Origin of the sequence: Paenirhodobacter ferrireducens (assembly GCF_004022265.1) — a bacterium.
In the GTDB taxonomy this organism is placed as follows: domain Bacteria; phylum Pseudomonadota; class Alphaproteobacteria; order Rhodobacterales; family Rhodobacteraceae; genus Rhodobacter; species Rhodobacter ferrireducens.
Genome location: NZ_SAVB01000005.1, coordinates 1 through 56301, shown reverse-complemented (window position 1 = coordinate 56301; position 56301 = coordinate 1). Strand labels below are relative to the sequence as shown.

Sequence of the window (56301 nt, the reverse complement as noted above, 5' to 3'; positions counted from 1 at the left end):
AGACCTTCCTCGCGGTGATGGAGACCGGCAGCGTCTCGGCCGCGGGCGCGCGGCTGCGGCTGTCGAAATCGGTGGTCAGCAAGCGCATCGCCGAGTTCGAGGCGGCGCTCGGCACCGCGCTGTTCCTGCGCAGCGCCGGGCGGATCACCGCGACCGACGCCGCGCAGGAGCTGGCCGAGCGGCTGCGCCCGGCGCTGGCCACCCTGGTTGCCGCCACCGAAAGTGCCGCCAGCGGCGCGCTGCGCGGCCGGCTTGCCATCGCTGCGCCGATGAGCTTCGGCATCCGCCATCTCGGCCCGGTGGTGGCGGGCTTCGCCCGCGCCCATCCGGGGCTTGAGATCGTGCTGAACTATGACGACCAGCACATCGACCTGGCGCGGGCGGGCTTTGACGTGGCGCTGCGCATCGGCCGGCTGCGCGACAGCACGCTGATGGCGCGCCGGTTGTGCGAGGACCCGCGCGCGATCGTCGCGAGCCCCGACTACCTTGCCCGCATGGGCACGCCCGCCACGGCCGCCGATCTGTCCGCGCACGAGGCGATCACCTATCTCAACACGCGCCCGGGCGAGGCCTGGGAACTCGGCCCCGGCGTGCCGCCGCCCCGCCCGGCCCGCGTCGCCGCGAACAACGGCGAGGCGATGCGCGACATGGCGATTGCCGGGCTGGGCCTTGCGTTGCTGCCCTCGTTCATCGTGCATGACGCGCTGGCCGACGGGCGGCTCGTCGCGGTGCTGCCGGGCCTTGCCCCGCCGCCCCTGCCGATCAGCGCCGTCTGGCCGCCGATCCGGCCGATGCCGCGCAAGCTGCGGCTCTTCGTCGACCATCTCGTCGCCACGATCGGCGAGCACCCGCCCTGGCTGCCCCGCGGCTGAGCCCGCGCGGGCCTGTTACGCAAGTTTCGCACGGCGGTCGCCGGAACGTCACCTGAACCTGCTCAATGACCGGCAGTCCCGCCGCTCCACCGCGGCGGTCCCTGCTCCCGGGGCCCGGCCCCGCCTTGTGCCATTTCAGGAGACACCGATGATCCGCTTGAACCGCCGCCATGCCCTCGGACTGCTGGGCGCCACCACCGGCAGCCTGCTGCTGCCCGGCTATCTGCGCGCGCAGGGCGCCCGCCGCTCGATCACCGTCGCGGTGCAGAAGATCACCAACAACAACACGCTCGACATCTGGAACGAACAGTCGAACGTCGGCGAGCGGGTGTTCTTCCCGAACCTCTGGGAAGGGCTGATCCTGCGCAACTGGATGGGCGATCAGGGCCCGGTGCCGGGGCTGGCGACCTCGTGGTCGCGCATCGACGACAAGACGATCGAGCTGAAGCTGCGCGAAGGCGTCAAGTTCCACAACGGCGACGAGATGACCGCCGAGGACGTGGCCTTCTCGTTCTCGCCCGAGCGCGTCTTCGGCGACACCCAGCCGGTCGGCGGCACCACGATCTTCGCCGAGAACTACACCCCCGCCACGGCGAAGGACCTGCCGGCGAACGTGCCGGGCATCGGCCGCCGCCTGTGGCCGGCGCTGCAGGGCGTCGAGATCGTCGACAAGTACACCGTGCGCTTCCACAACGCGACGCCCGACGTGACGCTCGAGGGCCGGCTCTATGCCTTCGGCAGCCAGATCGCCAACCGCCGCGCCTGGGACGAGGCGGCAAGCTATGCCGAGTGGGCGGCGAGGCCCGTCACCACCGGCCCCTACATGGTCGCCGAGTTCAAGCCCGACGTGTCGCTGACCCTCGTCGCCTTCGACGACTACTGGGGCGGCCAGCCGCCGCTCGAGAAGATCACCTTCGTCGAGGTGCCGGAAGTGTCGAGCCGGGTGAACGGGCTGCTGTCGGGCGAATACGACTTCGCCTGCGACCTGCCGCCCGACCAGATCGCCGCGGTCACCGGCACCCCGGGCTTCGAGGTGCAGAGCTCGACCATCTGGAACCACCGGATCTCGGTCTTCAACACGCAAAACGAGGTGCTGGCCGATCCGCGCGTGCGCCGCGCCATGACCCATGCGATCGACCGTCAGGCGATCGTCGAGGCGCTCTGGGCCGGGCAGACGGTGGTGCCCGCGGGGCTGCAGTTCGACAGCTTCCGCAGCTCGGACATGTTCGTCGAGGGCTGGGCCGCGCCCGAATACAACCCCGAACTGGCCCGCGACCTGCTGAAGCAGGCCAATTACAAGGGCGATGCGGTGCCCTATCGGCTCTTGAACAACTACTACACCAACCAGACGCCGACCGCTCAGATCATGGTCGAGATGTGGCGTCAGGTCGGTATGAACGTCGAGATCGAGATGAAGGAGAACTGGGCGCAGATCCACGACCCCGCCGGGATCAAGGGCGTGCGCGACTGGTCGGCCTCGAACCTGATCAACGACCCGATCACCCCGCTTGTGGTGCAGTTCGGCCCGAACGGCGAGGCCCAGCAGAAGAAGGACTGGACCAACGCCGAGCTGAACCAGCTCTCGGTGGTGATGGAGACCTCGACCGATCACGCCACCCGCAAGAAGGCGATCGCGCGGATGCTGGAAATCGCTGAGCGCGAGGACCCGGCCTATCAGGTGCTGCACCAGAACGCGGTCTTCACCGGCATGCGCTCGGACCTGCACTGGAAGGCGGCACCGGCCTTCGCGATGGACTTCCGCGCCTCGAACTGGGCCGCGGGCTGACCCCCTGCCCCGGCCATCCCCCGGCGGGCCGCGTGCCCGCCGGGGCTTTGCATTCCGGTCCCGGCCGGATGCGCGCCTTTCGGAAGGATCTCATGGACAGACTGGTGGAAATCCGCGACCTGCGCGTCGCCTTCGACGGCGTCCCGGTGCTGCATGGCATCGACCTCGACGTGGCGCCCGGCGAGGCGCTTGGCCTGGTGGGCGAGTCGGGCTGCGGCAAGTCGGTGACCTGGCTTGCGGCGCTTGGCCTGCTGCCGGCGAAGGCACGGGTCACGGGCTCGGTGCGGCTTGGCGCGGGCGAGCTGGTGGGCGCACCGCGCGAGGCGCTGGAAACCGTGCGCGGCAAGCGCATCGCGATGATCTTCCAGGACCCATCGAGCGCGCTGAACCCGGTGATCCGGGTGGGCCGGCAGATCTGCGAGGCGCTGCGGCTGCACCGCGACCTGCGCGGCGCGGCGGCGAAGGCCGAGGCGATCCGGCTGATGGAGATGGTCGGCATCCCCGACGCGCCGCGCCGCTTCGACCTCTACACCCACGAATTTTCCGGCGGCCAGTGTCAGCGGCTGATGATCGCGATGGCGCTGGCCGGCCGGCCCGACCTGCTGATCGCCGACGAGCCGACCACCGCGCTCGATGCCACGATTCAGGCGCAGATCCTCGAGCTTCTGGCCCGGCTGCGGCGCGAGACCGGCATGGCCACCGTCTTCATCAGCCACGATCTGGGCGCCGTCGCGCAGATCTGCGAGCGGGTCTGCGTGATGTATGCCGGCCGGATCGTCGAGGCGGGGCCGGTCGAGCGCCTGTTCGCGCATCCGCGCCACCCCTATACCCGCGGCCTTTTCGACGCGATCCCGCAGATGACCGGGCCGCGGCGGCGGCTGGTGCCGATCCCGGGCACGGTGCCCGATCCGCGCGCCCTGCCGCCGGGCTGCGCCTTCGCCCCGCGCTGCACCCGCGCGCATGACGCCTGCAGCCGCGCCCGCCCCGATCTGCTCGCGCAGCCCGACGGCCGCACCCTCGCCTGCGCCTATCCGGTGCCCGAGGCGCGGGCTGACAGTTTCAGCATGGAAAGGGCGATGACATGAGCCGTCCCCTGCTTCTCGAGGCGCGCGATCTGGTGCGCATCTACCGTTCCCGCCGCGGCCTGACCGGCGCCGTGACCGAGGTCCGCGCCGTCGACGAGGTCAGCCTGAAGCTGCGCGCGGGCGAGACACTGGGCATCGTCGGCGAGTCGGGATCGGGCAAGTCGACGCTCGGGCGGATGCTTCTGGGCCTTGACCCGGCGCAGGGCGGCACGGTGCTGTTCGAGGGCATGCCCCTGCCGCGCTTCGGCACGCCGATCTGGCGCCGGCTGCGGTCGCGCATGCAGATGGTCTGGCAAGATCCGCTCTCGGCGCTCGACCGGCGGCTGACGGTCGCCGCGCAGATCCGCGAGCCGCTCGACATCCACCGCATCGGCACGCCCGAGGAGCGCCCGGCCCGCACCGCCTCGCTGATGACCGCGGTCGGGCTGCGTGCCGATCAGGGCGGGCGCTATCCGCACGAGCTCTCGGGCGGGCAGCGCCAGCGCGTGGTGATTGCGCGGGCCCTGGCCACCAACCCCGCGCTGCTGGTCTGCGACGAGCCGGTCTCGGCGCTCGATGTCTCGATCCAGGCGCAGGTGGTGAACCTGCTGCGCGACCTGCAGGGGCAAAAGGGCCTTGGCATGGTCTTCATCAGCCACGACCTGAAGGTGGTGCGCAACCTCGCCGACCGGGTCGCGGTGATGTATCTCGGGCGGATCGTCGAGGAGGGCCCGGCCGAGCAGATCTTCGCCGAACCGCGCCACCCCTATACCCAGGCGCTCGTCTCCTCGATCCCGGTGCCAGGGCGGCCGCTCGATGCCCGCATCCTGCTGCAGGGCGAACCGCCGAACCCCGCGGCGCGGCCCCCGGGCTGTGCCTTCCACCCGCGCTGCCCGCTGGCGCAGGGCCTGTGCCGCACCCGGGTGCCGGCGCTGCGCGTGCCCGAGCCCGGCCGCGCCGTCGCCTGCCATGTCACCGCCGGGGCCCAAAGCCCCGTCGCCGCCTGAAAGGACCGCCGATGCTGCGCTTCGTCGCCCTGCGGCTTGCCCGCGCGCTTGCCACGGTGATCGCCGTGATGACCTTCGCCTTCGTCGTGCTGCGCCTGTCCGGAGACCCGGCGCAGGTGATGCTGGGCCCCGACGTACCGCAAGAGGCGGTCGAGGCCTTCCGCCGCTCCTGGGGGCTCGATGCGCCGCTGTGGCAGCAATACCTCGCCTATCTCGGCGCGATCTTCCGCGGCGATTTCGGCGTCTCGATGCGCGACCATTCGCCGGCGCTGGCGCTGGTGCTCGAACGCGTGCCGGCGACGCTGCAACTGACGATCCCGGCGCTGATCCTGAAGCTCGGCCTCGGCATCCCGGCCGGCGTCTATGCCGCACTGCACCGCGACAGCCTGATCGACCGCGGGGTGATCCTGCTGGCCGTTGCGGGCTTCACCATCCCCTCCTTCGTGCTGGGGCTGGTGCTGGTGCTGATCTTTGCCGTGACGCTCGGCGTTCTGCCCTCGGGCGGCTCGGGGACCTGGGTGCATGGCATCCTGCCGACCCTCACCATCTCGATCGGCGGCATCGGCGTTCTGGCGCGCTTCTCGCGCTCGGCGATGATCGAGGTGATGGGCCAGCCCTATATCCGCACCGCTGCGGCAAAAGGCGTGAAATGGCGCAATGTCGTGCGCGGCCATGCCCTGCCGAATGCCGCGGTGCCGATCGTGACGCTGGTGGGCTTCATGGTCGGCTCGCTGATCGCCGGCGCCGTCGTGGTCGAGACGATCTTCAGCTGGCCCGGCATCGGGCGGTTGCTCATCGTCTCGGTCAGCAACCGCGACCTCGCCGTGGTGCAGTGCATCCTGCTGCTGATCGCCGCGGTGATGGTCGTCTCGAACCTTGTGGTCGATCTGCTCTATGGCGCGCTCGACCCGCGGCTGCGCGCGCAGCCCACCACCTGAGGAGGACGCCATGGCCCTTGCCGACATCCTGCCCCGCACCCGCCGCCTGCTGCCCGCGGGCCTGCCCGTCTCGGTCGCGCTCAGCCTTTTCTGGCTGGCCGCAATGCTGATCTGTGCGGCGCTTGCCGATCTGCTGCGCCCCTACCCGATCACCCGCATGGATCTGGCCGCGCGCCTCGCCCCGCCGCTGACGCCGCACCACTGGCTCGGCACCGACGAGCTGGGCCGCGACGTGCTCTCGCGGCTGATCCAGTCGGTGCGGGTCTCGCTGGTGATCGCCTTCGGCGCGACGATCCTCTCGGCCGTCTTCGGCACCACGCTCGGCTTTCTCGCCGCCAAGGCGCGCGGCTGGGTCGAGCATGCCGTCGTCATGCTTGCCGATTTCCAGGCGGCGCTGCCCTTCCTCATCATGGCGCTGGCGGTGCTGGCCTTCTTCGGCTCGTCGATGCCGCTCTTGGTCGGGCTGATGGGCTTTTACGGCTGGGAGCGGTATGCCCGCATCGCCCGTGGCCTCGCGATCTCGGCCGGCGCGCAGGGCTATGCCGCGGCCGTGGTGCAGCTTGGCGCGTCCCCCGCCCGGGTCTATCTGCGCCACATCCTGCCCAATGTCGCCTCGACGCTGATCGTGTCGATGACCCTGACCTTTCCCGAGATCGTCTTGATGGAATCGGGGCTTTCCTTCCTCGGCCTCGGGGTGCAGCCGCCCGAGACGAGCCTTGGCAACATGGTCGGTTTCGGCCGCGATTACCTGACGACGGCGCCCTGGATCATGCTTGCCCCCGCCGTTGTCATCACCCTGACAACTCTTTCGATTTCGCTGGCCGGAGACTGGCTGCGCGACCGGCTCGATCCCACCATTCGCTGAAGGAGCTTCCCATGACCGCCATCAACGGCCACCGCGGTGCCCGCAATCTCTGGCCCGAGAACTCGCTTCCGGGTTTTCGCAACGCCCTGCAGCTCGGCTGCGACGCGATCGAGTTCGACGTGCATCTGACCGATGCGGGCGAGCTTGTGGTGATCCACGATCCGCTGCTCGACCGCACCACCGACGGCACCGGCCCGGTGCGCGCGCTGACGCCCGAGACCCGGCGCCGCACGCTTCTGAAGGACAGCGACACCGGCGTGCCGACGTTCGGCGAGGTGCTCGAGGTGCTGGCGCCGGTGCACGGCCTTGGCCTGCATGTCGAGATCAAGCTCGACGAGGCCGGCCAGCCCTACCCCGGCATCGCCGCCCGCGTCGCCGATGCGCTGATCGCGCACGGGCTTGACCGCCGCGCGCATCTGACCTCCTTCGATGTGGGCGTCCTGCGCGACTGCGCCGAGGTCGCCCCCTCGATCGCCCGCCTCGTCTCGGCCGATGCCGACTGGGTGGCGCGTCAGGGCGGGCTCGAGACCTTCCTCGGCACCGTCGGGCACCTCGTCGACATCGTGGCGCTGCGCCACGACTATCTCGACGCGGAATGGGACGCGATCACCGCGCTCTGGCCGAAGGAACGGCTCTGCGCCTGGACGGTGAACGACGCCGACCGCATCCGCCATTTCCTCGAGCTCGGCATCGGCCATCTGACCAGCGACCGGCCTGACCTCGCACTGCGCCTGCGCAGCACCGAGCCCGCCTGATCAGCCCGCAAGCCGGGTCTCGACCGTGGCACCGTGCGACAGCGTGCGGTGCACCGGGCAGCGATCGGCGATCTCGACCAGACGCGCGCGCTGCTCGGCATCGAGCGGGCCGGCCAGCGTGATCTCGCGCGAGAAGACGTCGATCCGCCCGCCCGCGGCCTCGGCCGCCGCCGCATCCTCGGCATGGAGCTTGCGGTGGCTGACCTCGACCCGGACATGCTCGAGCGGCCAGTTCTTGCGCCGCGCATACATCCGGATCGTCATCGAGGTGCAGGCGCCAAGTGCCGCCGACAGCAGGCCATAGGGCGAGAGGCCACGGTCTGTGCCGCCCTGCGCCAGCGGCTCGTCGGCGATCAGGTGATGGCGCGGGCCGGCGGTGACATCCTGGGCGAACCCCGCCGGGTCAGCCTCGGACACCCGCACCACGCCCTCGGGCACGCCTTCCGACGCGGGCTCGGACAAATCGAGGTAATGCGCGGCCCAGGCGGCAATCACGCCGGCGGCATAATCGGCCTCCGCGGGATCGCTGATCATGTGATCGGCGTCATCAAGGGTGACGAAGCTTTTCGGGTGTTTCGCGGCCAGGAAGATCCGCGTCGCATTCTCGATCCCCACCACCATGTCGCGCGGCGCGTGTAGCACCAGCAGCGCGCGGTGCAGCGCCGCAACCGCCGGGCCGACCGAGAGGCCCGCAAGGCTCTGCACGAAATCGCGCCCGATCCGCAGCCGGGCCGAACCGATGCTGACCTCGGCCGCGCCCTCGGCCGCGATCTCGGCGATCGACTCGCCGAAATGCCGCGCAAGCGAGGCCGGCGCGAAGGAGGCACCGATCGTCGCCACCGCCGTCACCGAGGGCATCTCGGAGGCCGCCAGAACCGCCGCGGTGCCGCCGAGCGAATGGCCGATCAGCAGCCCCGGCGCCATGCCGCGCGCGGTAAGGAAGCGCGCCGCCGCGGTCAGATCGCCGATGCTCGCGGTGAAGCTGCGCGTCGCGAACCCTCCGCCCGCGCCGTCGATCCCGGTGAAATCGAATCGCAGCACGGCAATGCCCGCCGCCGCCAGCCGCGCCGCGATCCGCTGGGCCGCGGCGATGTCGCCACCACAGGCGAAGCAATGCGCGAACAGCGCCGTGGCCAGAACCGGCCCCGCCGGCAGCTCCAGCCGGGCCGCGAGCGGGGTGCCGTCGTGGCCCGGAAAGGTAAGCGATTCCGAGGGCATGGGAGTCTCCTTGCGTGAATTCCGGAGATCAAGGTGGGGCAAGGTGCCGGTGCCGGCAAGGGCACAGGATGCGGCGCTTCGCCCCACGACCGATCTTGCCCCGATACGCAGTTGTGCGGGATCAAGGTGGTGACGACCCGATCGTGCCATGATCGCACCGGGTGGGAGGAGGAGGAGACCGCATGGCGCAGCCCGCCGTCTTTCGCGTCGAGGGGGTGACAAAGACCTATGTCACCGGCAGCGTCACCGTTGCCGCGCTGCGCGGCATTGACCTGATCTTGAACGAGGGCGAGCTTGTGGTCCTGCTCGGCGCCTCGGGCTCGGGCAAGTCGACGCTGCTCAACATCCTTGGTGCGCTCGACAGCCCGACGACCGGGCGGGTGTTCTTCCGCGATACCGAGCTGACCGGGCTCGACGATGCCGGGCTCACCGCCTTCCGCCGCGCCCATGTCGGCTTCGTCTTCCAGTTCTACAATCTGGTGCCCAGCCTCACCGCACGCGAGAACGTCGCGCTGGTGACCGAGATCGCACGCAACCCGATGCCGCCCGAAGAGGCGCTCGACCGGGTGGGCCTTGCCGCGCGGCTCGACCATTTTCCGGCCGAGCTTTCTGGCGGCGAGCAGCAGCGCGTGGCGATCGCCCGGGCGCTGGCGAAGCGGCCCGAGGTGCTGCTGTGCGACGAGCCCACCGGCGCGCTCGACAGTGCGACCGGGGTGACGGTGCTGCAGGCGATCTGGGAGGCGAACCGCGATCTCGGCACGGTGACCGCCCTCATCACCCACAATGCCGCGATCCGGCAGATGGCGCATCGGGTGATCCGGCTCGCCGACGGGCGCGTCACCGCGATCGAAGAGAACGCCTCCCCGCAGCCGCCGCAGGGGATCGAATGGTGATGCGCGCCCTCGACCGCAAGCTGTTGCGCGATCTGCGCCGGATCTGGGCGCAGGCCCTCGCCATTGCCCTCGTGCTTGGCTGCGGGGTGATGGTGCTGGTGCTGGCGACCGGCACCGAACGCTCGTTGCGGCTGGCCCGGCAATCCTTCTACGACCGCATGCAATTCGCCGATGTCTTCGCCAGTGCGACGCGGGTGCCGAAGGGGCAGCTAGCCGAGATCGCCGCGATCCCGGGCGTCGCGCAGGCCGAGGCGCGGATCTCGATGCAGGTGGTGCTCGACCTGCCGGGGCAGACGAAGCCGGCACAGGCGCGGCTCGTCTCGCTGCCCGAGGCGGGGGCGCCGGTGCTGAACCGCCCGGTGCTGCGCACCGGCCGCCTGCCCGACCCGCGCGCGACCGACGAGGTGGCGCTGTCGGAAAGCTTTGCCGAGGCGAACGGCCTTTTCCCCGGCAGCAGTTTCGGCGCGATCCTGAACGGGCAATGGCGCGAGCTGCGGGTGACCGGGCTGATGCTCTCGCCCGAATTCGTCTATCTGATCGGGCCGGGCTCGCTGATGCCCGACGACAGCCGCTATGGCGTGATCTGGATGGGCGAGGTGCCGGCCGCGGCGGCTGCGGGGCTGACCGGCGCCTTCAACGATCTCAGCCTCACCCTGACCCGCGGCGCCTCGCGCGATCGGGTGATCGACGCGCTCGACCGGCAGCTTGCGCCCTGGGGCGGCACCGGCGCCTATGGCCGCGACCTGCAAAGCTCGGACCAGTTCCTCTCGGGCGAGCTTGACCAGCTCGGCGCGATGGCGGTGATCCTGCCGCCGATCTTCCTGATCGTCTCGGCCTTTCTGGTGAACATGGTGATGGGGCGGCTCATTGGGCTCGAACGGCCGGTGATCGGGCTTCTGAAGGCCATGGGCTTCACCGGGCGCGAGATCGCGCTGCATTACCTGAAACTCGCGGCCGGCATCGGGTTGGTCGGGGTGCTGATCGGCTGGGGCGCGGGCTGGTGGCTCGGCGCCGAGCTGACGGCGCTTTACACCCGCTTCTACCGCTTCCCCTGGCTCGTCTACACCCCGGGCACGGCGAGCTTCGCGCTGTCGGCGCTGATGGGGCTTGGCGCGGTGGTGGCGGGCGCGCTGCGCGCGGTGCGCGGCTCGGCCCGGCTCGCCCCGGCGGTGGCGATGCAGCCCCCGGCCCCGCCGCGCTTCCGCCGCGGCCACATCGACGCGCTGGCGGTGCGGCTTGGCCTGCGGCAGACGACGATGATGATCCTGCGCGCGATCACCCGCTGGCCGGGGCGGGCGCTTGTCACCTCGCTCGGCGTCGCGGCCTCGATCGCGGTGCTGGTGGCCTGCTTCTTCACCTATGACGCGATCTCCTCGGTGATCGACGCCGCCTTCAGCCGCACCAACCGCCAGAGCGTCACCCTGACGCTCGCCGAGAACGCGCCGCGCTCGGTGATCGAGGATGCGGCCCATCTGCCCGGAGTGCTGCGCGCCGAGGGGGCGCTTGCCGTGCCGGTGCGGCTGAGCCACGGGCCGCGCTCGGAACGCACACTCCTTGAGGCGCGCAGCCCCGAGGCGACGCTGGTGCAGACCCTCGACGCCGGGGGCCATGCCGTGCCGCTGCCCGCCGACGGGCTGGCGCTGCCCGAAAGCCTTGCAACGAAGCTTGATCTGCACGCGGGCGAGAGCGTCACCGTCACCCTGCTTGCGCCGCCGCGCGACAGCTTCGAGATTCCGGTGACCCGGGTGATCCGTCAGGATCTGGGCGAAACCGCCAGCATCCCCGCCGCGGCCCTTGCCGCGCGGATGCGCATGGCCGAACAGGTGAACCGCATCGACCTGCTGCTCGACCCCGACCGGCTGGCCGAGTTCGACCGCGCGGTGAAGGCGACCCCGGCGATCGCCGGCACGCTGTTCTGGCCCGACGTGCAGCGCCAGTTCGACGCCACGCTGAACGAGAACCTGACCCGCTCGGTCAGCATCTATGCCGTGCTTGGCGTGCTGATCACCGTGGGCGTCGTCTACAATGCCGCGCGCATCCGGCTGTCGGAACGCTCCTATGAACTTGCCAGCCTGCGCGTGCTCGGCTTCAGCCGGGCCGAGGTCGGCGCCGTGCTGGTGGGGGAACTCATGTTGCTCACGCTTCTCGCCATCCCCCCCGGGCTGCTGGGCGGCTACGGTTTCGCCGCGCTGATCGCCGAGGGCTTCTCGACCGATGTCGTGCGCATCCCGCTGGTGATCGCGCGGCGCACCTATGCCGTGGCGGCGCTGATCGCCACCGTCTCGGCCCTTGTCGCAGCCCTTGCCGTGCGCCGCCGGCTTGACCGCGTCGGCCTCGCCACTGCCCTGAAACAGAGGGAATGACATGACCGCTCCCCGCCGCCCCGCCCGCCATTTCCTCGCCCCGCGGTCCCTCACCTGGGCCACAAGCGGTCTGCTTGCCCTCGCCGCGCTGGTCTGGGCGTTCTGGCCCGAGCCGGTCACCGTCGATCTGGCCCGTGTCACCCGCGCGCCGATGGAGGTCACCGTCTCGGCCGAGGGGGTGACGCGGGTGCGCGACCGCTACGAGGTGACGGCGCCGCTTGCCGGCACGGTCTTGCGCGCGCCGGTCGCCGTGGGCGATGCGGTGCGGGCGGGCGAGACCGTCGTCGCACAGATCCAGCCGCTCGAACCCGCCTTCCTCGATGCCCGCGCGCGGGCCGGGGCCGAGGCGGCGGTGGCCGAGGCACAGGCGGCGCTTGCCCTTGCCCGCGCGCGGCTCGCGCAGGCCCGCGCCGATCTCGAGCAGGCGGAAAGCGATTATGCCCGCAACGAGGCGCTGGCTGCGCTTGGCCGGGTGTCGCAGCACCTGCTCGAGGAGGCGACGACCACCCGCGCCGTCGCCCGCAGCGCGCTTGAGGCGGCGCAATCCTCGGTCGACCTGCAACAGGCGACGCTGGCGCGCACCCAGGCCGCGCTTCTCGGCCCGGGCGAGGATGGCGCGGGCAGCGCCTGCTGCATCGAGATCCGCGCCCCGACGAGCGGCGCCGTGCTCGAGCTTGCGAACGAAAGCGCGCGGCCAGTGCAGGCGGGCGATGTGCTGATGACGCTGGGCGATCTGGGCGATCTCGAGATCGAGCTGGACCTCCTCTCCTCGGACGCGGTGCGGGTGGTGTCGGGGGCAAGCGCCCATGTCGAGCGTTGGGGCGGGCCCGAGACACTGGCCGCGCGGGTGCGCCAGATCGAGCCCGCCGCCTTCACCAAGGTCTCGGCCCTCGGCATCGAGGAGCAGCGGGTGCATCTCAAGCTCGACCTGCTCACCCCGCCCGAGGCGCGGCCGGGGCTCGGCGATCAGTATCGCGTCTATGTGCGGGTGGTGATCTGGCAGGCGCCCGCAGTGCTGCAGGTGCCGATCGGCGCGCTGTTCCGCGACGGCGCCGGCTGGGCGGTTTTCGTGGTCGAGAACGGGCGCGCAAGGCTGCGGGCCGTGACGATCGGGCATCAGACCGACCTTACCGCCGAGATCACCGGAGGGCTGGCCGAGGGGGCGCAGGTGATCGCCTTCCCCGGTGCGCGCATTGCCGAGGGCAGCCGCGTCACCGCCGCCCCGGGCGGCTGAGCGCCCAATCCTTGGGCAGACCCCGCTGGCCGAGCGGATTCCGGTCCATGCGCTTCCGGAAATAGTTTGCGTATCCGCAAAATTCTTGCACATGCTCGGGACAATGAAAGGGCCCGCCATGTGGAAGACCGAAATCCGTGACAGCGCCGAAACCGCCCCCGCCGCCACGCCGGCGGTGTCGCTCGGCGCCAGTCTGAAGGCGCTGCGGCTTGACCGGGCGCTGACCCTGACCGCGCTTGCGACCGGAAGCGGGGTCTCGGCGGCGACGCTGTCGCGTATCGAAAGCGGCCAGCTCTCGCCGACCTTCGAGGTGATTGCGAAGATCTGCCGCGGCCTCGGCACCGGCATCGAGGAGCTGCTGAGCTATGGCACGATGAAGCGGCTCGCGGGCTGGCGCTCGCTGACCCGGGCGGGCGAGGGGCGGGTGATCGAGACGCCGCATTACCGGCTCGAACTGCTGTGCGACGACGTGATCCGCAAGCCCTACCTCGTCTTCCGCGCCGAGATCCGCGCCCGCAGCCTGGACGCATTCGAGACGCTGCAGGCCCACCCCGGTCAGGAACAGGTGGTGGTGCAAAGCGGCCGCGTGCGCGTCTTCACCGAACATTACGCCCCCGTCGACCTCGCCCCCGGCGACAGCTTCGCCTTCGACAGTGCGATGGGGCATGCGCTGGTCTCGCTGGAGGCGGAGCCGGCAATCGTTCTGTGGGTCTGCGACCTGCGCGAGACCCCGTAAGGAGAGACAAATGCAAGACGACCGGGTGGTGGTGATCGGTGCGGGGGTCATCGGCACGATGACGGCGCGTGCCCTGGCGAAACGCGGGCGGCGCGTCACGTTGATCGAGCGGTTGCCGGGCGCGGCCGAGCTGTGCTCGCGCGGGAATGCCGGGATGATGGCGGTGGGCCATGCCAAGGCCTGGGCCGAGCCCGCGGCGATCCCGGCGCTTGGCCGGGCGCTGCTCGGTCGCGAACCGGCGGTGCGGGTGAGCCGGTTGCTCGACCCGGCGCTGTGGCGGTGGGGGATCGACTTCCTGCGCCACTGCACCGCCTCCGCCAATGCGGTGAACAGCGACCGCGAGCGGCGGCTGGCGCGGTTCAGCCGCGACATGCTGAAGGCGGCCGAGACCGAGATGGGCCTGCCCGTCGCCACCGCGCACGAAGGCGCGCTCTACCTGTTTCAGGATGCCGCGCAGTTTCGCAGCTATGCCGCCAAGGTCGGCACCGGCGGCGAGATCGAGGCGCTGGATCCCGCGGCGCTGATCGCGCGCGAGCCGGGGCTTGCGGCGATGCGCGACCGTCTGGCGGGCGGGCTGCTCAGCCACATCGACTCGGTCGGCGACTGTCACCTCTTCACCCGCCGCACCGCCGCCTGGCTGGCCGACACGGGCCGCATCGAGATCCGCTATGACACTGCCGTCACCGGCTTCACCCGCCGCAACGGCAAGATCGTCGCGGTCGAGACCTCGGCCGGCCCGGTGCCCTGCGGCGCGGTCGTGCTGGCAACCGGGGGCGAGACCCCTGATCTGACCCGCCCGCTCGGCTTTGCGCCGGCGATCTATCCGGTGAAGGGCTATTCCGGCACCTGGCGGATCACCGACCCCGCCGGCGTGCCGCGCCTGCCCTTCGTCGACGAGACCGAGCTGCTGGCCGTCGCCAATTACGGCGACCGGCTGCGGGTGACGGCAATTGCCGAATTCGCCGGGCGCGACCGCAGCCTGCCGGCCGCGCGGGTGAAGCTGCTCGATGACTATGTGCGGCGCAGCTTCGGCGCGGCGGTCGACCTTGACACGCCCGAATTCTGGACCGGCCTGCGCCCGACCACCCCCGCGGGCCCGCCCTTCCTGGGCAAGGTGAAGCACTTTGCCAACCTCTGGATCAATGCCGGACACGGCCAGCTCGGCTGGACCATGAGCCTTGGTGCGGGCGAGATTCTGGCCCAGCACCTCACCGGCGAAACCCCGGCGCTGCGCGACGTCTCGGCCCGCGCGCGCTGGCTCGAGGCCGCATAGGAGAACGCCCGTGAAGATCCTGAGCCTTGCGGAAACCCGCGCCGCGCTGCCCTTCGACGCGCTGATCGAGGCCCTCGACGCCGGCTTTCGCGCCGGGGGAGAGGTGCCGCTGCGCCACCAGCACCTGATGACCACCCCCGGCGGCCCTGAAGACGTGCTGCTGCTGATGCCCGCGTGGCAGGCGGAGGGCTGGGGCGGGGTGAAGATCGTCAACGTGCACCCGGGCAATGCCGCGCTCGGCCTGCCGGCGATCGCCTCGAGCTATATCCTGTTCGACCGGCGCACCGGCGCGCATGCGCTGATCCTCGATGGCGGCGAGCTGACGGCGCGACGCACCGCGGCGGCCTCGGCGCTGGCCGCGAAACGCCTTGCCCGGCCCGACAGCCGCCGCCAGCTGATCGTCGGCGCCGGCCGGGTCGGCGCGAACCTCGCGCAGGCCTATCGCGCCGCGCTGCCGATCGAGACGGTCGAGGTCTGGAACCGCACCGCGGCCTCGGCCGAGGCACTGGCGGCCGAGCTGCGCGCAGACGGCATCGCGGCACAGGCGGTCACCGATCTGGCCGCCGCCGTCGGGCGCGCCGATGTGATCTCCTGCGCCACGCTCGCCCGCGCGCCGCTGATCCGCGGCGACTGGCTGCGCCCGGGTCAGCACATCGACCTGATCGGCTCCTTCACCCCCGAGATGCGCGAGGCCGACGATGCGGTGATGCGCCGCGCGCGGATCTTCCTCGATACCGATCACGCGCGGGTGGAAAGCGGCGACATCGCGCAGCCGCTCGCCTCGGGCGCGATCGGCCTTGGCGACATCGAGGGCACGCTCGACACCCTGTGCCGCGAGAACCTGTTCCCACGCCGATCAGAGCGCGAGATCACGCTGTTCAAGGGGGTGGGCTCGGGGCTCGAGGATCTGGCCGCGGCGATCCTCGCCCATGACCGGATGGCGGGCTGATCAGCCCGCCGCAGCGGCCCGCGCCGCCTCGAAGGCGCGGGTCTCGGCCGTCAGCCATTTGCAGAACACCTGCAGCGGCTCGTAGCTGTCCTGATCGTGCGGCCAGCACAGGTAATAGGCCTCTTCCGAGCGCATCGGCGCATCGAGCGCGCGCACCAGCCGCCCCGCCGCGATCTCGTCGTCGATGAGGAAGGTTGGCAGCAGCGCCACGCCCAGCCCCGCCGCGGCCGCCTGCGCCGCCGTGGCGAACTGGTCGAAGAGCATCCCATGCACGTTCTGCGCATCGACGTCATGGCGCAGGAAATACCGCTCCCACGCGTCGGGGCGCGAGGTCAGGTGCAGAAGCGGCGCCGTGCGCAGATCGGCCGCCGTGCCGAAGCGATAGCGTTCCAGCACCTCCGGCGCGCAGGCCGGCACCACGTCCTCGCCCATCAGATAGACGCAATCGGCGCCCGGCCAGTCGGTGCGGCCGAAATGGATCGCGGCATCGACCGCCTCGTTGCGGAAGTCGAACTGCGTCAGCCGGGTCACGAGGTTGATGGTGATGCCCGGGTTCGCCGCCAGAAACCCCGGCAGCCGCGGCGCCAGCCAGCGCGTGCCGAAGGTGGGCAGGATGGCCAGCGACAGCGTGCCGCCATGCGGGTTCGCACGCAGGTTCATCGAGGCCTGCGAGATCTTCTGCAATGCCTCGCGCACCTCGCGCGCATAGGAGGCCCCGCCCAGCGTCAGCCGGATCGTCTGCTTCTCGCGGTGGAACAGGCAGGTGCCGAGCTGTTCCTCGAGCGCCCGGATCTGCCGCGACACGGCGCTTTGCGTCAGCGACAGCTCCTGCGCGGCGCCGGTGATCGACTGCAGCCGGGCCGCGGCCTCGAAGGCCTGCAGCAGCGACAGCGACGGCAGAAAACGGCGCGGGGTTTTCATCAGCAGGGCTCCGAGCAGATCGCGCCTGCTTTCGCCCGCCCCCCGCGCCGAGACAAGCATTTTCTGCCGCTCAGACAGCAAGGCGACGCAGGATCCGCGCCTCGACGCGGCCGACGATGCGGGTCAGCGGGAAGGCCACGGCGAAATAGATCACCGCGATCGCCGTCAGCATCTCGACCGGGCGCCCGGTGCGGTTCGAGATCGAGGAGCCGATGAACATCAGATCCGCCATGCCGACCGCCGAGATCAGCGCACTTTCCTTGAAGAGTGCGACCGCGTTCGATAAAAGCGTCGGGATCGCCCGCAGGAGCGCCTGCGGCAGCACCACCCAGAGCGCGAGGCTCATCCCGGTGATGCCGAGCGCGCGGCAGGTGTCATATTGCTCGCGCGGGATCGACTTCAGGCTGGCGCGGAAGGTTTCCGAGGTGATCGCCCCGGCATAAAGCGTCAGCGCCACCACCGCCGAGGCGAAGTTGCCCGGCTCGAAGCCCAGAAGCAGCGGCAGGCAGTAGAAGATCCAGAACAGCTGGATCAGCACCGGCGTGCCGCGGAACAGCTCGACATAGAAGGTGGCGAGCGCCCGCAGCGGCATGAACCGCGACCGCCGCGCCTGCGAGGTGAGGAAGCCGAGCGCGATGCCGAGGGCCAGGCAGATCAGCGTCAGCCGCAGGCTCATCCACAGCCCGATCAGCAGCGCGTCCCAGTACTTGAACGGGACCATGGGGTCGAAATGCATCATCGCAATGCCTCCTCAGGCCTGGACGCGGTCGAACCGCGCCTCGATGCGCTGCACGATCAGCGAGACCGGCGCCGAGATCGCGAAATAGATCGCGGCGACGACGGTATAGGTCTCGATCGGGCGATAGGTCTCGGTGGCGAGCATCTTGCCCGCATACATCAGGTCCGGAATCGCCACGAGCGCGACCAGCGCGCTTTGCTGGAAGATGGTGATGCCATTCGTCATCAGCACCGGCAGCGCGGCGCGCAGGGCATGCGGCAGGATCACGTGCCGGATCCGGGTCCAGCCGGTCAGGCCAAGCGCCGCGCAGGCATCATATTGCTCGCGCGGGACGGACTGGATCGCGGCGCGATAGCCCTCGGCGTTGAAGGCGGCAAGGTTCACCCCAAGCGCCAGTACCCCCATCACCATCGGGTCGATGAACAGGTTGAACAGGATCGGCACGCAGTAGAAGAACCACACCACCTGCACCAGCACCGGGGTGCAGCGAAAGACCTCGACCATCGCCGCGGCGGGCGCGCGCAGCAGCGCGCTTTTGGCGCGCAGAAGCAGCGCGACGCCAAAGCCCAGCGTCAGCCCGATCAGGTTCGCAAGCCCCGTGAGCTCGAGCGAGACCACAAGCCCCTGCCCGAGCTTGTCGAGGTTCTGCCAGACGTAGAAGAACTGCAGATCGTAGCTCATCGCGCCCTCACCTCTTCTTCGCGAAGACGCGCTCGACGAATTCGCGGGTGCGGGCGACCTGCGGGGCGTCGAGCACCTGTTCGGGCGGGCCGTCCTCGACCACCACGCCGCCGGCGGCAAAGACCACGCGGCTGGCGATGTTGCGGGCGAAATGCATGTCATGGGTGACGATCATCATCGGCATGCCGGCCTCGGCCAGCTCCATCATCACCGCCTCGACCTCGGCCACGAGTTCCGGGTCGAGCGCCGAGGTCACCTCGTCGAACAGCAGCAGATCGGGATCGAGCATCAGCGCACGGGCGATCGCGACGCGCTGCTTCTGCCCGCCCGACAGCTGCGAGGGATAGGCGTGGGCCTTCGCATCCAGCCCGAAGCGGGTCAGCAGCCCCATCGCCTTTTCCTCGGCCTCGGCGCGCGACATGCCGCGGGTCTTCACCGGGGCAAGGGTCAGGTTGCGCAGGATGTCGAGATGCGGGAACAGCGTGTAGTGCTGGAACACCATGCCGACGCGCGCCTGCAACTTGCGGTCGATCTTCGTCTTTGCCCCGTCGCGCAGGATATAGGGCTTGCCGTCCATATAGATGTCGCCGCCGACGATGTCCTCGAGCCCCATGACGATGCGCAGAAGCGTCGACTTGCCGCCGCCCGAGGGACCGATGATGACCAGCCGGTCGCCGCGGTCCATCGAGAGCGTCAGGCCCTTGAAGATTTCCAGATCACCATAGGATTTGTGCAGGTTGTGAATTTTGAGGAGCTTGTCCTGAGCCATCGTCCGTGCCTTCGTGCAGAGGGGCGGGCGGAGGTCTGCCCCCGCCCGCCGGTTTTGGGTGGGGCTCACTGGCCCTCGGCCAGAACCTCCTGCACCGATTTCTCGACCAGCGCCTCGACGTGGCCGGTGGCGACCTTCTCCTCGATGAAGATGTTCAGCGCGTCGATGTCCTTGGCCGGGAAGCCGGCGTTCAGGCCGAAGCCGATGCCCTGCTTGGCGATGGCGGGTTCGGGCGCCAGATCGACGGCCCAGTCCTTGTTCGCGGCGATGAACAGCCGGTTGGTGTCGGACGGGTCGGCCAGCACATCGGCGCGGCGCGACATCACCGCCAGGCGCGCCTCGTCCGAGGACGGAAGGCGCACGATCTTCGCGGTCTTCACCAGCGGCGAGATCGACTTGTCCATCGCGGTGCCCGAGACGACGGCGATGGTGACGTCTTCCTTGTCGAGATCGGCCAGGCTCTTCGCCCCCGCCGGGATCTTCGGGTTGTCCTTGTTGTAAAGGAGCGTGATCTCGTAGGGCACGGCCGGGTCCGAGAAGGCTATGGCGAGTGCGCGGGTCGGCGTGCGGTTCAGCGCGAGCGACAGGTCCCATTTGCCGGCCTGCAGCCCGGCGACGATGTTGTCCCAGGTGGTGTCGACGAATTCGACCGGCACGTTCAGCACTTCCTCGCCGAACTCGCGGCACAGATCGGCGAAGAAGCCGCTGTATTCGCCGGTGACCGGGTCGCGCATCACATAGGGCGGGAAGACGGCGGCGCCGCAGCGCAGCTTGCCCGCGGCCTGCACGCCCGCCCAGCCCTCTTCGGGCGAGCCGGCGGTTGCGGCGAGGGGGGCGGCAAGGCCGAGCACGGCGGCAAGGCCAAGCGCGGCGAGGGTCTTGAACGGGTGGATCACGGGGGCACTCCCTGATGAGACGGTTCTTCTGCTGGCACCCGGGGCGGCAGGGCCGCGGGCTCGTCTTCAGATCGGCGACGAAGCGGCATCGCAGACAATCAAGCGATGCGCAAAAGCTCATTCCGTTTCAGAATGAACATTCGGATTTCCATTGAATCCCAGCGGGCTGCACAGTGCGACGGCGGGCCACAGGAGCATTGCGGCGGAACGCGCTCCGCGAAGCGCCCAATCTTTGGGCGCGATTTCGCCGGCAAAGAACGATTCTTTGCCGGCTTTAAAAGAAAGGGGTTTTCCGGATTTCCGGCCATTTCCGCCGAGTCCGCCGCGCGCTGGCCTCGAAAGCGGCCATATCGGACGCACAGCGCACTCGGTTCGCTCCGCGGCACCGGCGCGATCAGCGCATTCGGCGCGGCATTCCGCAGCGGAATGACAAGGCGGAAAGACGCGCCGCCGGGGCGTGGCCGGCGGCGGCCGAGCTCAGACGCCGCCGCGCCAGGGCAGCACCCAGGGGGCCGAGCGGCGCGCGATGCGGTCGGTCAGAAGTGCCAGCGCCAGCACCAGAGCGAGCGACAGCACCGAGAGCGCCGCCGCCCCGGTCGAGTTGCCCTGCTGTTGCAGCGCGAAGATCATCACCCCCACGGTCTCGGTCCCGGCCGACCACAACAGTGCCGAGAGCGTGAGCTCGTTGAAAGCGGTCATCACCACCAGCACCGCCCCCGCAGCGGCGGCCGGCGCCGCAAGCGGCGTGAAGATCCGCGCGATGCGGCGCAGCGCGGGGGCGCCGGCGATCCGCGCCGCCTCGTCGAGCGCGGGCTCCATCGCCTGCGCGACGCCCCCCACCGGACGCAACACCAGCGGCAGGAAGCGCGCGAGATAGGCGAAAAGCAGGATCACCGGCGTGCCGTAGACCGAGACGCCCAGCCCCGGCAGCGGCGGCAGGAAGACGAGGATCATCGCCAGCGCCAGCACCGTTCCAGGCACCACGAAGGGCGCGTCGGCGAGCGTGTCGAGCCGGCGCAGAAGCGACTCGCGGGCGACCTGCGCGAACCAGGCGAAGGGCAGCGCCACCAGCGCCGAGAGCGCCGCCGCACTCAGCGACAGGCCCAGCGAATTCGCAAAGGCGCGGCGGATCACCGGATCGGCGAGGGTCTGCGTGACATTCGCGAGCGTCACCGTCTCGGCCGTCAGCCGCATACCAAGCGCCGGCACCAGCGCCGTGCCGAGAAGCGCCGCGATCGGCGCGATCAGCAGCACCCCGAGCACGGCCCAGAGCGCCGCCAGCGCCCCCCCGCGCCCGCGCCCCGGATCAAAGCCCGCGAAGGGCCGCCCCGCGGCCACCGGCACCGAGAGGCGGCGGATCAGCGCGCTGCGGGCCAGAAGCGCCAGCCCGGCCAGCCCGATCAGCATCAGCGCCAGCACCGCGACCTGACCGAGCACCTGCGGGCCGAAGCCATTCAGCCGCTGATAGATCAGCGTCGTCAGCATCGGGAAGCGGCCCGGGATGCCCAGAAGTGCGGGCACGCCGAAATTGCCGACCGCCGCCGCGAAGGCGAGGATCGCGCCGGCCAGGATCTGCGGCAGGCAGAGCGGCGCGATCACCCGCGCGACGATGCGCATCGGGCCCGCGCCCGCGATCCGCGCCGCCTCGACCAGATCCGAGGGCACCGCGCCCAGCGCCGCGCGCACGGCGAGAAAGACGAGCGGCATGTGCTCGATCCCCATCAGCCAGGCGACGCCGGCGCCCGAATAAAGCGGATTGCGCGCGCCCGCCCCGGGGGCAAGGCCCAGCGGCGCAAGGATCGGCGAGGACGACCCGAAAAGCTCGATCCAGGCGAGCGCCATGATCTGCGACGGGATCAGCATCGGCGCGAGCGCGAGGAAGGTCATCGCCACCCGCCCCGGCAGCCGCATCAGCCCGAGCGCCAGCGCCAGCGCGGTGCCGAGCGTAACGGAAACGACGACCGATCCGGCCGAGGCGGCGAGCGTGTTCGCCAGCGCCGCCCTTGCCGCGCGGCTGAAAAGCGCCTCGCGGATCAGGCCAAGGGGGCGGCCGGCGTCGTCGGGCCCGAAGGCCTCGAGCAGCAGCCGCGCCAGCGGCCACAGGCCAAGACCCAGGACGTAAAGGGCAATCAGGGCGATGACGAGACCGTCACCGCCCGGAAGGCGCGCGCGCAAACCTGCGCGCGCAGCAGAGGCCGTCAGATCAGCCACCGAAGAGATCCGAGAAGGTCTCTTTCGTTTCCTTGTCGGCGGCGAGCATCTTCGCCGGATCGGCCGACAGGATCTTCAGCGAGGCGGGGTCGGGATAGCCCGCGGGCTGGGCCACGCCCTCGAGGATCGGGAAATAGCCCTGCGCGGCCGACTGTTCCTGCGCCGCACGGCCGAGTTCCCAGTCGACGAAAACCTTCGCCGCCTCGATGTTGTCGCTGTCCTTCAGGATCGCGACCGGCTGGGTGATCGACGAGACGCCTTCCTTCGGGAAGACGAAATCGACGGGCGAGCCCTTCGCCTTGGCGTTCATCGCCATGTATTCGATGATGATGCCATAGGCCTTCTCGCCGCGGGCCACGGCCTCGAGCACGGTGCCGTTGCCCTGGCCCGCGACCGCGCCGTTCTTCGCCAGCGTCTCGTAATAGGGCCAGCCGAATTCGGGCTGCTGCACCATGGTGCCGACATGGATCACCGCCGCGCCGGAATAGAGCGGGCTCGGCATGATCGTCTGCGCCGCGATCTCGGGTTTCTCGAGGTCGGCCCAGGAGGTCGGCGCCTGTTTCACCAGCGTGGTGTTGTAGACGATGCCGGTGGTGATCAGCTTGGTGCCGAAGAAGGTGTGGTCGGGGTCGACGACTGCCGCCGGAATGCCGGCCAGCGGCGCGTTGTCATAGGCGTAAAGACGGCCGTCGTTCTTCAGCTGGGTCATCGCCACGGCATCGGCGATCAGCATCACGTCGGCCGGGCTGCTGCCCGCGGCAAACTCCGCCTGCAGCTTCGACATCAGCTCGGTCGTGCCGGTGCGGAAGACCTCGACGGTGATCTCCGGGTGGTCCTTGTTGAAGGCTTCGACGACGGCGGCCATCTGGTCGCTCGGCTGCGAGGTGTAGACGGTGATCGTGCCTCCGGCCTGGGCCAGCGCGCCGGTGGCGAGCGCGGTGGAGGTGAGGAGCCCGAGGGCGAGGCGGCGCAGGAGCGTCATGGTTGGGTATCCCTGATCTTTGAAACTGGGCGTGGGCTAGCGCCGCGATACGACAGCGGGGTGACAGCGCCTTTACAGTTCCGTGTCGGCGAGCGGTCTTTCGTGCCAGCGCCCGTCGGGGGCGGGCGACCAGCGCGAGACCTCGCCGTTCAGCGGCCGGCGGAAGGCGCCCGCGCCGATCAGCGCATGGAGTTCGCGCGCCACGCCCGAATGCGCGACGATCAGCACCGGAGTGCGGCCATCGAGCCCAACGAGCGCGGCGCGGATCCGGGCACGGAAATCGAGCGGCCCCTCGCCGCCCGCCGGGGTCTCGTCGCGGCGCAGCGTGGCGCGTGGCGCGCCCTCCCAGATGCCCCAGTTCCGCTCGGAAAGCCCGGCATGAAGCCGCACCGGCAGGCCAAGACGGGCAGCGACCGGCGCCGCCGTCTCGCGGGCCCGGGCGAGCGGCGAGCACCAGATCGTCGCCGGTCGCTCGGCCGCGGGCAGCGCCGCAAGGGTCTGCGCCGCGGCGCGTGCCTGCGCCCGGCCGGTGGGGGTCAGCGGCAGGTCCATTGCGCCGGCAATGAGGTCGGCGGCATTCGCCGCGGTCTCGCCATGGCGCAGGAACAGGAAGGGGGCGTCGAAGGGCAGGATCACCAGTGCAGCTCCGCAGTTTCGGCAAGGGGGGCAGCAGGCAGCGCGGCGGCCAGCGCGCGCCGGCCCGCGGCCGGGGTGAAGGCCGCCATCGCCTGCGCGGGGGCGATGGCGTCGAGAAGCGCGCGGGTGGTGGCAAGCGGCGGGTGCACGTTCCAGCGCAGGAACGCGGCCCGGCCAGCGCGGGTCAGCACCTCGGCCGGGGTCGCGACGCCCAGATGCCCGGTGAAGACGATTTGCGACTCGCCGGTCTGGGCAAAGCGCGCGGCAAGCCGTGCCGCCACACCGCCCTCGGCATTCGGCCCGGCGGCGATCATCACGCCACACGCGGGCGCCTCGGGGCCAAGCGGGCGGGTCGCCGCCAAAAGCTGCGCGAGCGCCGCCGCACCACCCGGCGCGAGCCAGCCCGGAAAGGCCTGCATCACCGCGGCAACACGCCGATGCGCGGGGCAGAGGAAGACCTCGTGCCCGGCCTCGAGGAAGACCCGCGCCATCTCGAGCCCACGGCCCGCGGCCGGGGCGGGCAGCAGAAGCGGCCCCTCGGCGGCAAGCGCCAGCACTGCCGCGCGCTGATCGGGCAAGGCCTCGTCCGCCGCGCCATAGCTTGCATCCAGCACCGCGGCGCGGGCCGTGGGCGGCGTCGCGCAGGGCCAGAGGCTGCCCTCGACCGACAGATCGCCGGTATAAAGAAGCCCGTCTTCGCCGCCGATCCGCATCCACACCGCCCCCGGCGCATGGCCCGAGGGGCCGGTCTCGATGGGCACGCCCAGCACCGCGCCCCGCACCGGCAACAACCCGCCCGCAGCCGCCGCGACCGCCGGCGACAGCGCCGTGACCGGCGCGGTGGCAAAGACCGGCGGCAGGCCGATCTGACCAAGCAGGGACAGCGCCCCGATGTGGTCGGGGTGGCCGTGCGAGATCAGCACCGCATCGACGCGCCCCACCCCCGCCAGATCAGGCATCCGCCCGGCATCGGGCCCGGTGCCGAGGTCGAGCAGGAACCGCCGGCCGGAAAGTTCAAGCAGGAAACAGGCGGGCCCCTTCGCATCGAAGCCCGAGATCGCGATGAGAGACGGCATCAGGCGAAGGCCGGCTCGGCGGACGCGGTTTCGGGCGCCAGCTCCTCGCGCGGCAGGACCCAGCCGCCGCGCAGCTGCAACCCGACGAGCGTGCCCGGCGCCACCGCCGCACGGCTGCGCAGCTCGAGCGGTTCGGGCAGATCAAGCCCCTCGGGCAGGCAGGCAAGCACATATTCGCCGCCCTCGAAGCGCTGGTCGATCACCCGCGCCGACAGATCCGCCGTGCCGGCCGCAAGCGACAGATCGCGCGGGCGCAGGCACAGCCAGGCCGGGCCGGGCGGCGCATCGCCGGGCAGCGACAGAAGCCGCGATCCCAGCCGCAGCTTCACCCGCCCGCCCTGCGCCGCGAGTGCCGTCACCGGCAGCGTCCGGCCATTGCCGACGAAGCGCGCCACCATCGGCGTCGCCGGGCGGTCGAACAGCACCTCGGGCGGGGCGATCTGCTCCATCCGGCCGCGGTCCATCACGCCCACAAGGCTCGCGATCGCCATCGCCTCGTTCTGGTCATGGGTGACGAAGACGAAGGTGGTGCCCGAGGCGCGGTGGATGCGGCGGAACTCGGCCAGCATCGACTGGCGCAGATGCGCATCGAGGTTGGCCAGCGGCTCGTCGAGCAGGATGAGCGCCGGCCGCGCGGCAAGGCTGCGGGCAAGCGCCACGCGCTGCCGCTGCCCGCCCGACAGCTCATGCGGACGCCGCCCGGCGGCATGGGCAAGGCCCACGGTAGAAAGCGCCTCCTCGACCCGGCGCGCACGCTCGGCCGCGGGCAGCCGGTTCAGCCCGAAGGCCACGTTGCCCGCCACCGTCATCTGCGGCCAAAGGGCGTAGGACTGAAACACCATGCCAAGCCCGCGCGCGCCCGGCTCGATGAAGCGCCCGGGCCCCGCCACCTGCTCGCCCGCGATGCGGATGGCGCCGGCATCGGGCCGCTCGAGCCCGGCGATCAGGCGCAGCAACGTGGTCTTGCCGCAGCCCGAGGGGCCGAGCAGCGCGAAGAAGGCGCCCGAGGGCACCTCCATGGTGATGCCGTCGACGGCATGTGTCGCCCCGAAGGCAAGCCGCAGGTGCGAGGTCTCGATGCTGGCCATTCCCGTTCCTTCCGTTCGGGGCGGCGCCTACATCCGCAAGATGACCGTGGCATGACAGGCCCCACCCCGCCCCGGTCTGGCCAAAGTCTCTGGCCTTGCCCGCACAACCGCGTTAAACCGCCGCAAAACCGGAGCAAGGGCGGGATCATGGCGCGTCACCTCATCACCTCGGCGATTCCCTACATCAACGGCATCAAGCACCTCGGCAATCTCGTGGGCTCGCAGCTGCCGGCGGACCTCTACGCCCGCTATCTGCGCGCACGCGGCCACGAGGTGATGTTCATCTGCGCGACCGACGAGCACGGCACGCCGGCCGAGCTGGCCGCGGCGAAGGCCGGCAAGCCGGTCGATGTCTATTGCACCGAGATGCACGAGGTTCAGGCCGAGATCGCCGCCGGCTTCCGGCTGAGCTTCGACCACTTCGGCCGGTCGTCCTCGGCGCAGAACCGGGTGCTGACCCAGCATTTCGCCAAGGTCCTGGCCGAGCATGGGCTGATCCGCGAAGTGACCGAAAAGCAGATGTATTCGGTCGCCGACGGCCGCTTCCTGCCCGACCGCTACATCGAGGGCACCTGCCCGAACTGCGGCTATACCTCGGCGCGCGGCGACCAGTGCGACAATTGCACCAAGCAGCTCGACCCGGTCGACCTGATCAACCCGCGCTCGGTGATCTCGGGCTCGACCGATCTCGAGATGCGCGAGACGAAGCACCTGTTCCTGCGCCAGTCCGAGATGAAGGACAAGCTGGCGGCCTGGATCGACAGCAAGACCGACTGGCCGGTGCTGACCACCTCGATCGCGAAGAAATGGCTCTTCGACGGCGACGGGCTGCAGGACCGCGGCATCACCCGCGACCTCGCCTGGGGCGTGCCGGCGCAGTTCGAGGGCGCGCCGTGGCAGGGCATGGAGGGCAAGGTCTTCTACGTCTGGTTCGACGCGCCGATCGAATACATCGCCGCGACCCAGGAATGGGCGGACAAGACCGGCGGGGACTGGGCGCGCTGGTGGCGCACCGACAAGGGCGCCGAGGACGTGACCTATACCCAGTTCATGGGCAAGGACAACGTGCCCTTCCACACGCTCTCCTTCCCCTCGACCATCCTCGGCTCGGGCGAGCCCTGGAAGCTTGTCGATTACATCAAGTCGTTCAACTACCTGAACTATGACGGCGGCCAGTTCTCGACCTCGCGCGGGCGCGGCGTGTTCATGGACCAGGCGCTCGGCCTGCTGCCGCCCGACTACTGGCGCTGGTGGCTGCTGAGCCATGCGCCCGAAAGCGCCGACGCCGAATTCACCTGGGAGAATTTCCAGGTCTCGGTGAACAAGGATCTCGCCGACGTTCTGGGCAATTTCGTCAGCCGCATCACCAAGTTCTGCCGCTCGAAATTCGGCGAGGCGCTGCCCGAGGGCGGGCTCTGGGGCGAGCGCGAGATCGCGCTGATCGCCGAGCTCGCCACCCGCGTGCGCGAGTACGAACGGCTGATGGACGAAAAGGAAGTCCGCAAGGCCGCGACCGAGCTGCGCGCGATCTGGGTCGCGGGCAACGAATACCTGCAGGCGGCCGCCCCCTGGACGGTGTTCAAGACCGATCCGGCGCAGGCCGCGGCGCAGACCCGGCTCGCGCTGAACCTGGTGCGGCTCTATGCGGTGCTGTCCGAGCCCTTCATCCCCGATGCCGCCGCCACGATGCTGGCCGCGATGCAGACCGAGGACCGCAGCTGGCCCGAAGACATCCGCGCCGCGCTCGAGGTGCTGCCGGCGGGCCATGCCTTCACTACCCCCGAGGTGCTGTTCCGCAAGATTGCCGACGAGGAACGCGAGGACTGGCAAAACCGCTTCGCCGGCATCCGCGACTGAGCGCGCAGGGGGGCGCTGCCCCCCTCGGCCTGCGGCCTCACCCCCCGGGATATTTGCGGCAATTGGAAGACAGGGGCTTCTCCCGGCTTCCAATTGCCGCAAATATCCCGGGGTGAATTGCCCGTAGGGGCAGCGCCCCTTTCCTTTCCCGCGCAAGGCCCCATCATCGGGGAAAAAGGAGACAGCCATGGCCCAGACCTGCATCCTGATCGGCGCGCCCGTGGACAGCGGACAGAAACGCGCCGGCGCCCTGATGGGCCCGGCGGCCTATCGCGTCGCCGGCATCGCCACGGCGATCGAGGAGCTTGGCCACAAGGTGATCGACCGCGGCGACGTGGCGATTGCCCCCTGCGCGCCCCTGCCCCATCCGAACCCGGCCGTGCATCATCTGGCCGAGACCCTTGCCTGGACCGAGGCGCTCGCGCGCGCGGGCGAGGCTGCGGCGGCCGAGGGGATGCCGGTCTTTCTCGGCGGCGATCATTCGCTGTCGCTCGGCTCGGTCGCCGGCATGGCCGCCCATGCGAAGAAGGCAGGCCGGCCGCTCTTCGTGCTCTGGCTTGACGCGCATACCGATTTCCACACCCCGGAAAGCACGGTTTCGGGCAATCTGCACGGCACGCCCGTCGCCTATATCGCCGGCCGGCCGGGCTTTGCCCCGTTCCCGCCCTTCCCCGCGCCGGTGCCCGGCGAGCGGATCGCGATGCTCGGCATCCGCTCGGTCGATCCGGCGGAGAAATCCGCGCTGATCCCCGAGGAGATCGAGATCGCCGACATGCGGGTCCTGGACGAGCGCGGCTTCGGCGCGCCTTTGCACGAATTCCTCGACCGGGTGCGGGCGGCGAACGGGCTGCTGCATGTCTCGCTCGACGTCGATTTCCTCGACCCGGCGATCGCGCCTGCTGTCGGCACCACGGTGCCGGGCGGCGCCACCTTCCGCGAGGCGCATCTGGTGATGGAGCTGTTGCACGAATCGGAGCTCGTCACCTCGCTCGATCTCGTCGAGCTGAACCCCTTCCTCGACGAGCGCGGCCGCACCGCGAAGCTGATGGTCGATCTGGTCGGCTCGCTGATGGGCCGGAAGGTCTTCGACCGGCCCACCCGCTCGTTCTGAGGATCAGCCCGCCGGGACCTCGGCCACCGCCCCCTTCGCCATCAGCTCGGCGAGCGCCGGGTTCTCGTCCGCCTCGACAGGGGCCGGAGTGGGCGCGGGCGTCGCGCGGTGGCGCAGATAATAGGCCTCGCGCGCGCCGAAATAGAAGCTGACGATCGCCCCCAGCAGCCACCACAGCGGCTCGGGCACATAGTTCAGCCCGACCATGCGCTGTGCGAAGCCGGCGGGATCGAGCATCGCATAGACGAAGAGCCCGAGCGTGCCGAGCGCCAGCATCGGCCGCGGCAGCCGGTTCAGCCCGTTCACGATGCGGTCGAAGAGGCCCGCCCTGGCATATCGGAACTCGGCCCCGTGCTCGTCGAGGGCCGCGCGATAGGCCTCGGCCTCGGCCTCCATCTTCTTCGTCGCGTTGACGGTGAACACCTCGGCGACATGCGTCACCGCGGTGCCGAGAGCCGTGGTCGCGGCCGGCCCGCCAAGGATCCGCCCGATCAGCCCCATGCCGCCACCCGTGCCTTGTGCTGTGCCGGGCTCAGGTGGAAGCGCGGCGAGATGAACTCCTCGGCGCGCAGTATCCAGCCGCCCTTGGTGCCCGCCGTGGTCGTCGCATATTTGCGCGAGGCCGGGCGGGCGGCGGCGAGGTCGTAATAATAGGTGCGCCGGGCAATGCCGTAGGCGTCGGCGAAGAGCCCCGGATCGGGGGCGGCGGCGCGGCGCGCGGCGGCAATCGTCTGCGGCCCGACCTGCCCGTCGACCGCGACCGCCTGCCCCATCCGGTTCAGCAGCCGCTGCAGGATCTTCACCGCATTGTCGCCGGCGTTCACCTGCATGTCGAAGACTGAAGGCTGCACCGCCTCGGGCAGCTCGCCAAGATGCGGCGTTTCGAAGTAATGGCGCACATAGATCTGCACCGCCTGCGCGGGGGTCAGCAGTTTCACGTCGCGCTCGCTGACCACACCGTCGCGGTCGAGGTCGATGCCGAGCCGGCGCATCGTGGCAAGCGTCACGCCGTATTTCGTGGCCCCGCCGGGATCGTCGGGGTCCTTCACATAGCCGCCCTCGCGGGCGACGATTTCCTTGGCGATGTCGGTGACTGATTTCATGCGCATTCCCCAGAGGCTCCCCCGGGGAATGCTGTCGCGATCCGGTTAACGGCGCCGCAAGCGGGCGCGCGGATCAGGAATTGGGCTTCGGCGGCTCGTAGACGCCCTGTTCCTTCAGCGCCTCGATCACTTCCTTCGGCATGTAGTTCTCGTCATGCTTGGCGAGAATCTCGGAGGCGACGAAGGTGCCGTCCTCCATCTTGCCGGTGCCGATCATCCCCTGTCCCTCCTTGAAGAGGTCGGGCAGCACGCCGGTGAAGCGCACCGGCACCGAGGCGCCGCCATCGGTGACGCTGAAGGTGACGGTCTCGCCCTGGCCGCGGGTGAGCGTGCCGGTCTCGACCAGCCCGCCGAGGCGGAAGGTCTCGCCCGGTTTCGGCGGGTTCTCGGCCAGCTGCGAGGGCGCGCGGAAGAAGTTGATCCCGTCGCGCATCGCGTAACCGATCATCGCCGTCGAGATCAGCAGCGCCAGCGCCGCGACCACCAGCACCTGGATCCGGCGCTTCTTCTTCAGGCTCTTCATCCGCGTCTCCTTCGCCGTGTCGGCGCGTTCTCGGACCAAACGCCCCGCGCCGCCTTGACCTCGATCAAGGGAACACAGGGGCCAGCATCAGCCCAGCCGTCTCCTCGAGCCCCAGCATCAGGTTGGCGTTCTGGATCGCCTGCCCCGAGGAGCCCTTGCACAGGTTGTCGAGCGCCACCATCACCAGCGCGCGGCCGGGAAGGCGGTCGCCGACCACACCGACATGAACATAGTTCGAGCCGGCGATGGATCGAGTCGAAGGCAGTGTGCCAAAAGGTAGCACTTCGAGGAACACTTCATCGGCATAACGGCGCGACATCGCGTCATAGATCGCCTGCGGCTCGCCGCGGACATAGACGGTGGCGAGGATGCCGCGGTTGAAGGGCATCAGATGGGGGGTGAACTGCACCCGCACGTCGCGCCCGGCGATCTTCGAGAATTCCTGATCGAACTCGCCCAAGTGGCGGTGCTTGCCGCCAGCCGAATAGGGCATGGTGCCGCCCGACAGCTCGGCATGCAGCAGGTTTTCCTTGAGCGAGCGGCCAGCGCCCGAAACGCCCGCCTTCAGGTCGATGATGATCTCGTCGAGGTCGATCACCCCCGCCTCGATCAGCGGGCGCAGCGCATATTGCCCGGCCGCCGCGTTGCAGCCGGTGCCGGCGCAGAGCCGCGCGGTGCGGATCTCGTCGCGGTAGAACTCGGTCAGGCCATAGACGGCCTCTTTCTGCAGCTCGACCGCCGCATGCGGCTTGCCATACCATTTCTCGTATTCGGCCGGGTCGCGCAGCCGGAAATCGGCGGACAGGTCGACCACCTTCAGATCGCGCGGCAGCTCCTTGATCACCGCCTGGCTGGTCGCATGCGGCAGCGCGCAGAAGGCCAGATCGATGGTCGAGAAGTCGATCTCCTCGATCTTCACCAGATCGGGCAGGTTCATGTGGCGCAGATGCGGGAAGACCTCGCCCATGCTCATCCCCGCCTTGCGGTCGCCCGAGAGCGCGGTGATGCGCATCGAGGGATGGGTGGCGATGATCCGGGCGAGTTCGGCACCGGTGTAGCCCGAGGCGCCGAGGATGGCGATATTCTGGGTCATGGCAATCTCCGCGACTTGTCGGCCTGTCCTGCCTCAGCCTAAAGTCCCGCGCAAGCGATGTTTACCACCCACGCAGAATTTGAACGGCCGGAAGGGAATTGCATGACGAAAGACTGGCATTACGCCTGGCAGGGGGAAAGCCACGGGCCGGTGAGCGCCGAGACGATGGCCGATCTGATCCGCGCCGGCCGGCTGCGCGCCGACACGCTGGTGTGGAGCGAGGGGATGACGAACTGGGACCCCGCCTCGGCACATTTCGACTTCGGCGCCCCGCCGCCGCTGCCCGCGGGCGCGACCGGCTTTGGCACGCAGCGCATGGCGCAGGGCCTGCGCACAGGCGCGACCGGGATCGGCCCGGACGGGCTTTATCCGGGCGCGCCCCGCCGCAGCTTCGGCGAGGCGATCAAGGTCTGCTTCACGAAATACATCACCTTCAAGGGCCGGGCGAGCCGTTCGGAATATTGGTGGTTCACCCTCTTCACCACGCTCGGCAGCGCCGTCGGCGGCGTGCTCGAAGCCGCCATGGGCAATGATGGCGCGGCGATCTCGGGGCTGTTCGGGCTCACGACCTTCCTGCCCTCGCTCGCGGTGACGGTGCGGCGGCTGCATGACACCGACCGGTCCGGCTGGTGGGTCGGGGGCTTCTACCTCGCGATGATCGGCCTCGGGCTGGCGATCGGCGTCTTCGCCGCCATCACTTCGCAGGCCGGCGCCTCGGAAACCACCGGGCTCGGGCTGCTCGCAATCTTCGGGATCGCGATCTTCGCCTATGCGATCGCGATGCTGGTCTTCATGGTGCAACGCGGCACGCGCGGGCCGAACCGTTTCGGCTGAGCCCCGCGGCCAGAACAGCGTCGGGGCGGCTCAGGCCGCCTCGAACCGGATCTCGTGGCGCAGGAACTGCGTCGCATGCACCGAGACCGAGGCGGGGTCGCCGGTGGTCAGGAACTTCGACACCGTGCCCTTGCCCAGGAATTCCGGCCGGCGCTCAAGGTAATCCTCGAGGCTGTCGGCCACCAGATTCGCCTGCGAATAGACCTTCACCTGCGGCCCGAGCGCCTCCTGGAAGGTCTTTTGCATCAGCGGGTAATGGGTGCAGCCGAGGATCGCCGCCTCGGGATGCGGCATCCGCCGCTTCAGCGCCTCGACATGCGATTTCACCAGCGCCTCGGCGAGGATCTCGTCGCCGGTCTCGATCGCGTCGACCACGCCGCCGCAGGGCTGGGCCTCGACGTCGACACCGATCGCGCGGAACGCCAACTCGCGCTGGAAAGCGCGGCTCGCCACCGTCGCGGGCGTGGCGAACAGCGCGACATGCTTCACCGCGACCTCATGCGGCGGCGAGTTATCGCCCCACTTGCGTTCGGTCAGCGCCTCGATCATCGGCACGAAGACGCCCAGAACGCGCTTGTCCTTCGGGATCCAGGTCTCCTGCATCCGCTTCAGCGCCGCGGCCGAGGCGGTGTTGCAGGCGAGGATGACAAGGTCGCAGCCCTCGTTCCACAGCCGCTCGACGCCCTTGCAGGTCAGGTTGAAGATGTCGTCGGCGTCGCGCACCCCATAGGGCGCGTTGGCGTTGTCGCCGTAATAGACGAGGGCCAGATCAGGCAGCTTGCGCGAGATCGCCTCGTAGACAGTCAACCCGCCGAGACCGCTGTCGAAAACCCCAACCGCCATTGCTCCCTCCCACGCCAGAGCGCCCCGCCGGACCGGGCGGGGGTTGCCTCTTCTAGTCCCGCGACCGACCGGAGGGAAAGCCGAAATCGCATCTTGCCCCCGCCATCCTGCAAGCCCGGTGCCGGCCCCACCCTGCCTCCCCCTTGGGCGGGCTTCCGCCGGGATGCGGCATCTTCGCGCCAAAAGCCGGAAATCGGTGCGCCGGACCGGCGTTTTTCAGCGTGAACGGGTTTGGCAACGGGGTGCGATCCCTATATGCAGGAAGACTGCAACAAGAGGCCGAAAGACCGATTATGAGTGGCATGGACTGGGACAAATTGCGAATCTTCCACGCGGTGGCCGATGCCGGCTCGCTGACCCATGCCGGCGACGCGCTGCATCTGTCGCAATCGGCCGTGTCGCGGCAGATCCGCGCGCTCGAGGATGCGCTTGGCACCACCCTCTTCCACCGCCACGCCCGCGGCCTGATTCTGACCGAACAGGGCGAGTTGCTGTTCGAGGCGACCTCGACCATGGCGAAGAAGCTCGATTCCGCCGCCGCGCGCATCCGCGACAGCGAGGAAGAGGTCTTCGGCGAGCTGAAGGTGACGACCACCGTCGGCTTCGGCACGCTGTGGCTGACGCCGCGGCTGTCGAAGCTCTATGAACGCTATCCCGAACTGAAGATCGATCTGCTGCTCGAGGAGCGTGTGCTCGACCTGCCGATGCGCGAGGCCGACGTGGCGATCCGGATGAAGGAGCCCTCGCAGGCCGATCTGGTACGCAAGCGGCTGCTGACGCTGCGGATGCGGCTTTACGCGACGCCCACCTATCTCGACGCCGTGGGCCGGCCCGAAAGCCTCGCCGATCTCGAGCGCCACCGGCTGATCTGCCAGAACCCGGCGACGCCGCAGGTGCATGCCGGCGCACAGCTTGCCCATATGGTGATGGCGCAGGACGTGCATTCGATGCTGACGGTGAACAGCTATTTCGGCGTGCTGCAGGGCGTGCTGAACCACATCGGCATCGGCATCCTGCCCGATTACCTGACCGTCGACTTCCCCGAGATCGAGCGCGTCCTGCCCGAGATCGAGTCGGTCGAGGTCCCGGTCTTCCTCGCCTACCCCGAGGAACTGCGCCAGTCGCGCCGCGTCACCGCCTTCCGCGACTTCGTGCAGGAAGAGATCATCGCCTACCGCCGCCAGCAGACCGGCGAGCCCTCCCTCGACTGAGCCCCTGACCGGGCCTGTTCACACCGTGAAAGACATGCAACACGAGACCTCAACCGGAGGTTGCACTGAGGCATTACCGCAACGCATGGCGGGCATGTTGCAGGTGCAGCGTAATTCTCCTTGAACCGTTTCAACTCTGCACATAAATCAGGCGCAGAAGGGGATGATACGAGGAAACTCTCATCACCTTCTACCTCCCTGTTGGACTACGGCCGAGACTTTGTCTCGGCCTTTTTTTTGGCCCTATGCTCCCGCGCCCGGCGAATCCCCCCCGTTTTGCATCCGCCGCCGCGGCGGGCCGGACGCCAGCGCCCGGATGCGCAGGGCCGGAAGGCCGGCGGACGCCGCGGCGAAAACCGGGGCCGCTCCACAGGACGCCTCCAAACCGGCCAAGCCAGCTCGGGGCGCGGCTCCGATCCGCGCCGCCGCGCCGGCCCTTTTCGCATGCGCAGCCCCTTTCCCCGCAAGGCCACATGGCTTATGGGATGCGCAAAGCCGCCCGCCCCGCATCCCGGAGGACATTGATGACCGAGCCGCAGATCACCCCCGAAATCGTCGCCGCCCATGGCCTGAAGCCCGACGAATATCAGCGCATCCTCGAGATCATCGGCCGCGAGCCCTCCTTCACCGAGCTCGGCATCTTCTCGGCGATGTGGAACGAGCACTGCTCCTACAAATCCTCGAAGAAATGGCTGCGCACCCTGCCCACCGAGGGCCCGCAGGTGATCTGCGGCCCGGGCGAGAACGCGGGCGTCGTCGACATCGGCGACGGTCAGGCGGTGATCTTCAAGATGGAGAGCCACAACCACCCGTCCTACATCGAGCCGCATCAGGGCGCGGCGACCGGCGTCGGCGGCATCCTGCGTGACGTCTTCACCATGGGCGCACGCCCGATCGCGGCGATGGACAGCCTGTCCTTCGGCGTGCCCGCGCATCCGAAGACCGCGCAGCTGGTGAAGGGCGTGGTCGAGGGCATCGGCCATTACGGCAACTGCTTCGGCGTGCCGAACGTGGGCGGCGAAGTGCGCTTCCACCCCTCCTACAACGGCAACTGCCTGGTCAACGCCTTCGCCGCGGGCCTCGCCGACACCGACCGCATCTTCTATTGCGCCGCCTCGGGCGTGGGCATGCCCGTCGTCTATGTCGGTGCCAAGACCGGCCGGGACGGCGTCGGCGGCGCCACCATGGCCTCGGCCGAATTCGACGACACGATCGAGGAGAAGCGCCCCACCGTCCAGGTCGGCGACCCCTTCACCGAGAAATGCCTGATGGAGGCCTGCATGGAGCTGATGCAGACCGACGCGGTGATCTCGATCCAGGACATGGGCGCGGCGGGTCTGACCTGCTCGGCGGTCGAGATGGGCGACAAGGGCGGGCTCGGCATCAAGCTGGTGCTCGACGCCGTGCCGCAGCGCGAGACCGCGATGACCGCCTACGAGATGATGCTGTCGGAATCTCAGGAACGCATGCTGATGGTGCTGCATCCCGAGAAGCAGGACGAGGCCCGCGCGATCTTCGCGAAATGGGACCTCGACTTCGCCGTGGTCGGCGAGACCATCGCCGAGGACCGCTTCCTGATCCTGCACGGCAACGACGTGAAGGCCGACCTGCCGCTGTCGAAACTGTCCTCCTCGGCGCCCGAATACGACCGCCCGTGGATCGAGCCCCCCGCCCCCGCCGCGATGGCGCCGCTGCCGGCGATTGCGCCGATCGCCGCGCTGAAGGCGCTGATCGGCTCGCCGAACTATGCCGCGAAGGACTGGGTCTTCGAGCAGTATGACACCCAGGTGATGGGCGACACCGTGCGCCGTCCGGGCCTTGGCGCCGGCGTCGTGCGCGTGCATGGCACCGACAAGGCGATCGCCTTCACCTCGGACGTGACTCCGCGCTACGTCAAGGCGAACCCGTTCGAGGGCGGCAAGCAGGCGGTGGCCGAAGCCTATCGCAACCTCACCGCCGCCGGCGCCCTGCCGCTCGCCACCACCGACAACCTGAACTTCGGCAACCCCGAGAAGCCCGAGATCATGGGCCAGTTCGTCGGCGCGATCAAAGGCATCGGCGAGGCCTGCCGCGCACTCGACTTCCCGATCGTGTCGGGCAACGTCTCGCTCTACAACGAGACCGACGGCTCGGGCATCCTGCCGACGCCGACGATCGGCGCCGTGGGCCTGCTGAAATCGCTCGACGAGATGATTGCCGGCCTGCCTGCCGAGGGCGACATCGCGCTGGTGATCGGCGAGACCGCGGGGCACCTTGGCCAGTCGGCGCTGGCGCTCGAGGCCTTCGGGCTCGAGACCGGCGACGCGCCGCCTGTCGATCTGGCGGCCGAGCGCCGCAACGGCGAATTCCTGCGCACGAACCGTGCCGCTCTCAAGGCCGCGACCGACCTCGCCGATGGCGGGCTGGCGCTTGCCGCCTTCGAGATGGCCGAAGGCGCGGGCCTTGGCGTGACGCTGGACGTGGGCGAGATCGCCCAGCTCTTCGGCGAGGATCAGGCGCGCTATCTCGTCGCCTGTGACGCGACCGGCGCCGCCGCGCTGGAAGCGGCCGCCAAGGCCGCGGGCGTGCCGCTCGCCCGTGTCGGCCGCTTCGGCGGCACCGCAGTGACCCTTGGCACCGACAGCGCCCCGCTCGCCGAGCTCTCGGCGCTCTACCGCAGCGCCTTCGCCGCCGCGATCGGCGACTGAGACGGACGCCCGGAACATGATCAGGAAAGGGCCGGCCTTCCGGCCCTTTTTTCATGCCGCTTTTCCTTGTTCAAATCCGCCCGCCGGAGGCCCCCGCCCAACGCACCCGCGGGCGGCCCCTTGCCCCCCCTCCCGGGCCGGCCTAGATTGGGGCAAAGGACGAGGAGTGCCACATGCCGATGGAAGCCAAGGACATCGAAGCCCTGATCCGCGACGGGTTCCCCGACGCGAAGATCACCATCACCGACCTGGCCGGTGACGGCAATCACTGGGCGGCCGAGGTCATCGACGCCTCGTTCAAGGGCATGAACCGCGTGCAGCAGCAACGTGCCGTCTTCGCCGCGCTGAAAGGGGCGATGGACGGGCCGAACGCGCCGCTCCACGCTCTCGCCCTCACCACCAAGGCCGAATGACCGTCGCAGAGGGGCTACGCGCAATTTCCGAGCTGAGCTATCTAGTCTGGATCTTGCTTGTCGCCCTCCCCCTCCTCTTCCGTTTCGGCCTCAAAGGGCTGCGCGAACCCCGAACCAAGGAATAATCAGATGACCGCAATCGACCAGATCAAGGCTGACATCGAAGGCAATGACGTGGTGCTCTACATGAAGGGCACCAAGGAAATGCCGCAATGCGGGTTTTCCAGCCGCGTCGCCGGGGTGCTGAACTATCTCGGCGTCACCTACAAGGACGTCAACGTCCTTGCCGATGCCGATATCCGCCAGGGCATCAAGGACTTCTCCGACTGGCCGACGATTCCGCAGCTCTACGTCAAGGGCGAATTCGTCGGCGGATGCGACATCGTCACCGAGATGACGCTGTCGGGCGAGCTCGACAAGCTCTTCGACGACAAGGGCGTCGCCTACAACAAGGATGCGGCCGAGCAGATCCGCGCCGCGAACGCCTGAGCGCAACCGCAAGGTTTCGGGGCCCCGCCACCGCGCGGGGCCCTTCGCATGTCCGACGCCCCCCGTTGCGGCCGGCCCCGCGCTTCGCTAGCCTCGCCCCCGAACGCCCTCAACCCCGGCGGAGCCGATGACCCAGACCCATCCGCGCAATCCAGGCGCCCCGCTCGATCCGTCCTGGTTCGAGCACGTCGCCGTCAACACCCCCGCCGCCGAGGCCCGCGTCGCCGATCTGACCGCGCGCCGCGGTCTCACGCGCGAGTGGCAGGCGGCCTGGCTCGTCAATGCCATCCGCTGCATCGACCTGACGACGCTGGCGGGCGACGACACCGAGGCGCGCGTCGCGCGGCTCTGCGCCAAGGCCCGCCGCCCGCTCGCCGATCACATCCTCGAGGGGCTGGGGCTCGAGGCGCTGACGACCGGCGCGGTCTGCGTCTATCCGACGATGGTCGGCGCCGCGGTGCGCGCGCTCGCGGGCTCGGGCATCCCCGTGGCCTCGGTCGCGACCGGCTTTCCCGCCGGGCTGATGCCGCTGCCGCTGCGTCTGGCCGAGATCCGCTATGCCGTCGAGGAAGGCGCCGCCGAGATCGACATCGTCATCACCCGTGCCCATGTGCTGCGCGCCGACTGGTCCGCGCTTTACGACGAGATCGCCGCGATGCGCGAGGCCTCGGGCGCCGCCCACATGAAGGCGATCCTGGCGACGGGCGAACTTGGCTCGCTCGCCAATGTCTATCGCGCCGCGATGGTGGCGATGCAGGCGGGCGCCGATTTCATCAAGACCTCGACCGGGAAAGAGGCGGTGAACGCCACCCTGCCGGTCTCGCTCACCATGGTGCGGGCGCTGCGCGACTATGGCGCGCGCACCGGCGCCCGCATCGGCTTCAAGCCGGCGGGGGGGCTGCGCACGGCCAAGGACGCCCTCGCCTGGCAGATCCTGATGCGCGAGGAGATGGGGCGCGACTGGCTCACCCCCGCCCTCTTCCGCATCGGCGCCTCCTCGCTTCTGGGCGATATCGAGCGCCAGCTCGAACAGCATGTCACCGGACGCTTTGCGTCCTCCTCCCGCCACGCGCTTGCCTGAGGGAAAGATGGTCACCGTGAAAGAGATCCTCGAGACGATGGACTATGGCCCCGGCACCGAGACCCCGGCCGAGGTCCGCGCCTGGCTTGCCACGCACGGCCGCTTCGGCCATTTCATCGCCGGCGCCTTCACCGCCTCGAGCGCCGTGCGCACGGTGCAGAACCCGGCCACCGGCGCGGTGCTCGCCGAGGTGGCGCGGGGCAGTGCCGAGGACATCGCCGCGGCGCTCGCCGCCGCCCGCGCGGCGCAAGCCGGCTGGGCGGCGCTGCCCGATCAGGCCCGCGCCGAGGCGCTTCATGCCCTCGCGCGCCAGCTGCAGAAACGCGCCTCGTTCCTGGCCGGTCTTGCCACGCTCGACACCGGCACGCCGATCCGCGAAAGCCGCGATCCCGACCTCGCGCAGGCGGTGCGGGCGTTGCAGCACGCCGCCGGCCGCGCGGCGCTGCGTGGCATGGATCATCCCGGCCGCGCCCCCCATGCGGTGACCGGCGTCGTTCTGGCCCCCGCGCTACCGCTGACGGGGCTTGCAACCGCGATCGCCCCGGTGCTCGCCGCGGGCGGCACTGTCGTCGTCGTGCCCGCGCCCGAGGCACCGCTGACCGCCCTCGCGCTGGCCGAGATCTTCACCGAGGCCGGCCTGCCCGCGGGCGTGGTGAACACCGTCACCGGCGATGCCGACACGGCCCTTGCCCTTGCGGGCGCCGATCTCGACCGGCTGATCTTCGCCGGCACGACCGAGGCCGGCCGCGCCGCACGCCGCGCCAGCGCCCCGCACGGCCCGGCGCTGAGCCTCAGACTCGACGGCAGCAGCCCCGTCCTCGTCTTCCCCGACGCCGATCTCGACGCCGCGGTCGAGGGCGTGGTGGCAGGCTGGCTGGCGGGCGGCCAGCTCCCTTCGGCCGGGGCGCGGCTGCTGGTCGCGGAAGCGGTGGCCGAGCCCTTCACCGCCCGCCTCACGGCCCGCCTCGCGAAGCTGCAGGTGGGCGACCCGCTCGCCAGGGGCAGCGACATCGGCGCGCTGGTCTCCGAGGCCGAGGCCACCCGCCTCGCCGCCCTAATCGCGGCGACCGAGGCCGAGGGCGCGCAGGCACTCCGCCCCGCAAGCGCCCCGCCCGAGACCGGCGCCTTCGTCGCCCCGACGCTCCTTCTGGGCACCGCCCCGGCAACCCCGCTCAACGCGACGCCGCTGCGCGGCCCCGTCGCGACGCTGATGAGCTTCCGCACGCCCGCCGAGGCGGTCGAGCTCGCGAATGCCAGCCGCTTCGGCGCCGCCGCCTCGGTCTGGTCGGAAAACATCACCCTTGCCACCGACATCGCCGCGCGGCTGCACACGGCCACGGTCTGGATCAACAGCACCGCGATTTTCGACGCCGCCGCGCCCGCGGGTGCGCGCCGCGACAGCGGCTTCGGCGCCACGGGCTTCGAGGCCGCCCTCGCCCCCCTGCCCCCGAGGGCCCTGCCCGAGGCGGCGACGGGGGGGCTCGATGCCGCCCCGGCGCCGGGCCCCGGCACGATCCCCGGCGCCGTCGAGGCGGCGCAGAAGGCCGCGGGCTGGGCGAAGATGTCGGGCCACGGCCGGGCACGGGTGCTCCAGTCCATCGCAGAGACCCTGTCGCGACGCCGCACCGAGCTCGCCGCGCGGCTGCACGACGCGGGCCATGACCCGGCCGAGGTCGCGGCGACGGTCGAGCTTGCCGTCCGCGCCGCGGCGCTGGCCGATGCGGGCGCGGGCCATCTGGCCGCGACCGGGGCGCAGATGCAGACACTGCTCCGCGCCGAGCCTCTTGGCGTGATCGGCATCGCGAGCCAGACCGCGCAACCGCTTCTGGGCCTTGCCGCGCTGGTGCTGCCCGCGATTGCCGCCGGCAACCGCGTCGTCGCGATCCCGGCCGAGGCTTTCCCCGCCGCCGCGACGGAGCTTGCGCAGGTCTTCGCCAGCGCGGGCCTGCCGGCCGGGGTGGCGACCTTCGTGTCCGGCCCGCGCGACGCGCTGGCCTCGGTGCTCGCCGGTCACGACGAGGTCGCGGCGCTGTGGTATTGCGGCACGCCCGAGACCGCGGCGCGGCTACGCGCCGACACCGCCGCCTCGCTCAAGCCCGTCTGGTGCCCCGTTCCGCAGGACTGGGCCGCCGCGCCGATCCGCGCGACGCTGGCCCAGGCTCAGCAGCACAAGACGATCTGGCTGCCCTACGGCGCATGAAAAAGGCCCGGGATCTCCCGGGCCTTTTCCGATCTGACCAATGACTTACTTCCGGCCGCGCCCGACCAGCCGCGCCCAGAAGCCGCGCGCCTTGCCGTCCATCGCCTCGGCCCGGTCGCCGAGCTCATCCCACTTGTCGGCGGCCTCGTCGATCAGCGGCTCGATGGTGCGTTCGCGGAACTGCCGCCACATCGCGCGAATGAGCAGGATCAGCACCAGCAGCCCGCCAAGGATCACGATGTTCACCCAGGGGATGATCCGCACGTCGGGCCCCGCCACCGGCCGGATGCCGACCGCATTCGGGAAGATCGACAGGAACTGGTTGCGCCAGCCGTAATGGGTGACGACCGCCCATTTCGGCGCCTCGGCGGTCGAGCGCAGGTCGTCGGCTTGGGTCTGCAGCGTCGCGGTGTCGAACTTGAAATAGGGCGGCCAGCGCCAGCCGGTATCCTCGTTGCGATAGACCATCGGCTTGCCGTTCGCCCGGATCGCCTGGATGAACTGCACGTCGCGGTTCGTCAGCGTGCCGGACTGATCGTCGGGCGTCGACCAGAAGATCCGCGTCCAGTCGGTCAGGTCCTGTCGTTCCTGATAGGTGCCGACGACGCGCACGATGTCATGCTGGGGCAGCGTGTAGTGCAGAAACCCACCGACCACGAGCACGATCACCGTCCAGAAAGCCCATTTCACATAGCGCATGATCGCCTCACCGATAGTTCATGACAAAGACCACGACCGCAAAAATCACGATCGGAAGGATGAAGACGAGCCAGACCAGCCGCCGCATCAGCCCGTGCTCATAGTCCTGCATTCCGGCCTCGACATAGGCATCGCACGGGCCGAGGTCCACTCCCGCCGCACTTTCCCGCGCCCAGTGCTTCTCGAGCGCCTCGCGGCGCAGCGAGCGGGCGTAGATCCGCACCAGCCAGAACAGGACCGCAAGCGCGCCCAGCCCGAAGACCGCACAGCGCAGGAAACCGATCATTGCCCCCTCCCCGGCTCAGGCCGTGCGGCGGCGCGACAGGCCAAGGCCGATCAGCTTGAACACCACGCCGCCGGCCAGCACCATCGGGATCGAGATCACGTACAGCGCCGCGAAGGCCGCGCGCGGCGTCGCGCCGCCCGTGCAGGCGCCTTCCCCGAGGATATCGGCCAGAAAGCCGATCCCGCAGTTGACTGCCGCGCCGTAGAACCCGGGCACCAGCGCCCCGAGCGGCACCAGCGCCAGCATCTTCGCCCAGTCCGCGCGCGCAAGCCACAGCGCCATGACGAGCGAAATCACCACCAGAAAGATCACGAAGAGGTTCATCTCGCCCCACCCTTGCCCCGCCAGCCCCTGCGATCGCGGCGCCGGCCTCTTGCCGGCACGCTATCGAAAACGCCCCTGCCCCGCCACCCTTTCCGGTTTACCGCGGCAATTGGCAGCGCTAGCCTTTGCGCATGGACAGAACCGCCCGTCTCAAGGCCGAGGTCGAAAGCCGCCGCGACGCGCTCATTGCGCTGACGCAGGCGCTGATCCGCGTGCCGACGCTGAACCCGCCCGGGCGCAATTACCGCGAGATCTGCGAGCTTCTGGCCGAGCGGCTGGCGCGGCAGGGCTTCGCGGTCGAGCTGCTGCGCGCCACCGGCACGCCCGGTGATTGCGAGGACTTCCCACGCTGGAACCTCGTCGCGCGGCGCGAGGGGGAGCGCCCCGGGCAATGCGTGCACTTCAACGGCCATCACGACGTGGTCGAGGTCGGCCATGGCTGGAGCCGCGATCCGTTCGGGGCAGAGCTGATCGACGGCCGGATCTATGGCCGCGGCGCCTGCGACATGAAGGGCGGAATCGCGAGCGCGGTGATCGCCGCCGAGGCCTTCCTCGCCACCTGCCCCGATTTCGTCGGCGCGATCGAGATCTCGGCGACGGCGGACGAGGAATCGGGGGGCTTCGGCGGCGTCGCCTGGCTTGCCGAACGGGGCTATTTCTCGCCCGGCCGGGTCGATCACGTGATCATTCCCGAACCCTTGCACAAGGACCGGATCTGCCTTGGCCACCGCGGCGTGTGGTGGGCCGAGATCGAGACGAAGGGACGCATTGCGCATGGCTCGATGCCCTTCCTCGGCGACAGTGCGATCCGCCACATGGGGGCGGTGCTGGCCGAGATCGAGGAAACGCTCTACCCGCTTCTGGCACACAAGCACACCGCGATGCCGGTGATCCCCGAAGGGGCGCGGCGCTCGACGTTGAACATCAACTCGATCCATGGCGGCGAGGCGGAACCCGAGCCCGGCTCGACCGCCCTGCCCGCCCCCTGCGTCGCCGACCGCTGCCGGATCGTGATCGACCGCCGCTTCCTGATCGAGGAGGACCTCGACGAGGTGAAGGCCGAGGTCACCCGCCTTCTCGACGGGCTGAAGGCGCGCCGGCCCGCGTTTGATTACGAGATCCGCACGCTCTTCGAGGTGATCCCCTCGATGACCGAGCGCGCCGCGCCGGTGGTGCGCTCGACCGCCGCGGCGATCGAGGCGGTGCTGGGGCGCGAGGCGGGCTATGTCGTCTCGCCCGGCACCTATGACCAGAAGCACATCGACCGCATCGGCCGGCTGAAGCACTGCATCGCCTACGGGCCCGGACAGCTGGAACTGGCGCATCAGCCCGACGAATGGGTGGGGGTCGAGGACATGCTCGACAGCGCGAAGGTGCTGACGCTGGTGCTGGCAGAACTGCTCGCCTGATCGCGAGGGGGCGCTGCCCCCCGCTCCCCCCGAGGTATTTCGGGCAAGATGAAAGCCGTGTTCATTTCATCTTGCCCGAAATACCTCGGGGGTCCGGGGGCGGCGCCCCCGGGCGCCGAGCTCAGACCGCGATATTGTCGATCAGCCGCACGTCGCCAATCCAGGCGGCGACGAGCAGACGGGCGGGCTCGGTGGCGCGCTCGAGCGGGCGCAGCCCCTCGACCGAGCGCAGGTCGAGATAATCGACCTCGCGGAACCCAGCCTCCAGGATCTCGGCCTCGGCATCGAGCAGCGTCTCGCGCGCGGAAGCACCACCATGCAGCGTCGCGGCGGCGGCCTCGAGGATGCGGTGCAGTGCCGGGGCGGCGGCGCGCTCGGCCGCGCTCAGCCGCACGTTGCGCGACGACATCGCCAGCCCGTCGGCTTCGCGGATCGTCGGGCAGCCGATAATCCTCACCGGGATGTTCAGATCCTCGACCAGCCGGCGCACCACCTGCAGCTGCTGCCAGTCCTTCTCGCCGAAGAAGGCGCGGCCGGCCTGGGTCATGCCGAAGAGTTTCGCGACCACCGTCGCCACGCCGTCGAAATGGCCCGGGCGGAAGGCGCCCTCGAGCGGTTCCGACACGCCCGAAACCGAGACCTTGGTGGCGAAGCCCTCGGGATAGACCTCGGTGACCTCGGGGGCGAAGAGCACGTCGACCCCCTCGGCATCGAGCAACGCGAGGTCATGGCCCTCGTCGCGGGGGTATTTCTTCAGATCGTCGGCATTGTTGAACTGCATCGGGTTGACGAAGATCGTCACGATCACCCGGTCCGACTGGCGCCGCGCCTCGCGCACCAGCGACAGGTGGCCGTCATGCAGCGCGCCCATCGTCGGCACCACGCCGACCAGCATCCCCGAGCGTTTCCAGCCCGCGACCTTCTCGCGCAGCTCGGCCGAGGAGCGGATCACCTGGGTCATTTTTTCACCTCGTCGGCAAAGGCATGTTCAGGGGCCGGGAAGGCGCGGGAGCGGACCTCGGCGGCATAGGCGGCGATCGCCTCGGCCGCCTGCGCACCAAGCTCGGCATAGCGCTTGACGAATTTCGGCCGAAAATCGGTGAACAGGCCGAGCATGTCGTCGATCACCAGCACCTGACCATCGCAATCGACGCCGGCGCCGATGCCGATCGTGGGAATGGCGAGTTCGCGCGAGACCTGGGCGGCCAGCGCTGCGGGGACCTTTTCGAGCACCACAGCGAAGGCACCGGCTGCGGCCACCGACAGCGCGTCGGCGCGCAGCCGGGCCGCGTCATGGCCGCGCCCCTGCACCTTGTAGCCACCAAGCGTGTTCACCGATTGCGGGGTCAGACCGATATGCGCCATCACCGGAATGCCGCGGGCGGTCAGGAAGGCGATGGTCTCGGCCATGTGCTGCCCGCCCTCGAGCTTCACGGCGCCTGCGCCGGTCTCGGCCATCAGCCGCGCGGCGTTGCGGAACGCCTGTGCCGGGCCCTCCTCGTAGCTGCCAAAGGGCATGTCGATGACGATCAGCGCCCGCTCGGAGCCGCGCGCGACCGCCTGGCCGTGCAGGATCATCATCTCCATCGTCACGCCAAGGGTCGACGGCAGGCCGTGCAGCACCATGCCGAGCGAATCCCCGACAAGCAGCACATCGCAGCTCGCATCGGCCAGACGTGCGACGGGCGTGGTGTAGGCGGTCAGGCAGACGACGGGCGCGCGCCCCTTCATCGCGGTGATCTCCGCCGGCATCAGGCGGCGGGTGGTTGCGGTTGCGCTCATGGCTTCCCCCTGTCCCGAGGCTCCTCTTCCTCGGGGCGCAGCCTTAATCCTCCGGGCCCGGCAATGCAAAGAAAGAATGCCGCGGCGCGGCGGCCGCCCTCCCCATGCCGCTGCGTTGCGACGGGCACAGCGGCGCAAATTCCTTGATCCCCGGCGGGCTTCGCCTCAATCATGGCGCGAACCGCGCCCTGCCGGCGCGCCCGAGGAGATCCGATGCCCCATCGCCTGACTGCGGCCCTTGCCGCCCTTGCGCTTTCGGCAACCGCCGCCATCGCCGCGCCCGATGCCGTCACCCTGGGCATGGTGCTGGAACCGCCGAACCTCGACCCGACCGCAGGCGCCGCCGCGGCGATCGACGAGGTGGTCTATGCGAACCTCTTCGAGGGGCTGACCCGGTTCGGCCCCGATGGCGCGGTGCTGCCCGCGCTCGCCCGCAGCTGGGAGGTGTCGGAGGACGGTACCAGCTACACTTTCCACCTGGTCACCGGCGCGACCTTCCACGACGGCACCGGCTTCGACGCCGAGGACGTGAAGTTCAGCCTCGACCGCGCCCGCGCCGAGGACAGCGCCAATGCGCAAAAGGCGCTCTTCGCCGGCATCGCCGCGGTCGAGGTGATCGACCCGGCGACGGTGAAGGTGGTGCTGAGCGCCCCGGACGGCGCCTTCCCGGCAAAGATGGCCTGGGGGGATGCGGTGATCGTCGCCCCCGAGAGCGTCGCGACCGAGGCCACGCATCCCGTCGGCACCGGCCCCTTCGCGCTTGCCGACTGGGTGCAGGGCGATCACGTCACGCTGACGGCCTATCCGGGCTATTGGGGCGCGAAGCCGGCGCTCGCCAAGGCCACCTTCCGCTTCATCGCCGACCCGACCGCGGCCTTCGCGGCGGTGATGTCGGGCGATGTCGACGCCTTCCCGAACTTCCCCGCCCCCGAGACTCTGGTGCAGTTTCAGGCCGATCCGCGCTTCAAGGTGATGGTCGGCACCACCGAGGGCGAGACCATCCTCGCGATGAACAACCGCACCCCGCCGCTGAACAACGTGCAGGTGCGCGAGGCGATCGCCCATGCGCTCAACCGTCAGGACATCATCGACGGCGCGATGTTCGGTTACGGCACGCCGATCGGCACCCATTTCGCCCCGCACAATCCCGATTACGAGGATCTGACGGCGCTTTCCGCCTATGATCCCGGGAAGTCGAAGGCCCTGCTGGCCGCGGCCGGAGCCGAAGGGCTGACGCTGCGCCTTGCCCTGCCGCCGCCGACCTATGCCCGGCGCGGCGGCGAGATCGTCGCGGCGGAGCTCGCCGCCGTGGGGATCAAGACCGAGATCACCAATCTCGAATGGGCGCAGTGGCTCGAGCAGGTGTTCAAGGGCCATGATTTCGACCTGACCATCGTCAGCCACACCGAGCCCGCCGACATCAACATCTACGCGCGGCCGGATTACTACTTCGGCTACAACAACCCCGATTTCGTCTCGCTGATGAGCGAGCTCGACCGCGCCACGGATCCCGCCACGCGCCGCACGCTGACGCAGCGCGCCGAGGAGACGATCGCGCGCGATTACGTCAACGCCTACCTGTTCCAGCTGGCGAAGACCGGCGTCGCGAATGCGAAACTCGAAGGTCTGTGGCTGAACGCGCCGACGCCCGCGAACGACCTGACCCAGGTGCACTGGACGGAGTAAGACCGATGCTGCTCGAAGCGCTCACCCCCGCCGCGGCGGAGCCCGAAGTCACCCGCCCCGATCCCGCGAAACTGGTCGAGGGCGATCCCGTCCACACCACCTGGAACGTCGAGGACGAGAACGGCCTTTACTGCGGCATCTGGCAGTCGACGCCGGGGGCCTGGCGCGCGACCTACGAGGAATGGGAATATTGCCGCATCCTGACCGGCCGCGCGGTGATCGAGGGCGACGACGGCAGCCGGCTCGAGGTCGGTCCCGGCGATGCCTTCGTGCTGCGCCCGGGCTTTTCCGGCATCTGGCGGGTGCTCGAGACGCTGCGCAAGGATTACGTCATCCTCTATCGCTGAGCGGCGCGGGCTTTTCCGAGGCGCCGCGGGAAGGCAAGACGGACGGAGCGGACGTTGGGCAGAGATGCTACCGGCGCAATGCTCAGGTCGCATTATTGCGCATATTCCTGATCGCGGGCCGAAGCCACACCACGAACGCCGCAAGCGCCAAGCAGGGGATCATCGACTTCCAGAAATCTAGCCAATTGAAAAAACTAAAGCCGATAACCTCCTTGGCGACACAGAAGCCCGCGACCATTGCGGTCATCATATCAATCTGACGCTTGATTGAATATTCCATGGGGATCGCAAGTGAGGCGACACCTGCTGCACAGATCATGGCGCCAAACGCCAAAATCCTCAGGCGCTGGAATACCGGAGGCACGCCGTTCTCTATCATCTTCTGCAGTTTCAGCCCCGCATCCGCTTCTTCAGAGAGAACAAGGACAAGAACATCGGCTGAAGCCCGGTGTGCTTCCTGCCTCATCCCAAACGATGCGTAAAAGAGCACCGTTGCCGCGACGACGGGAAGCACGAAAACAAAAATGTAGCGCACATTGCTGCCTGGTCTAAACTCTCGATGGTCGTCCAATCGTCGCGTGAAAGTGTGCCCCGTGAAGTTCAGGGAGGCAACACGAACTCTTGACCACATGCCCATGCACTGCCTTTGACCGGCAGCCACAGGCTCAGATCGACAAGGGCATAAAGTCCATCGGGGCCACGCCGGCCCCGATGACAGATGAAACCAAGTCGCCGCCCGCGACGCCGCCACCCGCCTCAGTTCGCGCCGTGCAGCTGCGCTTCGCGCTCCTCGGCCGAGGCGACGGCAGCCTCGTGCTGTTCCTGCTCGACCTGCGAGTAATCCTGGATCTGCCCGGCCTCATACGCGGCCTCGTCGGCGGCAATCGCCTCGGCGTCGGCGGCGGGCACGACATAGCCGGTGTGCAGCTCGGTCATTGCCCCCTCCATCTCGAGGCTTTCGGCGCGCGAGCGGACCTTCACCCTGGTGCCCAGCTCGGTCTCGTCGAACATGTCGATGATGTCCTGATTGAACAGCCGGATGCAGCCCGCCGAGGTGGCCTTGCCGATCGAGGACGGGTCCATCGTGCCGTGGATGCGGTAATAGGTGTCCTTGCCGCCCCGGTAGAGATAGAGCGCCCGCGCGCCGAGCGGGTTGTCGAGCCCGCCCGGAAGCCCGCCCGCGAGCGGCCCGTAGAGGTCGGGGTCGTTGCGGATCATGTTCTTCGTCGGCGTCCAGGACGGGTATTCGACCTTGCGCGAAATCACGGCATTGCCGGAAAAGCCCTTGCCCGCCTTGCCCACGGCGATACCGAAGCGCATCGCCCGGCCGGGCGAGACGACGTGATAGAGAAGCCGCGCATAGGGATCGACGATGATCGTGCCCGGCTCTTCCGGCCCGGAATAGTCGACCCAGCGACGGCGGTTGCGGTCGGTCAGGTAGTTCGGATTGACCGCCGGGATCACCCGGTCGCCATCGGGGCGGGACTGGTATTCGGGTGGCACGGCGGAACTCGAGGACACGGTGGCCGGGGTCATCGGCTGCTGTGCACAGCCCGCAAGGGCCGCAACGAGCAACACCGGAAAGACAATCGCATGACGACGCAGCGAGAGAGACAGCACGACAGCACCTATTCCTGAAACACCTTCTGGCCGACGCGACGTCAGCCTTTCCTCAAAAGGCCAGCGCCGCACCGGATGGTCAAGTCCCGTGAGGCCGCTGCGGTTCCATCAGATGTGAAGATGACCCGGAAACCACAGGGGTTCCGGGCCATCCGTGCGTTTTTCCGGCGTCACTCGACCGTGCCGACCGGGAAGAACAGGGTCTCGCCCGAGCTGTCGTCGACGCCGTCGTTGTCGGTCACCACCCAGCCGGTGCCGGCCGAGTCGATGGTGAAGCCCTCGACCTTGTCGACGACATAGCCGCCCGTGGCCTTCAGGTCGGGGATCAGGTCGCGCACCTCTTCCTTCGCCACCACCGGCAGCTCGGAGCCGAGCGGCGCCGCGACCAGATCGGCGCGCTTCACCCGGTAGAGCCGTTTCACCACGGCCTTGTCGCCGATCAGGTTGTCACGCTCGATCACATAGGCCCAGTCCCCGTGGAAGGTCAGCTCGGAGAGCCCCATCCAGCCCGCGCCCTTCGGCTCGAGCGGGTAATGCACCGCGCCCCATTCCTTGGTCTCGGTGTTGTAGGACACGAGCTTGACCATCCCCTTCGGGTCGTCCTTCCACTCGCGCTGCACCGCCATCCACAGCGTGTCGCCGTCCTTCGCGATGCCCTCGAAGCCGAAGCGGGTCTCGACCGCGGCAAGCTCCGGCGGCAGGCCGACCTGCTCCTTGATCTTGCCCTTGGCGTCGACATGCAGCAGCCCGTGCGGCACCATCTTCGCCGTGTTGCCCTCGGTCGACAGCCAGAAGCCGCCCTTGCCGTCGGGCGTGATGCCCTCGAGGTCGGTCAGCTGCGCCGGCGCGCCGTCGCGGGTGACATCAAGCGCGGCGACGATCTTGGCGGGCTTCTGCGTGGTGTCGATGGTGAAGATCCGCGGTTCGGCCGAGTAGAAGCTGTCCGAGATCGTGTAGAGGATGCCCGCCTTCTCGGGATCGGCGGCAAGCCCCGAGAGCGCGCCCCAGCCGATCAGCGGATCGGTGCCCGCCGAGGTCAGCATCGGATAGGCGGCCGGCGCCTCCTGCCGCTGATAGATCATCACATGCGCCCGCGCCGCGCCGTCGGCGCCCAGATCGGTCTCGTTCGCCGAGACCAGCAGGTTGCGTTCGGGGATCGCGACATAACCTTCCGGCCCGATGCCCGAGGGCAGCAGCTGCAGCAGCTTCGGCGCCGCCGGATCGGTGCCGTCATAGACACCGACGACCGAGCCGCGTTCCGAGCCGATGAAGATCAGCTTCTGACCGCCGAAGGTGCCGGTCTCGACCGACTCGGGCTCGACGCCCTTCTTGCCGGCACGCTTGTCGGGGAAATGCCCGATCGCGGCCACCGCGCGCTCGAAGCTGTTGCCGCTGTCATAGACCATCGTGCCGTCCTTGGCGAAGATCGTCCAGCCGCGGGTGCCGCCCTTCCAATCGCCTTCGTTGGCGATGGCGATATGGTCGTCGTCGATCCATTTCACCGCGTCGGGCTCGCGCGCGATGTTCTCGATCTTGCCGGTGAAGTCGAGCTTGCCGTCCTTCTTGGTGTCGATCCCCTCGACCGTCGCGGTGCCCGCGCTGAAGGCCTTGGCCACCTTGCCGTCGGCACCGACGATGACGATCGCGTTGTTCTCCTGCAGGGTCAGCGCGATCTCGCCCTTGCCGTTGATGTCGACGAATTCGGGCTCCGGGTCCTCGCCGGCGATCTCGGACAGCCCGGTCACGTCGATCGTCTGCAGCGCGGCGCACTCGGGCAGGCCGTTCTTCAGCGGCAGCTTGACCAGAGTGCCCGCCGGCATCTGCGGCAGCGCGCCGTCATTCAGTTCCTCGTCACGCTCGTTCTCGATGGCGATGGCGAGGAACCGGCCGTCCTTCGATTTCGCGATGGAATCGGGCTGACCGCCCAGATCGCAGCTTGCCACCTCGGTCTTGGTCGCAAGGTCGACGACGTCGAGACGCCCCGACGGGTTGGCATAGCTTTCCGAGGTATTCACCGCGACGAAGGCCTTGCCGCCCAGCACCGTCACCGAGGTCGGCTCGCCCTTCACCGAAACCTCGCCCAGCCCTTTCGGCGCCGCCGGATCGGTGATGTCGATCAGCCCGATCACGCCCGCCGGGCTGTCGGTGTAGACCAGCGTCATGCCGTCCTCGGTCACCGAGATGATCTCGGCCGAGGTCTCGCGCGCGGCATCGGTGCCGGAAGGCGTGTTGTCGGCCACCGGGAAGGCGGCGATGCGGTTGAAGTTCATCTCGGCCAGGGCCGGAAGCGCGGTGGTCAGGGCAAGAACGCCGCCGAGCGTCAGTCGCAGGATCATCGGATGCTCCGTCAATTACGTGATGCGCTGCGGATGCCCGGCGCGGGTAACAGCCGGGCGACGGCGCCATGACGTTTCGGTAACGCGGCCGTGATCGCCTCGATCTGTGCACGTTTTGCGGGCGACACGCACATCCTTTGCGCGCACACTTTTGAAATGATTCTCGCATTGGTTGATTCGCCTGCCATTTGCCGACGCAGCGCCCGAATGCAGAAACGGCGATGCGACGGAGATCGGAGGAAGCAGATTGTTTTCCGGTCCCACGCCCGACGCCCCGCCCCTGACGGAAGCAGAGACGCTCGACCGTCTCCGCCTCGCGCGTTCCCGCCGAGTGGGGGCGACCACCTTCCATCGCCTGCTGGCCGAACACGGCAGCGCCGAGGCGGCGCTGGCCGCGCTGCCCGACATCGCCCGCATTGCCGGGGCCGAGGGCTATGCGCCCTGCCCCGAAGGCGTCGCCCGGGCCGAGCTTGCCGCCGGCCGCCGCGCCGGGGCGCGGCTTCTGGCCTTCGGTGCGCCGGGCTACCCCGCCGCGCTGGCCGATCTCGACGATGCGCCGCCGCTGCTCTGGGCGCTTGGCGATCCGGCGCTGGCCGCGCGGCCGATGATCGCGCTCGTGGGCGCGCGCAATGCCTCCTCGCTCGGCCTGCGCATGGCGCAGCGGCTGGCGCGGGAGCTGGGCGCGGCGGGCTTCACCGTGGTCTCGGGCCTTGCACGCGGCATCGACGCGGCAGCGCATGAGGCGGCGCTCGCCACCGGCACGATCGGCGTGCAGGCGGGCGGTATCGACGTGATCTATCCGACGGAAAACACAGAACTTTCTGCCCGCATGGCACGCGAGGGGCTGCGCCTGGCCGAGCTGCCCCCCGGCACGCAGCTGCAGGCCCGCCACTTCCCGCAGCGCAACCGCATCATCGCCGGGCTGGCCCGCGCGACGGTGGTGATCGAGGCCGCCGCGCGCTCGGGCAGCCTGCTGACGGCGCGCAACGCCCTTGATTACGGGCGCGAGGTGATGGCGGTGCCGGGCCATCCGATGGATGCCCGCGCCGCCGGCTGCAACCTGCTGCTCCGCGACGGCGCGGTTCTGGTGCGCAATGCCGAAGACGTGATCGAGGCGCTTGGCGGCCCCGCGCCCGTCGCCTCCGGGCCAGCCCCGCCCCCTGTCGCCGCGCCGGTTCAGCCCCCGCTCCCGGGGCCGGAGACCGGCGCGGCCGAGGCCCGCATCCTGGCGGCCCTCGGCCCCAGCCCGACGCCCGAAGACCTGCTGTTGCGCAGCCTGGGCATTGCCCCCGCGGTGCTGGCCCGGACCCTCGTCCTGCTCGAGATCGAGGGGCGGGTGATCCGCCACCCCGGCGGGCTGCTGAGCCTTGGCTGACGCCTCCGGAGGCACAGGCTCGAAAGCCCCAGCGGGAAAACCGGCTGTCGGTGCGTCATTGACAATCCCCCCCCAACGCCCACATGTTCCGCGCCCAAGTGCTGAACCTGCGCATTGAAGAGGAAGTCATGGCCGTCGTCGTTGTCGAATCTCCCGCCAAGGCCAAGACGATCAACAAGTATCTGGGCTCGGATTACACGGTTCTGGCCTCCTTCGGCCATGTCCGCGACCTGCCGCCGAAGGATGGCTCGGTCGATCCCGAGCATGATTTCGAGATGAAGTGGGAAGTCGGCTCCGACTCGAAGAAGCACATCAAGGCGATCACCGATGCGCTTGCCTCCGACGACGAACTGATCCTCGCCACCGACCCTGATCGCGAGGGAGAGGCGATCTCGTGGCACCTCGAACAGGCGCTCGAGAAGAAGCTGAAGGGCAAGAAGGTGTCGCGCGTCACCTTCAACGCGATCACCAAATCGGCGATCACCGAGGCGATGAAGCACCCCCGCCAGGTCGATGGCCCGCTGGTCGAGGCCTATCTCGCCCGCCGCGCGCTCGACTATCTGGTGGGCTTCAACCTCTCGCCGGTGCTGTGGCGGAAACTCCCCGGCGCGCGCTCGGCCGGCCGGGTGCAATCGGTCTGCCTGCGCCTCATCGTAGAGCGCGAGATGGAGATCGAGGCGTTCCACGCCCGCGAATACTGGACCGTCACCGCCGAGCTGACCACGCCCCGCGGCCAGGTCTTCACCGCGCGACTGACCGTTCTCGGCGGCAAGAAGCTCGACAAGTTCGACCTCGCCACCGCGACCGATGCGGAACTGGCGGTGCAGGCCGTCACCTCGCGCGATCTGACGGTGAAGGCGGTCGAGGCGAAGCCCGCCACCCGCAACCCCTACCCGCCCTTCATGACCTCGACCCTGCAGCAGGAGGCCAGCCGCAAGTTCGGCATGGGCGCCAAGGCCTGCATGTCGGCGGCGCAGCGGCTTTATGAGGCAGGCTACATCACCTACATGCGAACCGACGGCATCGACATGGCGCCCGAGGCGGTGATGGCCGCACGCGACGAGATCAAGCGCCGCTTCGGCGACAACTACGTGCCGTCGAGCCCGCGCATGTACAAGAACAAGGCGAAGAACGCGCAGGAAGCGCACGAGTGCATCCGGCCCACCGACATGTCGGCCAGCCCCGAGAAGCTCAAGCTCGCCGATGACCAGCGCAAGCTCTATGAGCTGATCTGGAAGCGCACCCTTGCCAGCCAGATGGCCGCCGCGGTGATGGAACGCACCACCGTCGACGTGGGCTCGGCCGATGGTCAGGTCGAGCTGCGCGCCACCGGCCAGGTCGTCACCTTCGACGGCTTCCTGAAGATCTACGATCAGGGCCGCGACGACGACGAGGGCGAGGACGGCGCCCGCCTGCCGCAGATCATGCAGGGCGAACCCGCGAAGAAGAGCCAGATCACCCCCGAGCAGCACTTCACCCAGCCCCCGCCGCGCTACACCGAGGCGACGCTGGTCAAGCGCATGGAAGAGCTCGGCATCGGCCGGCCCTCGACCTATGCCTCGATCCTGACCACGATCGTCGACCGCGGCTATGTGCGCAAGGACAAGAACCGGCTCATTCCCGAGGACACCGGCCGCCTCGTCACCGCCTTCCTGACGAACTACTTCCGCCGCTACGTCGAATATGATTTCACCGCCGATCTCGAGGAACAGCTCGACGACATCTCGGCCGGCGATCGCGACTACAAGGACGTGCTGGCGCGCTTCTGGCGCGACTTCTCGGCAGCGATCGGCGAGACGTCGGAGCTGCGGATCTCCGAAGTGCTCGACAAGATCGACGAGGTGCTGGGCCCGCATCTCTACCCGCCGCGCCCCGACGGCTCGGATCCGCGCGAATGCCCGGTGTGCCACAAGGGCCGGCTGCACCTGAAGACCGCACGCTCGGGCGGCGCCTTCATCGGCTGCGGCAATTACCCCGAATGCCGCTACACCCGGCCGCTCTCGGCCCCGGGCGACGGCGAGGCGGCGGCGCTCGACGGCAAGGTTCTGGGCGAGGACGAGGGCCAGCCGGTGACGCTGCGCATCGGCCGCTTCGGCCCCTATGTGCAGAAGGGCGAGGCGAGCGAAGAGGTGCCGAAACCGCCGCGCGCCAGCCTGCCGAAGGGCTGGTCGCCCGAGTCGATCGACCTCGAACGTGCGCTGATGCTGCTGTCTCTGCCGCGCCAGATCGGCCCGCACCCCGAGGATGGCGAGCCGGTCGAGACCAATCTCGGCCGCTTCGGGCCTTACGTGAAATGGGGCAAGACCTATGCGAACCTGCCCGATGCCGAAGAGGTCTTCACCATCGGCATGAACCGCGCCGTCGAGGTGCTGGCGCAAAAGCTCGCCCGCGGCCCGGGGCGTGGCGGGGCTGCCGCGCAACCGCTCAAGGTGCTCGGCGAGCATCCGGACGGCGGCGAGGTGCAGGTGATGCCCGGCCGCTACGGGCCCTATGTCAAATGGGGCAAGGTCAACGCCACCCTGCCGAAGGATGTCGAACCCGAGGCGGTGACGATGGAGATCGCGCTGCCGCTGCTCGAGGCGAAGGCGGCGAAGGGCGGCAAGAAGAAGGCGGCGCCGAAGAAGGCCGCGGCCAAGACGGCCGAAGCCGCACCGAAGAAGGCGCCCGCAAAGAAACCCGCGGCAAAGAAGACGACCGCCAAGACCGCCGCCGCGAAAGCGCCGGCGAAGAAGGCCGCGCCGAAGAAAACCGCCAAGAAAGCCGACGCCGCGCCGGAGTGATGCCTGTCGCGGCGGCGCGGCGGAGGGCCCGCGCCGCTGCGCAGCATCGCCGCGATTGACACCCGCCCTCCCCTTGGTCACAAATTCCGCACAGGAAACGGGAGGATTTCATGAGAAAGATCTACGGCTCGGCGTCGGAGGCTCTTGATGGGCTTCTGGTCGACGGGATGACGATTGCGGCGGGCGGGTTCGGCCTGTGCGGCATTCCGGAGCTTCTGATCGACGCGCTGGTCGCGAGCGGGGTCAAGGACCTGACCATC

52 protein-coding genes (1 of these 52 only partly in view) are annotated in these 56301 nt (G+C 69.4%); 28 read left to right on the top strand and 24 right to left on the bottom strand.

Annotated elements, in window-relative coordinates; all coding sequences use genetic code 11:
• From EOW65_RS05075 to EOW65_RS05045, 7 genes are all read left to right on the top strand, one after another.
• Positions 1-872: the 3' portion of a LysR family transcriptional regulator gene (locus EOW65_RS05075; RefSeq protein ID WP_128147905.1), read on the top strand. It extends 25 nt beyond the left edge of the window; 872 of the gene's 897 nt are visible here — the last part of the coding sequence; the start codon falls outside the window, past its left edge; it ends in the stop codon at positions 870-872.
• Between the two features lie 148 nt (positions 873-1020).
• On the top strand, positions 1021-2658 hold the full coding sequence (locus EOW65_RS05070) for an ABC transporter substrate-binding protein (protein ID WP_128147904.1): 1638 nt from the start codon (positions 1021-1023) through the stop codon (positions 2656-2658).
• Positions 2659-2750: 92 nt separating this feature from the next.
• Positions 2751-3743: an ABC transporter ATP-binding protein gene (locus tag EOW65_RS05065; RefSeq protein ID WP_128147903.1), complete on the top strand. Its 993-nt coding sequence runs from the start codon at positions 2751-2753 to the stop codon at positions 3741-3743.
• Positions 3740-4729: an ABC transporter ATP-binding protein gene (locus EOW65_RS05060; protein ID WP_128147902.1), complete on the top strand. Its 990-nt coding sequence runs from the start codon at positions 3740-3742 to the stop codon at positions 4727-4729. Before EOW65_RS05065 ends, EOW65_RS05060 begins: the two co-directional genes overlap by 4 nt.
• An 11-nt stretch (positions 4730-4740) precedes the next feature.
• Positions 4741-5667: an ABC transporter permease gene (locus EOW65_RS05055; protein ID WP_128147901.1), complete on the top strand. Its 927-nt coding sequence runs from the start codon at positions 4741-4743 to the stop codon at positions 5665-5667.
• A gap of 10 nt (positions 5668-5677) precedes the next feature.
• Complete coding sequence (locus EOW65_RS05050) at positions 5678-6532, top strand: ABC transporter permease (protein WP_128147900.1); 855 nt, start codon at positions 5678-5680, stop codon at positions 6530-6532.
• Positions 6533-6543: 11 nt separating this feature from the next.
• Complete coding sequence (locus EOW65_RS05045; RefSeq protein WP_128147899.1) at positions 6544-7287, top strand: glycerophosphodiester phosphodiesterase family protein; 744 nt, start codon at positions 6544-6546, stop codon at positions 7285-7287.
• Here EOW65_RS05045 and EOW65_RS05040 read toward each other — a convergent pair whose 3' ends face one another.
• On the bottom strand, positions 7288-8505 hold the full coding sequence (locus tag EOW65_RS05040) for a bifunctional alpha/beta hydrolase/OsmC family protein (RefSeq protein ID WP_128147898.1): 1218 nt from the start codon (positions 8503-8505) through the stop codon (positions 7288-7290).
• Between the two features lie 182 nt (positions 8506-8687).
• Between EOW65_RS05040 and EOW65_RS05035 the strand changes: the two genes are divergently transcribed.
• The 6 genes from EOW65_RS05035 (at position 8688) to EOW65_RS05010 (ending at position 15953) form a co-directional block, all read left to right on the top strand.
• Positions 8688-9398 carry an ABC transporter ATP-binding protein gene (locus tag EOW65_RS05035; RefSeq protein WP_128147897.1) on the top strand — a complete coding sequence of 237 codons (711 nt, stop codon included), beginning with the start codon at positions 8688-8690 and terminating at the stop codon, positions 9396-9398.
• Positions 9392-11761, top strand: a complete 2370-nt coding sequence (locus tag EOW65_RS05030) for an ABC transporter permease (protein ID WP_240664509.1) — start codon at positions 9392-9394, stop codon at positions 11759-11761. Before EOW65_RS05035 ends, EOW65_RS05030 begins: the two co-directional genes overlap by 7 nt.
• Position 11762: 1 nt before the next feature.
• Positions 11763-12995, top strand: a complete 1233-nt coding sequence (locus EOW65_RS05025) for an efflux RND transporter periplasmic adaptor subunit (RefSeq protein ID WP_128147896.1) — start codon at positions 11763-11765, stop codon at positions 12993-12995.
• 118 nt (positions 12996-13113) lie between these two features.
• A complete protein-coding gene (locus tag EOW65_RS20355) occupies positions 13114-13731 on the top strand; it encodes a helix-turn-helix domain-containing protein (RefSeq protein WP_164879996.1) in 618 nt (205 codons plus the stop codon).
• 10 nt (positions 13732-13741) lie between these two features.
• A complete protein-coding gene (locus EOW65_RS05015) occupies positions 13742-15004 on the top strand; it encodes an FAD-dependent oxidoreductase (RefSeq protein ID WP_164879995.1) in 1263 nt (420 codons plus the stop codon).
• Between the two features lie 10 nt (positions 15005-15014).
• A complete protein-coding gene (locus tag EOW65_RS05010; protein ID WP_128147893.1) occupies positions 15015-15953 on the top strand; it encodes an ornithine cyclodeaminase family protein in 939 nt (312 codons plus the stop codon).
• Here EOW65_RS05010 and EOW65_RS05005 read toward each other — a convergent pair whose 3' ends face one another.
• The 10 genes from EOW65_RS05005 to EOW65_RS04960 form a co-directional block, all read right to left on the bottom strand.
• Complete coding sequence (locus EOW65_RS05005; RefSeq protein ID WP_121530457.1) at positions 15954-16874, bottom strand: LysR family transcriptional regulator; 921 nt, start codon at positions 16872-16874, stop codon at positions 15954-15956.
• 70 nt (positions 16875-16944) lie between these two features.
• Complete coding sequence (locus tag EOW65_RS05000) at positions 16945-17613, bottom strand: amino acid ABC transporter permease (protein ID WP_121530151.1); 669 nt, start codon at positions 17611-17613, stop codon at positions 16945-16947.
• A gap of 12 nt (positions 17614-17625) precedes the next feature.
• A complete protein-coding gene (locus tag EOW65_RS04995; RefSeq protein WP_121530150.1) occupies positions 17626-18294 on the bottom strand; it encodes an amino acid ABC transporter permease in 669 nt (222 codons plus the stop codon).
• Between the two features lie 7 nt (positions 18295-18301).
• The gene (locus EOW65_RS04990) at positions 18302-19063 is read right to left on the bottom strand and encodes an amino acid ABC transporter ATP-binding protein (RefSeq protein ID WP_128147892.1); all 762 of its coding nucleotides are present in this window, start codon (positions 19061-19063) and stop codon (positions 18302-18304) included.
• A 65-nt stretch (positions 19064-19128) separates the two neighbouring features.
• On the bottom strand, positions 19129-19959 hold the full coding sequence (locus EOW65_RS04985) for a substrate-binding periplasmic protein (RefSeq protein WP_128147891.1): 831 nt from the start codon (positions 19957-19959) through the stop codon (positions 19129-19131).
• Between the two features lie 477 nt (positions 19960-20436).
• Positions 20437-22170 (bottom strand): ABC transporter permease, encoded by a 1734-nt coding sequence (locus tag EOW65_RS04980; protein WP_128147890.1) that lies wholly within the window; start codon positions 22168-22170, stop codon positions 20437-20439.
• Complete coding sequence (locus EOW65_RS04975; RefSeq protein WP_128147889.1) at positions 22163-23152, bottom strand: ABC transporter substrate-binding protein; 990 nt, start codon at positions 23150-23152, stop codon at positions 22163-22165. Before EOW65_RS04975 ends, EOW65_RS04980 begins: the two co-directional genes overlap by 8 nt.
• Before the next feature lie 72 nt (positions 23153-23224).
• On the bottom strand, positions 23225-23788 hold the full coding sequence (locus tag EOW65_RS20105) for a histidine phosphatase family protein (protein WP_206364017.1): 564 nt from the start codon (positions 23786-23788) through the stop codon (positions 23225-23227).
• Complete coding sequence (locus EOW65_RS04965; RefSeq protein ID WP_128147888.1) at positions 23785-24864, bottom strand: MBL fold metallo-hydrolase; 1080 nt, start codon at positions 24862-24864, stop codon at positions 23785-23787. Before EOW65_RS04965 ends, EOW65_RS20105 begins: the two co-directional genes overlap by 4 nt.
• Positions 24864-25952, bottom strand: coding sequence for an ABC transporter ATP-binding protein (locus EOW65_RS04960; protein WP_128147887.1), 1089 nt, complete (start codon positions 25950-25952; stop codon positions 24864-24866). The genes EOW65_RS04965 and EOW65_RS04960 overlap by 1 nt, the downstream gene beginning before the upstream one ends.
• Positions 25953-26099: 147 nt before the next feature.
• Between EOW65_RS04960 and metG the strand changes: the two genes are divergently transcribed.
• Together metG and rocF are read left to right on the top strand one after the other, a co-directional pair.
• A complete protein-coding gene (gene metG, locus EOW65_RS04955) occupies positions 26100-27809 on the top strand; it encodes a methionine--tRNA ligase (protein WP_128147886.1) in 1710 nt (569 codons plus the stop codon).
• A gap of 187 nt (positions 27810-27996) precedes the next feature.
• The gene (rocF, locus tag EOW65_RS04950; RefSeq protein WP_128147885.1) at positions 27997-28920 is read left to right on the top strand and encodes an arginase; all 924 of its coding nucleotides are present in this window, start codon (positions 27997-27999) and stop codon (positions 28918-28920) included.
• A gap of 3 nt (positions 28921-28923) precedes the next feature.
• On the opposite strand, the gene EOW65_RS04945 is transcribed toward rocF, so the two are convergent.
• The 4 genes from EOW65_RS04945 to argC all read right to left on the bottom strand — a co-directional run bounded on the left by EOW65_RS04945 (position 28924) and on the right by argC (position 31639).
• On the bottom strand, positions 28924-29421 hold the full coding sequence (locus EOW65_RS04945; protein WP_128147884.1) for a holin family protein: 498 nt from the start codon (positions 29419-29421) through the stop codon (positions 28924-28926).
• Entirely contained in the window at positions 29412-30023 is a 612-nt protein-coding gene (locus tag EOW65_RS04940) for a holin-associated N-acetylmuramidase (protein ID WP_128147883.1), read from the bottom strand. Before EOW65_RS04940 ends, EOW65_RS04945 begins: the two co-directional genes overlap by 10 nt.
• A 73-nt stretch (positions 30024-30096) precedes the next feature.
• The gene (ccmE, locus tag EOW65_RS04935; protein WP_128147882.1) at positions 30097-30546 is read right to left on the bottom strand and encodes a cytochrome c maturation protein CcmE; all 450 of its coding nucleotides are present in this window, start codon (positions 30544-30546) and stop codon (positions 30097-30099) included.
• A 64-nt stretch (positions 30547-30610) separates the two neighbouring features.
• Positions 30611-31639 (bottom strand): N-acetyl-gamma-glutamyl-phosphate reductase, encoded by a 1029-nt coding sequence (gene argC, locus EOW65_RS04930; RefSeq protein ID WP_128147881.1) that lies wholly within the window; start codon positions 31637-31639, stop codon positions 30611-30613.
• 102 nt (positions 31640-31741) lie between these two features.
• Between argC and EOW65_RS04925 the strand changes: the two genes are divergently transcribed.
• The gene (locus EOW65_RS04925; protein ID WP_164879994.1) at positions 31742-32473 is read left to right on the top strand and encodes a DUF805 domain-containing protein; all 732 of its coding nucleotides are present in this window, start codon (positions 31742-31744) and stop codon (positions 32471-32473) included.
• Positions 32474-32503: 30 nt separating this feature from the next.
• Here the strand turns inward: EOW65_RS04925 and murI are convergent, their stop codons facing one another.
• Positions 32504-33316: a glutamate racemase gene (gene murI / locus EOW65_RS04920; protein WP_128147879.1), complete on the bottom strand. Its 813-nt coding sequence runs from the start codon at positions 33314-33316 to the stop codon at positions 32504-32506.
• A gap of 302 nt (positions 33317-33618) precedes the next feature.
• Between murI and EOW65_RS04915 the strand changes: the two genes are divergently transcribed.
• The 6 genes from EOW65_RS04915 (at position 33619) to EOW65_RS04890 (ending at position 41397) form a co-directional block, all read left to right on the top strand.
• Positions 33619-34527: a LysR family transcriptional regulator gene (locus tag EOW65_RS04915; RefSeq protein WP_128147878.1), complete on the top strand. Its 909-nt coding sequence runs from the start codon at positions 33619-33621 to the stop codon at positions 34525-34527.
• A 524-nt stretch (positions 34528-35051) separates the two neighbouring features.
• A complete protein-coding gene (gene purL, locus EOW65_RS04910) occupies positions 35052-37214 on the top strand; it encodes a phosphoribosylformylglycinamidine synthase subunit PurL (protein ID WP_128147877.1) in 2163 nt (720 codons plus the stop codon).
• A gap of 173 nt (positions 37215-37387) precedes the next feature.
• Complete coding sequence (locus EOW65_RS04905) at positions 37388-37627, top strand: BolA/IbaG family iron-sulfur metabolism protein (protein ID WP_121530132.1); 240 nt, start codon at positions 37388-37390, stop codon at positions 37625-37627.
• 129 nt (positions 37628-37756) lie between these two features.
• Positions 37757-38116, top strand: a complete 360-nt coding sequence (gene grxD, locus EOW65_RS04900; RefSeq protein WP_128147876.1) for a Grx4 family monothiol glutaredoxin — start codon at positions 37757-37759, stop codon at positions 38114-38116.
• A 127-nt stretch (positions 38117-38243) separates the two neighbouring features.
• Entirely contained in the window at positions 38244-39197 is a 954-nt protein-coding gene (deoC, locus tag EOW65_RS04895; RefSeq protein ID WP_128147875.1) for a deoxyribose-phosphate aldolase, read from the top strand.
• 7 nt (positions 39198-39204) lie between these two features.
• Positions 39205-41397 (top strand): aldehyde dehydrogenase family protein, encoded by a 2193-nt coding sequence (locus tag EOW65_RS04890; protein WP_128147874.1) that lies wholly within the window; start codon positions 39205-39207, stop codon positions 41395-41397.
• Positions 41398-41442: 45 nt separating this feature from the next.
• Here EOW65_RS04890 and EOW65_RS04885 read toward each other — a convergent pair whose 3' ends face one another.
• The 3 genes from EOW65_RS04885 to EOW65_RS04875 are packed head-to-tail and all read right to left on the bottom strand — an operon-like array spanning position 41443 to position 42706.
• A complete protein-coding gene (locus tag EOW65_RS04885) occupies positions 41443-42096 on the bottom strand; it encodes a DUF1523 family protein (protein WP_121530128.1) in 654 nt (217 codons plus the stop codon).
• A gap of 7 nt (positions 42097-42103) precedes the next feature.
• On the bottom strand, positions 42104-42382 hold the full coding sequence (locus EOW65_RS04880) for a hypothetical protein (RefSeq protein WP_128147873.1): 279 nt from the start codon (positions 42380-42382) through the stop codon (positions 42104-42106).
• Positions 42383-42397: 15 nt separating this feature from the next.
• A complete protein-coding gene (locus tag EOW65_RS04875; RefSeq protein ID WP_128147872.1) occupies positions 42398-42706 on the bottom strand; it encodes a hypothetical protein in 309 nt (102 codons plus the stop codon).
• A 131-nt stretch (positions 42707-42837) separates the two neighbouring features.
• Here EOW65_RS04875 and EOW65_RS04870 point away from each other — a divergent pair, with 131 nt between their 5' ends.
• Positions 42838-44115 carry an acetylornithine deacetylase/succinyl-diaminopimelate desuccinylase family protein gene (locus tag EOW65_RS04870; RefSeq protein WP_128147871.1) on the top strand — a complete coding sequence of 426 codons (1278 nt, stop codon included), beginning with the start codon at positions 42838-42840 and terminating at the stop codon, positions 44113-44115.
• Between the two features lie 121 nt (positions 44116-44236).
• Here EOW65_RS04870 and panC read toward each other — a convergent pair whose 3' ends face one another.
• A complete protein-coding gene (gene panC, locus EOW65_RS04865; RefSeq protein WP_128147870.1) occupies positions 44237-45076 on the bottom strand; it encodes a pantoate--beta-alanine ligase in 840 nt (279 codons plus the stop codon).
• On the bottom strand, positions 45073-45897 hold the full coding sequence (gene panB / locus EOW65_RS04860; RefSeq protein WP_128147869.1) for a 3-methyl-2-oxobutanoate hydroxymethyltransferase: 825 nt from the start codon (positions 45895-45897) through the stop codon (positions 45073-45075). Before panB ends, panC begins: the two co-directional genes overlap by 4 nt.
• A gap of 213 nt (positions 45898-46110) precedes the next feature.
• Here panB and EOW65_RS04855 point away from each other — a divergent pair, with 213 nt between their 5' ends.
• Positions 46111-47583 carry an ABC transporter substrate-binding protein gene (locus tag EOW65_RS04855; RefSeq protein WP_128147868.1) on the top strand — a complete coding sequence of 491 codons (1473 nt, stop codon included), beginning with the start codon at positions 46111-46113 and terminating at the stop codon, positions 47581-47583.
• A gap of 5 nt (positions 47584-47588) precedes the next feature.
• The gene (locus EOW65_RS04850) at positions 47589-47930 is read left to right on the top strand and encodes a cupin domain-containing protein (RefSeq protein ID WP_128147867.1); all 342 of its coding nucleotides are present in this window, start codon (positions 47589-47591) and stop codon (positions 47928-47930) included.
• Positions 47931-48012: 82 nt separating this feature from the next.
• Here EOW65_RS04850 and EOW65_RS04845 read toward each other — a convergent pair whose 3' ends face one another.
• The 3 genes from EOW65_RS04845 to EOW65_RS04835 all read right to left on the bottom strand — a co-directional run bounded on the left by EOW65_RS04845 (position 48013) and on the right by EOW65_RS04835 (position 51886).
• Complete coding sequence (locus EOW65_RS04845; protein ID WP_128147866.1) at positions 48013-48465, bottom strand: hypothetical protein; 453 nt, start codon at positions 48463-48465, stop codon at positions 48013-48015.
• A gap of 221 nt (positions 48466-48686) precedes the next feature.
• Positions 48687-49466: a L,D-transpeptidase gene (locus EOW65_RS04840; protein WP_128148023.1), complete on the bottom strand. Its 780-nt coding sequence runs from the start codon at positions 49464-49466 to the stop codon at positions 48687-48689.
• A gap of 254 nt (positions 49467-49720) precedes the next feature.
• Complete coding sequence (locus tag EOW65_RS04835; RefSeq protein WP_128147865.1) at positions 49721-51886, bottom strand: esterase-like activity of phytase family protein; 2166 nt, start codon at positions 51884-51886, stop codon at positions 49721-49723.
• 247 nt (positions 51887-52133) lie between these two features.
• Here EOW65_RS04835 and dprA point away from each other — a divergent pair, with 247 nt between their 5' ends.
• The 3 genes from dprA to EOW65_RS04820 form a co-directional block, all read left to right on the top strand.
• Complete coding sequence (dprA, locus tag EOW65_RS04830; RefSeq protein ID WP_128147864.1) at positions 52134-53261, top strand: DNA-processing protein DprA; 1128 nt, start codon at positions 52134-52136, stop codon at positions 53259-53261.
• A gap of 128 nt (positions 53262-53389) precedes the next feature.
• Positions 53390-56041, top strand: a complete 2652-nt coding sequence (gene topA, locus EOW65_RS04825; protein WP_128148022.1) for a type I DNA topoisomerase — start codon at positions 53390-53392, stop codon at positions 56039-56041.
• A 110-nt stretch (positions 56042-56151) separates the two neighbouring features.
• Positions 56152-56301: CoA-transferase (locus EOW65_RS04820; RefSeq protein ID WP_276319591.1), on the top strand; the 150-nt coding region annotated here is incomplete at its 3' end.

What these genes read in the sequence shown, in the direction of transcription:
- EOW65_RS05070 (WP_128147904.1), top strand. Translation starts at nt 1,021, where the DNA reads ATGATCCGCTTGAACCGCCGCCATGCCCTCGGACTGCTGGGCGCCACC.
- EOW65_RS05065 (WP_128147903.1), top strand. Translation starts at nt 2,751, where the DNA reads ATGGACAGACTGGTGGAAATCCGCGACCTGCGCGTCGCCTTCGACGGC.
- EOW65_RS05060 (WP_128147902.1), top strand. Translation starts at nt 3,740, where the DNA reads ATGAGCCGTCCCCTGCTTCTCGAGGCGCGCGATCTGGTGCGCATCTAC.
- EOW65_RS05055 (WP_128147901.1), top strand. Translation starts at nt 4,741, where the DNA reads ATGCTGCGCTTCGTCGCCCTGCGGCTTGCCCGCGCGCTTGCCACGGTG.
- EOW65_RS05050 (WP_128147900.1), top strand. Translation starts at nt 5,678, where the DNA reads ATGGCCCTTGCCGACATCCTGCCCCGCACCCGCCGCCTGCTGCCCGCG.
- EOW65_RS05045 (WP_128147899.1), top strand. Translation starts at nt 6,544, where the DNA reads ATGACCGCCATCAACGGCCACCGCGGTGCCCGCAATCTCTGGCCCGAG.
- EOW65_RS05040 (WP_128147898.1), bottom strand. Translation starts at nt 8,505, where the DNA reads ATGCCCTCGGAATCGCTTACCTTTCCGGGCCACGACGGCACCCCGCTC.
- EOW65_RS05035 (WP_128147897.1), top strand. Translation starts at nt 8,688, where the DNA reads ATGGCGCAGCCCGCCGTCTTTCGCGTCGAGGGGGTGACAAAGACCTAT.
- EOW65_RS05030 (WP_240664509.1), top strand. Translation starts at nt 9,392, where the DNA reads ATGGTGATGCGCGCCCTCGACCGCAAGCTGTTGCGCGATCTGCGCCGG.
- EOW65_RS05025 (WP_128147896.1), top strand. Translation starts at nt 11,763, where the DNA reads ATGACCGCTCCCCGCCGCCCCGCCCGCCATTTCCTCGCCCCGCGGTCC.
- EOW65_RS20355 (WP_164879996.1), top strand. Translation starts at nt 13,114, where the DNA reads ATGTGGAAGACCGAAATCCGTGACAGCGCCGAAACCGCCCCCGCCGCC.
- EOW65_RS05015 (WP_164879995.1), top strand. Translation starts at nt 13,742, where the DNA reads ATGCAAGACGACCGGGTGGTGGTGATCGGTGCGGGGGTCATCGGCACG.
- EOW65_RS05005 (WP_121530457.1), bottom strand. Translation starts at nt 16,874, where the DNA reads ATGAAAACCCCGCGCCGTTTTCTGCCGTCGCTGTCGCTGCTGCAGGCC.
- EOW65_RS05000 (WP_121530151.1), bottom strand. Translation starts at nt 17,613, where the DNA reads ATGATGCATTTCGACCCCATGGTCCCGTTCAAGTACTGGGACGCGCTG.
- EOW65_RS04995 (WP_121530150.1), bottom strand. Translation starts at nt 18,294, where the DNA reads ATGAGCTACGATCTGCAGTTCTTCTACGTCTGGCAGAACCTCGACAAG.
- EOW65_RS04990 (WP_128147892.1), bottom strand. Translation starts at nt 19,063, where the DNA reads ATGGCTCAGGACAAGCTCCTCAAAATTCACAACCTGCACAAATCCTAT.
- EOW65_RS04975 (WP_128147889.1), bottom strand. Translation starts at nt 23,152, where the DNA reads ATGACGCTCCTGCGCCGCCTCGCCCTCGGGCTCCTCACCTCCACCGCG.
- EOW65_RS04965 (WP_128147888.1), bottom strand. Translation starts at nt 24,864, where the DNA reads ATGCCGTCTCTCATCGCGATCTCGGGCTTCGATGCGAAGGGGCCCGCC.
- EOW65_RS04960 (WP_128147887.1), bottom strand. Translation starts at nt 25,952, where the DNA reads ATGGCCAGCATCGAGACCTCGCACCTGCGGCTTGCCTTCGGGGCGACA.
- metG (WP_128147886.1), top strand. Translation starts at nt 26,100, where the DNA reads ATGGCGCGTCACCTCATCACCTCGGCGATTCCCTACATCAACGGCATC.
- rocF (WP_128147885.1), top strand. Translation starts at nt 27,997, where the DNA reads ATGGCCCAGACCTGCATCCTGATCGGCGCGCCCGTGGACAGCGGACAG.
- EOW65_RS04945 (WP_128147884.1), bottom strand. Translation starts at nt 29,421, where the DNA reads ATGGGGCTGATCGGGCGGATCCTTGGCGGGCCGGCCGCGACCACGGCT.
- EOW65_RS04940 (WP_128147883.1), bottom strand. Translation starts at nt 30,023, where the DNA reads ATGAAATCAGTCACCGACATCGCCAAGGAAATCGTCGCCCGCGAGGGC.
- ccmE (WP_128147882.1), bottom strand. Translation starts at nt 30,546, where the DNA reads ATGAAGAGCCTGAAGAAGAAGCGCCGGATCCAGGTGCTGGTGGTCGCG.
- argC (WP_128147881.1), bottom strand. Translation starts at nt 31,639, where the DNA reads ATGACCCAGAATATCGCCATCCTCGGCGCCTCGGGCTACACCGGTGCC.
- EOW65_RS04925 (WP_164879994.1), top strand. Translation starts at nt 31,742, where the DNA reads ATGACGAAAGACTGGCATTACGCCTGGCAGGGGGAAAGCCACGGGCCG.
- murI (WP_128147879.1), bottom strand. Translation starts at nt 33,316, where the DNA reads ATGGCGGTTGGGGTTTTCGACAGCGGTCTCGGCGGGTTGACTGTCTAC.
- EOW65_RS04915 (WP_128147878.1), top strand. Translation starts at nt 33,619, where the DNA reads ATGGACTGGGACAAATTGCGAATCTTCCACGCGGTGGCCGATGCCGGC.
- purL (WP_128147877.1), top strand. Translation starts at nt 35,052, where the DNA reads ATGACCGAGCCGCAGATCACCCCCGAAATCGTCGCCGCCCATGGCCTG.
- EOW65_RS04905 (WP_121530132.1), top strand. Translation starts at nt 37,388, where the DNA reads ATGCCGATGGAAGCCAAGGACATCGAAGCCCTGATCCGCGACGGGTTC.
- grxD (WP_128147876.1), top strand. Translation starts at nt 37,757, where the DNA reads ATGACCGCAATCGACCAGATCAAGGCTGACATCGAAGGCAATGACGTG.
- deoC (WP_128147875.1), top strand. Translation starts at nt 38,244, where the DNA reads ATGACCCAGACCCATCCGCGCAATCCAGGCGCCCCGCTCGATCCGTCC.
- EOW65_RS04890 (WP_128147874.1), top strand. Translation starts at nt 39,205, where the DNA reads ATGGTCACCGTGAAAGAGATCCTCGAGACGATGGACTATGGCCCCGGC.
- EOW65_RS04885 (WP_121530128.1), bottom strand. Translation starts at nt 42,096, where the DNA reads ATGCGCTATGTGAAATGGGCTTTCTGGACGGTGATCGTGCTCGTGGTC.
- EOW65_RS04880 (WP_128147873.1), bottom strand. Translation starts at nt 42,382, where the DNA reads ATGATCGGTTTCCTGCGCTGTGCGGTCTTCGGGCTGGGCGCGCTTGCG.
- EOW65_RS04875 (WP_128147872.1), bottom strand. Translation starts at nt 42,706, where the DNA reads ATGAACCTCTTCGTGATCTTTCTGGTGGTGATTTCGCTCGTCATGGCG.
- EOW65_RS04870 (WP_128147871.1), top strand. Translation starts at nt 42,838, where the DNA reads ATGGACAGAACCGCCCGTCTCAAGGCCGAGGTCGAAAGCCGCCGCGAC.
- panC (WP_128147870.1), bottom strand. Translation starts at nt 45,076, where the DNA reads ATGACCCAGGTGATCCGCTCCTCGGCCGAGCTGCGCGAGAAGGTCGCG.
- panB (WP_128147869.1), bottom strand. Translation starts at nt 45,897, where the DNA reads ATGAGCGCAACCGCAACCACCCGCCGCCTGATGCCGGCGGAGATCACC.
- EOW65_RS04855 (WP_128147868.1), top strand. Translation starts at nt 46,111, where the DNA reads ATGCCCCATCGCCTGACTGCGGCCCTTGCCGCCCTTGCGCTTTCGGCA.
- EOW65_RS04850 (WP_128147867.1), top strand. Translation starts at nt 47,589, where the DNA reads ATGCTGCTCGAAGCGCTCACCCCCGCCGCGGCGGAGCCCGAAGTCACC.
- EOW65_RS04840 (WP_128148023.1), bottom strand. Translation starts at nt 49,466, where the DNA reads ATGACCCCGGCCACCGTGTCCTCGAGTTCCGCCGTGCCACCCGAATAC.
- EOW65_RS04835 (WP_128147865.1), bottom strand. Translation starts at nt 51,886, where the DNA reads ATGATCCTGCGACTGACGCTCGGCGGCGTTCTTGCCCTGACCACCGCG.
- topA (WP_128148022.1), top strand. Translation starts at nt 53,390, where the DNA reads ATGGCCGTCGTCGTTGTCGAATCTCCCGCCAAGGCCAAGACGATCAAC.